The organism is Lactobacillus hominis DSM 23910 = CRBIP 24.179, assembly GCF_000296835.1.
Lineage (GTDB): Bacteria > Bacillota > Bacilli > Lactobacillales > Lactobacillaceae > Lactobacillus > Lactobacillus hominis.
In genome coordinates this window covers 1-46,263 of sequence record NZ_CAKE01000003.1, presented here as the reverse complement: position 1 = coordinate 46,263, position 46,263 = coordinate 1, and the positions used below count along the sequence as shown (strand labels likewise).

At 35.1% G+C, this 46,263-nt stretch carries 42 protein-coding genes; 12 read left to right on the top strand and 30 right to left on the bottom strand.

Translation table 11 applies throughout. From position 1 onward, the window contains the following. Positions 1-137: 137 nt before the first annotated feature. The 3 genes from serS to BN55_RS03045 form a co-directional block, all read right to left on the bottom strand. The gene (serS, locus tag BN55_RS03055) at positions 138-1,448 is read right to left on the bottom strand and encodes a serine--tRNA ligase (RefSeq protein ID WP_008470276.1); all 1,311 of its coding nucleotides are present in this window, start codon (positions 1,446-1,448) and stop codon (positions 138-140) included. A 216-nt stretch (positions 1,449-1,664) separates the two neighbouring features. Next, positions 1,665-2,219: a GNAT family N-acetyltransferase gene (locus BN55_RS03050; RefSeq protein ID WP_008470274.1), complete on the bottom strand. Its 555-nt coding sequence runs from the start codon at positions 2,217-2,219 to the stop codon at positions 1,665-1,667. After that, on the bottom strand, positions 2,219-2,818 hold the full coding sequence (locus BN55_RS03045; protein WP_008470272.1) for a TVP38/TMEM64 family protein: 600 nt from the start codon (positions 2,816-2,818) through the stop codon (positions 2,219-2,221). The genes BN55_RS03050 and BN55_RS03045 overlap by 1 nt, the downstream gene beginning before the upstream one ends. A 177-nt stretch (positions 2,819-2,995) precedes the next feature. On the opposite strand from BN55_RS03045, the gene BN55_RS03040 reads away from it, so the two are divergent. From BN55_RS03040 to BN55_RS03030, 3 genes are all read left to right on the top strand, one after another. Beyond that, positions 2,996-3,787: an alpha/beta hydrolase fold domain-containing protein gene (locus tag BN55_RS03040; protein ID WP_008470271.1), complete on the top strand. Its 792-nt coding sequence runs from the start codon at positions 2,996-2,998 to the stop codon at positions 3,785-3,787. Continuing rightward, positions 3,787-4,632, top strand: a complete 846-nt coding sequence (locus BN55_RS03035; RefSeq protein ID WP_040469186.1) for a helix-turn-helix domain-containing protein — start codon at positions 3,787-3,789, stop codon at positions 4,630-4,632. The genes BN55_RS03040 and BN55_RS03035 overlap by 1 nt, the downstream gene beginning before the upstream one ends. Positions 4,633-4,737: 105 nt before the next feature. Then, on the top strand, positions 4,738-6,120 hold the full coding sequence (locus BN55_RS03030; RefSeq protein ID WP_008470269.1) for an NAD-dependent succinate-semialdehyde dehydrogenase: 1,383 nt from the start codon (positions 4,738-4,740) through the stop codon (positions 6,118-6,120). Positions 6,121-6,173: 53 nt separating this feature from the next. Here the strand turns inward: BN55_RS03030 and BN55_RS03025 are convergent, their stop codons facing one another. Beyond that, positions 6,174-7,175 (bottom strand): zinc ribbon domain-containing protein, encoded by a 1,002-nt coding sequence (locus BN55_RS03025; RefSeq protein ID WP_008470268.1) that lies wholly within the window; start codon positions 7,173-7,175, stop codon positions 6,174-6,176. 96 nt (positions 7,176-7,271) lie between these two features. On the opposite strand from BN55_RS03025, the gene BN55_RS03020 reads away from it, so the two are divergent. Then, positions 7,272-7,958, top strand: a complete 687-nt coding sequence (locus BN55_RS03020; protein WP_008470266.1) for an SGNH/GDSL hydrolase family protein — start codon at positions 7,272-7,274, stop codon at positions 7,956-7,958. Between the two features lie 61 nt (positions 7,959-8,019). On the opposite strand, the gene BN55_RS09530 is transcribed toward BN55_RS03020, so the two are convergent. The 6 genes from BN55_RS09530 to BN55_RS02995 form a co-directional block, all read right to left on the bottom strand. Continuing rightward, entirely contained in the window at positions 8,020-12,900 is a 4,881-nt protein-coding gene (locus BN55_RS09530; RefSeq protein ID WP_008470264.1) for a BspA family leucine-rich repeat surface protein, read from the bottom strand. 150 nt (positions 12,901-13,050) lie between these two features. Then, positions 13,051-13,227, bottom strand: a complete 177-nt coding sequence (locus BN55_RS09705) for a YSIRK-type signal peptide-containing protein (protein ID WP_008470263.1) — start codon at positions 13,225-13,227, stop codon at positions 13,051-13,053. Positions 13,228-13,437: 210 nt separating this feature from the next. Beyond that, positions 13,438-14,127 (bottom strand): TVP38/TMEM64 family protein, encoded by a 690-nt coding sequence (locus tag BN55_RS03010; RefSeq protein WP_008470262.1) that lies wholly within the window; start codon positions 14,125-14,127, stop codon positions 13,438-13,440. A gap of 109 nt (positions 14,128-14,236) precedes the next feature. Continuing rightward, positions 14,237-17,686, bottom strand: coding sequence for an MMPL family transporter (locus tag BN55_RS03005; RefSeq protein ID WP_008470261.1), 3,450 nt, complete (start codon positions 17,684-17,686; stop codon positions 14,237-14,239). A 24-nt stretch (positions 17,687-17,710) separates the two neighbouring features. After that, positions 17,711-18,277, bottom strand: a complete 567-nt coding sequence (locus tag BN55_RS03000; protein WP_008470260.1) for a TetR/AcrR family transcriptional regulator — start codon at positions 18,275-18,277, stop codon at positions 17,711-17,713. A 156-nt stretch (positions 18,278-18,433) separates the two neighbouring features. Next, positions 18,434-19,372, bottom strand: a complete 939-nt coding sequence (locus BN55_RS02995) for a serine hydrolase (protein ID WP_008470259.1) — start codon at positions 19,370-19,372, stop codon at positions 18,434-18,436. 168 nt (positions 19,373-19,540) lie between these two features. On the opposite strand from BN55_RS02995, the gene BN55_RS02990 reads away from it, so the two are divergent. Next, on the top strand, positions 19,541-20,464 hold the full coding sequence (locus BN55_RS02990; RefSeq protein ID WP_008470257.1) for an N-acetylglucosamine kinase: 924 nt from the start codon (positions 19,541-19,543) through the stop codon (positions 20,462-20,464). 54 nt (positions 20,465-20,518) lie between these two features. Here BN55_RS02990 and BN55_RS02985 read toward each other — a convergent pair whose 3' ends face one another. The 3 genes from BN55_RS02985 to BN55_RS02975 are packed head-to-tail and all read right to left on the bottom strand — an operon-like array spanning position 20,519 to position 21,951. Then, positions 20,519-20,959, bottom strand: coding sequence for a GNAT family N-acetyltransferase (locus tag BN55_RS02985; protein ID WP_008470256.1), 441 nt, complete (start codon positions 20,957-20,959; stop codon positions 20,519-20,521). Between the two features lie 15 nt (positions 20,960-20,974). Beyond that, positions 20,975-21,496, bottom strand: coding sequence for a GNAT family N-acetyltransferase (locus BN55_RS02980; protein ID WP_040469185.1), 522 nt, complete (start codon positions 21,494-21,496; stop codon positions 20,975-20,977). Then, entirely contained in the window at positions 21,496-21,951 is a 456-nt protein-coding gene (locus tag BN55_RS02975) for a MarR family winged helix-turn-helix transcriptional regulator (protein WP_008470254.1), read from the bottom strand. Before BN55_RS02975 ends, BN55_RS02980 begins: the two co-directional genes overlap by 1 nt. A 143-nt stretch (positions 21,952-22,094) precedes the next feature. On the opposite strand from BN55_RS02975, the gene BN55_RS02970 reads away from it, so the two are divergent. Then, positions 22,095-22,805 (top strand): hypothetical protein, encoded by a 711-nt coding sequence (locus tag BN55_RS02970; RefSeq protein ID WP_008470253.1) that lies wholly within the window; start codon positions 22,095-22,097, stop codon positions 22,803-22,805. Between the two features lie 14 nt (positions 22,806-22,819). Next, on the top strand, positions 22,820-23,191 hold the full coding sequence (locus BN55_RS02965; protein ID WP_008470252.1) for a DUF1304 domain-containing protein: 372 nt from the start codon (positions 22,820-22,822) through the stop codon (positions 23,189-23,191). Between the two features lie 68 nt (positions 23,192-23,259). Here the strand turns inward: BN55_RS02965 and BN55_RS02960 are convergent, their stop codons facing one another. From BN55_RS02960 to BN55_RS02930, 7 genes are all read right to left on the bottom strand, one after another. Continuing rightward, the gene (locus tag BN55_RS02960) at positions 23,260-24,558 is read right to left on the bottom strand and encodes an extracellular solute-binding protein (RefSeq protein ID WP_008470250.1); all 1,299 of its coding nucleotides are present in this window, start codon (positions 24,556-24,558) and stop codon (positions 23,260-23,262) included. 50 nt (positions 24,559-24,608) lie between these two features. Beyond that, entirely contained in the window at positions 24,609-25,913 is a 1,305-nt protein-coding gene (locus BN55_RS02955) for an MBL fold metallo-hydrolase (protein ID WP_008470249.1), read from the bottom strand. Continuing rightward, entirely contained in the window at positions 25,897-26,733 is an 837-nt protein-coding gene (locus tag BN55_RS02950) for a carbohydrate ABC transporter permease (protein WP_008470247.1), read from the bottom strand. The genes BN55_RS02955 and BN55_RS02950 overlap by 17 nt, the downstream gene beginning before the upstream one ends. 1 nt (position 26,734) lies before the next feature. Continuing rightward, positions 26,735-27,598 (bottom strand): carbohydrate ABC transporter permease, encoded by an 864-nt coding sequence (locus BN55_RS02945; protein ID WP_008470246.1) that lies wholly within the window; start codon positions 27,596-27,598, stop codon positions 26,735-26,737. Beyond that, positions 27,598-28,683, bottom strand: a complete 1,086-nt coding sequence (locus BN55_RS02940) for an ABC transporter ATP-binding protein (protein ID WP_008470245.1) — start codon at positions 28,681-28,683, stop codon at positions 27,598-27,600. Before BN55_RS02940 ends, BN55_RS02945 begins: the two co-directional genes overlap by 1 nt. A gap of 328 nt (positions 28,684-29,011) precedes the next feature. After that, entirely contained in the window at positions 29,012-30,448 is a 1,437-nt protein-coding gene (locus BN55_RS02935; protein ID WP_008470244.1) for a C69 family dipeptidase, read from the bottom strand. A gap of 18 nt (positions 30,449-30,466) precedes the next feature. Next, positions 30,467-31,327, bottom strand: coding sequence for a DNA/RNA non-specific endonuclease (locus BN55_RS02930; RefSeq protein ID WP_008470243.1), 861 nt, complete (start codon positions 31,325-31,327; stop codon positions 30,467-30,469). A gap of 133 nt (positions 31,328-31,460) precedes the next feature. On the opposite strand from BN55_RS02930, the gene BN55_RS02925 reads away from it, so the two are divergent. Beyond that, positions 31,461-32,285, top strand: a complete 825-nt coding sequence (locus tag BN55_RS02925; protein WP_008470242.1) for an aldo/keto reductase — start codon at positions 31,461-31,463, stop codon at positions 32,283-32,285. A 27-nt stretch (positions 32,286-32,312) separates the two neighbouring features. Beyond that, positions 32,313-33,434, top strand: coding sequence for a low temperature requirement protein A (locus BN55_RS02920; protein ID WP_008470240.1), 1,122 nt, complete (start codon positions 32,313-32,315; stop codon positions 33,432-33,434). A 15-nt stretch (positions 33,435-33,449) separates the two neighbouring features. Here the strand turns inward: BN55_RS02920 and BN55_RS02915 are convergent, their stop codons facing one another. The 7 genes from BN55_RS02915 to pnuC all read right to left on the bottom strand — a co-directional run bounded on the left by BN55_RS02915 (position 33,450) and on the right by pnuC (position 38,995). Continuing rightward, positions 33,450-34,412 carry an exonuclease domain-containing protein gene (locus tag BN55_RS02915; protein WP_008470238.1) on the bottom strand — a complete coding sequence of 321 codons (963 nt, stop codon included), beginning with the start codon at positions 34,410-34,412 and terminating at the stop codon, positions 33,450-33,452. A gap of 2 nt (positions 34,413-34,414) precedes the next feature. Then, the gene (locus tag BN55_RS02910) at positions 34,415-35,215 is read right to left on the bottom strand and encodes an SIR2 family NAD-dependent protein deacylase (protein ID WP_008470237.1); all 801 of its coding nucleotides are present in this window, start codon (positions 35,213-35,215) and stop codon (positions 34,415-34,417) included. Next, a complete protein-coding gene (locus BN55_RS02905; RefSeq protein WP_008470236.1) occupies positions 35,212-35,865 on the bottom strand; it encodes a DUF421 domain-containing protein in 654 nt (217 codons plus the stop codon). The genes BN55_RS02910 and BN55_RS02905 overlap by 4 nt, the downstream gene beginning before the upstream one ends. Next, positions 35,865-36,314: a DUF3290 domain-containing protein gene (locus BN55_RS02900; RefSeq protein ID WP_008470235.1), complete on the bottom strand. Its 450-nt coding sequence runs from the start codon at positions 36,312-36,314 to the stop codon at positions 35,865-35,867. The genes BN55_RS02905 and BN55_RS02900 overlap by 1 nt, the downstream gene beginning before the upstream one ends. A gap of 2 nt (positions 36,315-36,316) precedes the next feature. Continuing rightward, positions 36,317-37,591, bottom strand: a complete 1,275-nt coding sequence (pepT, locus tag BN55_RS02895) for a peptidase T (protein ID WP_008470234.1) — start codon at positions 37,589-37,591, stop codon at positions 36,317-36,319. A 57-nt stretch (positions 37,592-37,648) separates the two neighbouring features. Then, on the bottom strand, positions 37,649-38,122 hold the full coding sequence (locus tag BN55_RS02890) for a PAS domain-containing protein (RefSeq protein WP_008470232.1): 474 nt from the start codon (positions 38,120-38,122) through the stop codon (positions 37,649-37,651). A 102-nt stretch (positions 38,123-38,224) separates the two neighbouring features. Beyond that, complete coding sequence (gene pnuC / locus BN55_RS02885; RefSeq protein ID WP_008470230.1) at positions 38,225-38,995, bottom strand: nicotinamide riboside transporter PnuC; 771 nt, start codon at positions 38,993-38,995, stop codon at positions 38,225-38,227. Between the two features lie 274 nt (positions 38,996-39,269). Here pnuC and mscL point away from each other — a divergent pair, with 274 nt between their 5' ends. Together mscL and BN55_RS10190 are read left to right on the top strand one after the other, a co-directional pair. Beyond that, entirely contained in the window at positions 39,270-39,641 is a 372-nt protein-coding gene (gene mscL, locus BN55_RS02880; RefSeq protein ID WP_008470229.1) for a large-conductance mechanosensitive channel protein MscL, read from the top strand. 196 nt (positions 39,642-39,837) lie between these two features. Next, on the top strand, positions 39,838-42,876 hold the full coding sequence (locus BN55_RS10190) for a mucin-binding protein (protein ID WP_008470228.1): 3,039 nt from the start codon (positions 39,838-39,840) through the stop codon (positions 42,874-42,876). A 67-nt stretch (positions 42,877-42,943) separates the two neighbouring features. Here BN55_RS10190 and BN55_RS02870 read toward each other — a convergent pair whose 3' ends face one another. From BN55_RS02870 to coaA, 3 genes are all read right to left on the bottom strand, one after another. After that, complete coding sequence (locus BN55_RS02870; RefSeq protein ID WP_008470227.1) at positions 42,944-43,678, bottom strand: PAS domain-containing protein; 735 nt, start codon at positions 43,676-43,678, stop codon at positions 42,944-42,946. A gap of 144 nt (positions 43,679-43,822) precedes the next feature. Further along, entirely contained in the window at positions 43,823-44,398 is a 576-nt protein-coding gene (efp, locus tag BN55_RS02865; RefSeq protein WP_008470226.1) for an elongation factor P, read from the bottom strand. 12 nt (positions 44,399-44,410) lie between these two features. Then, positions 44,411-45,244, bottom strand: coding sequence for a type I pantothenate kinase (gene coaA, locus BN55_RS02860; RefSeq protein WP_008470225.1), 834 nt, complete (start codon positions 45,242-45,244; stop codon positions 44,411-44,413). Positions 45,245-45,322: 78 nt separating this feature from the next. On the opposite strand from coaA, the gene BN55_RS02855 reads away from it, so the two are divergent. After that, positions 45,323-45,883: an SGNH/GDSL hydrolase family protein gene (locus tag BN55_RS02855; RefSeq protein ID WP_008470224.1), complete on the top strand. Its 561-nt coding sequence runs from the start codon at positions 45,323-45,325 to the stop codon at positions 45,881-45,883. The last annotated feature ends 380 nt before the right edge of the window (positions 45,884-46,263 follow it).

The window sequence follows — 46,263 nt, the reverse complement described above, 5'->3', positions numbered from 1 at the left end:
TTATTACTTATCCACATTCTCAGCAGACCTTTATTATATTACTCTCTTTTTCTGAAAATGCAATACCTTTTTGTGTCTTTTTTTCACTTTTTATCAACAGTGCGCAAAAAAAGCCCTCAATGTAGAGGGCTTTAATATTATTCACCAAGCTTTGGTTGTTTTTCAATAACTTTCATGCCATGCATGTAAGGTTGAAGTACTTCTGGAACATTAACAGTTCCATCTTCATTTTGGTAATTTTCCAAAATTGCAGCTACTGTTCTACCTACAGCTAAACCTGAACCATTCAAAGTGTGTGCTAAGTGCAACTTACCATTCTCATCTCTATAACGAATTTGGCTACGACGAGCTTGGAAGTCAGTACAGTTAGAACAACTTGAAATTTCGCGGTATTTATCTTGAGCTGGCATCCAAACTTCAAGATCGTAAGTCTTAGCACTAGTAAAACTTGCATCCCCAGTTGATAAAGCAACAACGTGGTACGGCAAACCTAACTTTTGAAGCAAGTGTTCAGCATTGTGGGTTAAGTTTTCTAATTCATCCCATGAACTGTCTTCATCAACAATTTTTACCATTTCAACTTTTCTAAATTCGTGCATTCTAATTAAACCACGAGTATCACGACCAGCTGAACCTGCTTCGCTTCTAAATGCCGGTGAAAAAGCAGTTACGTTAACAGGTAATTGTTTTGCATCTAAAATCTTGTCGCGGAAGTAATTTACCAATGGAACTTCAGCAGTTGGGATTAAAGTTAAATCGCGTGGCTTATCAGGATCATCATTGTCTACAATAGTATAAACATCTTCCGTAAACTTAGGGAATTGTCCAGTTCCTTGCATTGAAGCATCATTTACTAAGTAAGGTGGGATAATTTCAGTATATCCAGCTGCCATATTTTCATCTAAGAAAAAGTTGGCAACTGCACGTTCTAACATTGCACCGGCACCTTTGTAGTAAACAAAACGAGCACCAGAAACTTTAGCTGCGGTATCCCAGTCTAAAATATTTAAGTCAGTACCGATATCCCAGTGAGCCTTTGGCTTAAAGTCAAACTTAGTCGGTTCATTCCACTTACGAACTTCTTCATTGTAGCTTTCATCTGGACCAATTGGATCAGAATCTGCTGGGAAGTTTGGTAAACGAAGCAAGATGTAGTTTTGCTTTTCAGTTAATTCATCTACTTCTTTATCTAAATCCTTAATTTCTTTACCTACTTCACGCATAGCGGCAATTGCATCGCTAGCATCTTCTTTATTACGCTTAGCTTGTGCAATTTGATCAGATACTTCGTTACGTTTTTGCTTTAATTGTTCACTCTTAGTTAAAGCTTCACGTCTTTTGGCATCAACAGCTACTAATTCGTCTAATTCTTCTGGTTTAATGCCTCTAGTAGCTAATTTCTTTTTTGACCAGTCAAGGTTTTCACGAATGACCTTAATGTCTAACATAAAATTTCCTCCTAAATAATAAAACAAAAAAAGAGCCCACTCATCCCTTAATGGGACGAATCGACTCTCACGGTTCGCGGTACCACCCAAATTTGGTTAATATACCACACTTTAAAAGCGATAACGGTGCAAACCGTGTAGCATTGCCTACCCACATATGAAATCTGGAAACGACATCCACCTACTTCCACCAACCGTAGGCTCTCTGAAGCTGTCTTAGGATTTCGTGTTTATATGCATTGTATCATACCAATCTTGTGGTGTTAACAAAAAATATTTTTCTTGAAAATTTGTACCAACTGCTAATTGATTATAATCGGTGGTATAAACATAGCGAAAGCCTAGCAAATGAAGCAAATGCTGCGAGCGCTCATTGCTTGGAAAAGTGCCCGCCCAAATTTGATTTTGCTTCAAATCATTGAAAGCATAATTAATTACTAAATGCAGCGCATCATGCATTAAGCCCTGTCGCCAATAATTTTTATCCAATAAAAAACCTAGATCTTTCGTCGCAAGCAGCCCACTTTTTTCATCCATGCCGCGCTCATATAATTCAACTAAGCCAATCATTTGCTGGGTCTTTTTTAAAATAATTGCAAAACTGTATGGTCTTTGACTATAGCGCATAGCGGTTTGTCTTGCCTGCTGGATATCGGAAATTCTCTCAAAGCCAGCTGTTTCATGATATAGAGGATCTTTTCCCCACTGATATAAGCTTTCAGCGTCATGCTCATTAATTGGACGCAAATAGATTCGTTTATCTTCTAGCATTATTTCCCCATTAACTTAACTAGCCACTTAGCTCCATAAATTAAGCCCAAGCTGTAAGCAGCAATTGTCCATGGTTTACCTAATAAAATAATCAATAAGTATGTAGAAAACTTCATTTCAGTTAAGCCGGCAATCATACACAAAACATCGTCTGGAGCAGCGGGTGCAACAATACATAATGCAAAAAACCAATTAAATTTCTTTTGATTTTTGGTCCATTTCATGTATTTTTCGTAAGTCTGTTCTGAAACCAAGTGCAAAATAAATGGTCTACCATAATACCGCGCTAAGAAAAACAAAATAATTGAACCAACACAGATTCCTACATAGTTATAGACAAAGCCCCAGAGTGGTCCAAAAAAGATAACGCCACCTAAAAGCGAAACTCCGCCTGGAATAATCGGAATGACTACTTGGATTATTTGAATCAAGATAAAAACAATCGGGCCAATAATTTGTTTGTTAGCTAAATAAGCTTTCATTTTAGCTTGGTCCGTAAAAATGCCTAATTTGTACCAATAAATAGATAATAAAATAATGATTACTGTACAAACAATCGTTAAAATATTAATTAATCGGCGACTAGTTTTTGTTGACATAATCCCCAGACTCCTCTCCATAGTAAGTCAATCATACCAGAAAAAAAACGCTAATAGTTTCTATTTCAAATATTTTTAAAAGATAGAAAACTATTATATTTGAAGATAAAATACCACCTAATTTTTTAATTTATTCTATAATACATATAGTAAGTTAAATAACAATGGAGGTAGACCATGGTAGTTATAAAAAAAGACATTGTTTATGATGAAACTAATGATTTGAAAACTGATATTTACTTTCCTAATAACACCACTTCTCAAACCAAGATTCTTATTTTTTGGCACGGTGGTGGCTGGTTTCATGGAAGCAAGGATGATGTTAAAGATCTAGGCGTGCGTTTAGCTAATGCTGGCTTTATGACATTAATTCCAGATTACCGCTTAGCGCCTAAATATACTTTCCCTGCAGCTCATAATGATAGTAAGAATTTTGTCGAATGGCTTTTAAACTCACAATATACTGATCATGATGATCTGCAAAACATTGTTCAAATCGGCGCTAGCGTAGGTGGAACTTTAGCTTTATATATCGCAGGATCATACGGTTTTCCAACTGTCACTTGGTCAGCTCCGGTAGACTTTTCTAAATGGATGCAAAATCACCAAGATACTAAACCTTCTACAGATGCCGCTAAAGACTTCGGACTAACTGATCCTACTTTAATTAAAGAATCGTTTTATAAATACTTCACGCAAACTTATGCCGGAAACGACAGCAATCTATCAAAAATGGATGCTACTAGCTATAACTACGACAAATTGAGTCACCTATTTATGATCAACTCAGCTAAAGAGCTCAATCCATTAAAGAGCGTTTTAAATTATGTTGACTTTCTAGCAAGTGAAAATCATGAGGTGCAATTACTAGTTATTAAAGGAACAGGCCATGCGATGGCTTATGCTAAAGACTATGTTGATGAGTCTTTAGATTATTTATACCAAACTATTAAAGGTGCTAAAGAATAATGATAAATATCGAAAAATTTATTAGAATACGAAAAAAACTTGGCCTCTCTCAAAACAGCTTGTGCGACGGAATTTGTACTCAGTCAACATTAAGTAAGTTTGAAAATAATGGGCGAATTCCTTCAATGAAAATTTTAAATAGCTTGTGTGCCAGAATGGATATAAACTTATCCGATATTATGCTCACAAGTCAAAACAATGATGTTGCCACTAAATTATTTGAAGCTGAATTTGCTACAATTCAATATGATTTTCCTAAAGTAGCACGTATTTTAAGTAAAATTTCTCCCAACCAATTGCTTCGTCAAAAAGACGTTTACCATTACTACTATTTACGTGGTCTAATTGCCTTAGAGTTAGACCATGATGAAACGGATGCTTTATATTACTTCAACTCCATCCTAAATTCTGAAAAAATTAAAACTAATAGCATCTATTATTTGTTAGCTTTAAAAGGTTGCAGTCAAGTTTATGAATTGCAAAACGACTCAGAAAAAGCTGATCATTACTATCAAAACTTAATTAAGCGTATTAAAGATGTTGAAGTTAACGATCGAACCGTAACTTTACAATTGCTTTCGATCTTATGTCAATCTGGTGAATTTTACGGACGCGAACAAAAATATGACCTGTCTGATGACTTACTTAAATATGGTTATCAAATTTGCTCAGACAAACACGTAATTTACTTTATTGCACGAATTTTGTTTAGACTCGCCCTCAATAATAAGGCACAAAATAAAGATCCACAGCTTACCGCACAATATTTGCAAGACACAGCTGCCTTTGCTCGCTTAAATAAAAATAGAGTTTTACTTGATAAAATCCAGCAATTTGAAAATTAAATCTGTAATCTCAATAATGCAAAAAATTTGGCATTATTTTTTTAGCTTTTTTAAAGTAAGCGCTTTATAATAGAAACTATACAAATATCGAAAAGGAGTCTTTTTATGTCAAAATATGAATCAATTAATCCTTACACAAATCAATTAATAAAAACATATCCTAATGCAACTGATGACGAAATTGAAGATGCCTTAACAGCTGGACACAAGCTTTACTTTACTTGGCGCAAGCAAGAACCATCTATGCGTGCTAAGCAATTAGCTGATATTGCCAAGAGCTTTAAAAAGCATCGCGAAGACATGGCTAAAATGATGACCATGGAAATGGGTAAATTATACAAAGAATCTCTTGAAGAGGTCGACTTATGTATCAATATTTGCGAATATTATGCTAAAAATGGCGTAAAAATGCTTGAACCAACTCATCTTGATACAGAGCTTGGAGATGCCTATTACTTAAAACAAGCTACAGGAATTATTATGGCTTGTGAGCCTTGGAATTTTCCACTTTATCAAGTAATCCGCGTTTTTGCACCAAACTTTATTGTTGGTAACCCAGTAATTTTAAAACATGCCCACAATGTTCCAGGCAGTGCCCAATTAGCTCAAAAAATTATTGAAGAAGCAGGAGCACCACAAGCTAGTTTAACTAATCTATTTTTGAGCTATGATCAAATTGACAAAGTAATCAGCGACATGCGCGTTCAAGGAGTTGCCTTAACTGGATCTGAGCGTGGAGGAGCTAGCGTTGCTCAAGCAGCTGGTAAGAATATTAAAAAGTCAACTATGGAATTAGGTGGCAATGACCCATTTATTATTTTAGACGATGCTGACACTAATACTCTTCGTAGCGTCTTAAGCGATGCACGTACTTATAACGGCGGTCAAGTATGTACTTCTTCTAAACGTATTATCGTAGTTGAATCTCGTTATGAAGAGGTTTTGCACGAATTGCAAAATGTCTTTTCTAACCTTAAGCCAGGCGATCCAATGGATGAGGCTACCACTTTACCACCAATGAATTCTCAAAAGGCAGCCGATAAATTAAAAGCTCAAGTTGATAAAGGCGTTGAAGCTGGGGCTAAAGTATTCTACCAATTCCCAGAAATTGAACATGATGGTGCCTTCTTTAGACCAATGATTTTAACTGATATTAGTGAAAATAATCCACTTTTTGATGAAGAATTATTCGGCCCTGTTGCTCAAGTCTACAAGGTTAAAGATGAACAAGCTGCCATTGATCTAGCCAACAATTCTAGTTTTGGCTTAGGCTCAAGTATTATCACTAGCGATGTAAAACATGGTCAGCAATTAGCTAGCGAAATTGAAACAGGTATGACTGTAATTAACGGTCGCTGGATTACCGCGCCAGAACTTCCATTTGGTGGCGTCAAGAAGTCTGGCTATGGTCGCGAATTAAGTGAATTAGGTCTTATGGCATTTGTTAATGAGCACTTAGTCATTGATGTCAGTCAAAACAAAAAATAAACAGTAAATATCTGTAATAAAAAGAGGAAATGTTTCAACATTTCCTCTTTTTATTAATTCTTCAAACTCTTAGCGGCAATTATTGTTGTCAAAATACTTGAAATCAGTAATAAATATGCCGAAACTCCAAATGAAATAGCGTTAGCCATCATTTTTTGAAGCTTAGCTCCACTTGTTACTGTATTAGCAGTTATTCCAACAATTGAACCAGCATTCATAAAGATTAATTCAAAAGCAGCAATCAATAGCAAAATCGTTTCAATTAATGAAAAAACAAAGACTACTTTTTTATTGTTAACTTTATTTCTAATAGTTAAAACAATAATAGCTAGCGGAATCAATACTAATGTCAGCCACAAGCCGTAACCAATAACCATATATTTTCCGCCTAAGCCACCAAGACTTAATAGCATTCTAGAAATCGATTGCGATTGAAAGCTTTGCATGGAACTTGAAGAAAATGGACCGTAAAAAACAACTATCAAACTTAAAGCTGCCATTAAAACAACGCCTAACTGGGTGGCACTACGCTTTTCTTTGACAGTTTGCTTAATTTCTTGGCTGAATGGCTCTTTTCCTTTTTTAATTCTGCGAGCAGCTACCTTAGCTTGAGTATCTTCAAATGAATTTAAAACATCTGACCCCACCTTATTAACATGCTCAGTTAATCGCTTATCAGCAGTATATTGTTCAGTATTTGGATGGCGATCGCAAACCACAAATAGCCACACCATTAATGCGAAAAAGGTAAACCAGCCCAGTGATCGCGAAAAACTCATTAAAATTAATAAGCCAACACCAATTAAAAAGACGATTGTTGAATTTACATTTACCCACTGAATCATCGCCGCAACTGTACTGTTTTGCTTTTTAGGTGCAATTGTTTCTTGGCTGCGCTGACTTCTACGACCAGTGGCAGATGCTTCTTGACTAGGTGCAGCCTGCGATTGGCTTGTAGTAAAATAGTCCGACCTAAATTTTTTTAAGTTAAAGTTGCAATGTGGGCAGTATTCATCTTCAGGCGACACATTTGCTCCACAATTTGGACATTTCATATAAAAAATTCCCTCATTTACTTTCAATTCTTTTAAATAAATTATAGCATTGATAATAGTCGGTTTTTATTAAGACAAAAGAAAAAGGGATAACTTATGAAAATTTCAAGATTATTAATAAATTGTACTATTCTTAGCCTAACTGCACTTAGTTTTGGCTGTCAAAATAATAAACAAGCCACAAATAAGTCAGCTTCTACTTCTGTTTCAACTACTAATAAACAAGCAAAGCCTAAACGCGTTGCAGACGATTTACAATCAAAGAAGAATAAATTCATTTTTTCTGGCACTTTAACCAAAAAAGATAAAGAAGAACTAGCTAAAATGAATATAGCTGCTTTTGGTGATTCAGTCATGGAAGGCTGTAAAGATGACTATCAAAAAATGTTCCCCAAAATTCAAATTGATGCTGGCGTTTCGCGCCAAGCAAGTAGCTTACCGTCTGAATTAGCTGGGAAAAACTTACCCGACACCATCCTAATTGGCTTAGGAACAAATGGCCCCTTCAGTCAGCAGCAATATGATCAAATTATGAAAACTTTAGGTCAACGTCAAGTTTACTGGATTAATACCAATGTTTATAAAGACTGGCGTCAAGATGTAAATATCATGCTTTTACATGGCAGTCAAAAGTATAAAAATGCTCACGTAATTAATTGGTACCAATATTGCCGCAATCATGATGACTGGTTCTGGGATGGCATTCATCCTAATATTGAAGGACGCCAAAAAATGGTCGACTTTGTTGGACGTAATTTAATTGCTGACGAAAAATTTAAATAATAAAACAAAAAACTTCTCCATAAAAAGAGAAGTTTTTTCATGCTATAGTTCTTCATTGCAACTATTTCAAATATTTTTTATGGTCAATTATCATCCCTAATCCCAATAAACCTAAAACTGCAATTCCACTAATTAGTGCCAAATTAGTATGCTTTGCGCTAGTTTGGGGCAATTTAGCCTTACTAGGGTTTGGCTTGGTATTGGTCATCTTAATAGTCTTAGGTAAGTGACCTTTTGCATTTAATTCGCCAGTAACCTGAATTGCCTTACTCTTAACCCATTCTTCAACAGGCTTAGTATGAGGCCTCTTTGTATTAGGTGTCTTTTGATCATGATGAGTAGTCGGAACAGAAGGTACAGGATTAGTATCTTCTGGAGTATGTGGCTTATCATCAGATGGAGTTGGTGGAGTTAGTGGAGTCGGTGGAGTAATATCACCACCATTATTACCACTACTATCTTGTTTATAGGTTACAACATAGTTTTCATCGTGATCTTTTGGCGTTACTGTCTTTTGGGCAAACTCCTTAATACTTGGAGTATAGCCTATAACAGTTGGCGAAGTATATTCAGGCCATACTCCACTGCCCTTATCCCAAGCACCTTTTTCAATTGTACTATCTTTATATGTAGTTACAGTCCGTTTAAATGTTACTGGCTGCTTTTCTACCTGTGTTTTACCATCTGGGAACTTAACTGTAATTGTTCTAGTAATTGTCTTACTTTCAGTTGACTTTGTCGATGGCTGCTTAGTATATGTTACAACATAGTTTTCATCGTGATCATCCGGCGTTACTGTCTTTTGAGCAAACTCCTTAATACTTGGAGTATACGTTGGAACTGCTGGCGAAGTATATTCAGGCCATACTCCACTTGCCTTATCCCAAGAACCTTTTTCAATTGTATCATCTTTATATGTAGTTACAGTCCGTTTAAATGTTACTTTCTGTTTTTCTACATGTGTTTTGCCATCTGGGAACTTAACTGTAATTGTTCTAGTAATTGTCTTACTTTCAGTTGACTTCGTCGATGGCTGCTTAGTATATGTTACAACATAGTTTTCATCGTGATCATCCGGCGTTACTGTCTTTTGAGCAAATTTTTCAGTACTTGGAGTATACGTTGGAACTGTTGGCGAAGTATATTCAGGCCAAATTCCACTGGTCTTATCCCAATCGCCGATAACTGGATCTCCGTTTACATACGTAGTTACAGCCCGTTTAAATGTTACTGGCTGCTTTTCTACCTGTGTTTTACCATCTGGGAACTTAACTGTAATTGTTCTAGTAATTGTCTTACTTTCAGTTGTTACTGTAGGCGCAACAATATGTAATTCATAAACTGGAACTACCCAGTCTGCTAAGAAGTTATCATCAGCTGGTTGATATAACCTCAAACTAGTCTTAAGCAAGTTATTGTTATTAGTATCCCCTTTTTGATCCCAAGTGCGTAAATCAAAATCAGAATTATAGTTTTTAAGATCCTGCTTTATCTCATCTGCAGCAATCATAGTATTCAAATACTTAGTTAAATCATCTTTATCACGAAAGACAAAGTTTAATTTATGTTCGCCGATTTTAGGATTTTCTTCAGCATCTCTAGCTAGCTGTGAATCATTTGCCTTAACCAAGGTTAAAACATTTGAATTCTGACGACCGGTGACAGTAATACCTTTATCATCATCGCTTTCTTTATATACCCACTGCTGCTTATTGAGATCCATTAATGCAGGCAATGCATATCCTTGGGCATCATTAGCCAATACCGCAATTGGTTGTGTTCCTGCAAAATCATCAACTATAAAGGCATTCTTATCATCTGGCAACTTAATATTGTTCATTGTGATGACAGCTTGATTAATTAAATATGCAAACATTCCCTCAGGTCCACGGAAAATTTCGCCGCCTTCAGTTCTATTTACAAAGCCATAGTTGTTATAGTGTAGCAAATGGCTAAAGTCCCAATTACTCATGTTTACATGCTGGACACCAGAACCGTAGAACATTTTACCTGCTATCTGAAGTTTAGGCGTTTTCCAGCCGCTGAGATCAACATTATTTAAGCTCTTAGTCTTATAAAACATCCAACGAGTATCATGAACATTTCTAGTATCCCAGTTCGAAATATCACCAACAGTGGTTAATGCCTTATCATTAGCAAACATCATCGCTAAACTATAATTTTGGTCAGTCTTTTTAGTACCAACTTTACCTACATTCCACTTCGAAAGATCCAAACTCTTCAAATTAGGATCATCAGAAAACATGTAGCTCATGTCAGTTACATTAGACGTATCCCACCCATCAACGAAGTTTAAATCTGTTTGTTTGGTAACTGCATCAAACATATAGGTCATGTCAGTTACTTGGAATGTATCCCAGTTTTTCAAACCGGCTAATTGTCCATCTTTCAAAGATTTAAGGTGATCAAACATATTGCACATGTTGGTAACTTTAGATGTGTTCCAATTTGAAAGATCACCAATCGTCTCTAGCTTCTTTTGACCGGTAAACATGAATCCCATATCAGTTACATTGGACGTATCGCAGCTTGATAGATCGAGATTAGTCAACTTACCCAAATATTTCAAGCTTTGTGGTTCATAGTCATCTATAGTTGGATTGTAATATGCCCCAAACATATTGCTCATATTAGTTACATTATGAGTATCAAATCCTTCAATACCAATAATGTGTGTTAAATTTTGATCATTACTAAACATGCCGCTCATGTCAGCGGCATTTGATGTTGGCAAATTAGTGACATCAATTGTCTCAACACTTGGTAAATTGGCAAATAGACCGTTAAAATTAGTTATTTTCTTGGAAACATCTAAATTATCAAGGCTAATTTTCTTAGCACCATTATTTGCAGCAGCTGAAATATAAGCATGCAAAATAGCTGCCGGAATATTTTTGGCATTATCTAATTTGACTTCTTTAAATACTTTATTAGAAACAAAAGCAAAGTAATTATCAAATGTTCCACTACTCATATTATCTGGGAAAGTTACCCCGCTCAGATTTAAGTAACTGAGCTTTTTATCAGCGTAGAATATATCTCCAAGCGAAACTTTACTTAAATCTAAGCCGCTTAAATTAACTCTTTCAAGAGATCCATCTCTTGCTAACATTCCATCCATTTTTTGAATATTACTAATATCCAGCCCTGATAAATTAATTTCTTTTACATCAGGCAAGTCAGAAAGTAAACCTTGCAAATTAGTTACATTCTTGGAAAGATTCAAGTTAGAAAGATCTATTTGCGTGGCTTTACTATTTTTAGCTGCTTGAATATAAGCTCGTAAAACTTTTTCAGGTATGTTTTGGGTTGCATCAAGATCAAAGTTAAATATATTATTGGTCTCTACAAATGCATTTGAATCTTTTACATCTTTATTAAAAGTTACGCTACTTAAGTTAATCGTTTTAAGCTTAGGACATTTTTGAAAAATATTACTAATATCACCAACATTAGAGAGATTAGCGCCATGTAAGTCTACTGATGTTAGATTAGAATCATTGTTAAATAAATTACTTAAGTTAGTTACGTTAGAAAAATCAAAGCCGGAAAGATTAATTGTTTCTACATTAGATAACGATGAAAGTAGCCAGCTCCAATCAGTAAATTGAAATGATGCAGGGAATTGAGCCGCATCAAGTTCTGTAGCCCCACTATTTGTAAAGGCTGTCATGTAATAGTGGAGTATATTTTTAGTAACGTTTTTAGCGTTTGCAAGATTTACAGATGTTAAACTACTTGGTATTGCCTGAAACATGCCATCGTTTACGCCATCTTTAAACGTTACGCCGCTTAGATTCAAGCTTTTTACCTGAGGATCGCCATAAAACATCGCACTCAGATCAGTAACTTTAGACAGATCCCTGCCACTTAAGTCGACATCTGTTAAAGCTTTGTCGTTATAGAACATACCGTTCATATTAGTGACATTACTTAAATCCCAAGTATTTAAGCCAATAACTTTCTTCAATTTAGTACAATCGCTAAAGGTATGGACCATGCTGGTAATATTGCCAGTATTCCAACCAGTAACGTTGATTGTTTCGAAATTACCATTCCACTGAAATAGGGAATTCAGGTTCGTAATACTAGATGAGATACTTCCAATTTGACTTAAATCTAGATTTGTATCGCCATTCTTGCCTGCAGCTTTAATAGAAGCTTGAATAACTGATAAAGGCACTTGCTTAGCACCAGCCAGATTAATAGTAGTTAAACTATTATCACCACCAACAAAATAGCTAGTGTCATTATTGCTTTTTACGCCAAAATTGACATTACTTAGGTTAAGATTAGTTAAATTACCGTTGTCAGCTACTAGGCTTGAAATAGACGCCTTACTCAAATCCCAGCCACTGAGATTAGCAGACTTAAGCATTGGATTATTCTCCACCGCCCAGTCCATACTGGTAACATTACTCGTATTCCAGCCAGATAAGTCAAGATCTTCCAGCGACTTATCCATGTTAAACATCGAGCTCATGTCAGTTACTTCACTAGTATCTAAGTTATGTAAGTCAACATGCTTCAAAGATTGGTTTCCTTTGAATGCGCGATTCAAACTACCGCGCGCATATAGCTTTTCACCATCTGGATCAATAGTTACGCTCGTTGCCTTTGATTGATTAATTGTCTTAAATAAATCACTAGTAACATAAACTTTTTCACCGTCTGTAATTTTTCCTGCCTTGATAAAGTCACTAGTGTTAGGAATATAGATATCGAGATCGCTTCCCTTGTATCTTGTTAAAGTATATTCACCTTTAGCTTGATCAAGGTTTCCATCCCAGTCGTCAGTATTATATTTACTATTATTTTGTACGTCTGAGTCTTTAGCTTCACTTTTAGCATCTTGCTTAATACTAGTTTTTTGTTCTTTAATCTCAGATTTTGGTAGCTGATTAGTTTTTTCAGTATCCAATGAATTTAATTGAATTTTATCTTGAACATCAGATTTTGAAACTACTGCATTATTTGTAGATGCTTTGTCAGCTGGCGTAGTTATTTTATTTTCTTTATTAGATGACGCCTCTGAAGTATCAAATTTTTGAACTTGATCTTTCTCTTGCTCCTACTGTGCAGTCACTTTTGCTGTATTTTGGGCAGAATTAATATCATCTGCTTTTACTATCTGATCATTCCAAGACATAAAAGTTATCCCAATTAAGACAGAAGTAGCTCCAATAGTTAATTTTCGAATCGAAAAGCGTTGTTGAGATAAGCCTGATTGAGATTTGTTTTTTAGCATAACATCCTGACTCCCTTTTTAAATTATTCAATATTCTCAATTTTTGCCACCTCAATTATAAGACAAACGTTATTATATTAAAACATAATTGATAGCTTTTCTCATATAGTCGTACTCTGCCTTAAGTTAAAATAACATTACTACCCCAACAAAAAAGAGACTCTTACAAGTCTCTAATATATATTGTTCTGTTATATAATTTTCTAGTTTTTATGTCGCGTTTTTTTCACTATGACGCTTCATTGCTAATTTAACTAAAAGTAGTGAAAGAACCAATAAAATGGCGATCACAATTAAAGTCGTAATTATTTTTTTGGTATCGCCTGCAAAAATTGCATCTCCTCCAAAAGCGTAGATAAACGACATTGGAAACATTCCAATTACTACCATTACTAGATATCTATTCTTGGGCACTTGCAAACGTACAGCGGTGTAATTGACCAAAACACTAGGAATAAATGGGATCATAAAACCCAATGTCATCCCAATGCCGGGATGTTTTTGGCGCATTAAGAAATTCAAGATCTTATTTTTCTTAAATTTATGAGAAAAATCAATCTTATCAATCAAAGCAGCCACAACGCAATTACCTAAAATATTGCCAAACCAGTTAATTATAAAACCTAACCAAGGTCCATAACACATTCCCGCTAAGACGCAGAATACAGAATTAGAAAATCCAGGAATTGCGTTTAAAACAGCAATTAATCCAAGCAAAAATAAGCTATCACGGACATCATGCTGACGTATTAAACGCATTAAATCTACTTTAGTATGACTATTTGGATGAAATAGCAAATTAATTTCGGGTCGATAGTCACGATATAAAAAATAAATTAGGAAAATTGCAATAGCGATTCCAACTGCAATTATGATATTTTTACGTAATTTTTTAGACATAGTTTTCTTTCACAACTTAATACTTACACCCTCTATTTTACATGATTTTCAATCCAAACAAAAAAAGAGTCTACAGAATCTGTAAACTCTTTAAAATCTCCAAACAAAACTATTGCTTGCCTGATTTTTTATTCTTTTTTCTCTCCAAACCATCATAAGTAATGGTAATTGCGGCTGACATATTAATTGGAATTAAGAATACCAATAATAGTAAACCAATAATTACGGCCATAGCAACTTCGATCAAAGTAGGAACGCCTGATGGAATCAACGCAGCAAACGTACCGCCTAAGATAATCGCAGCTGAAATTACAACCGTACCAATAATTGAACATGCACGCAAGATCTTTTCACTAGCTGTGACTCCTGGTTCGGCTATACTCAATTCACGATATCTCATCATCAAGAAGATACTGTAGTCAACACCTAACGCAATTAACATGATGAAGGTAAAGAATGGCGTATTCCAAGTTAATAAATCTCTACCAAGTAATGGCTTAATTAACCATTGCGTAATTGATAATGATGTAATGTAAGAAATTAACAACGTACCTAAGATAAAGATTGGTTGCAATACTGAACGAGTAATGAAGATTAAAGCTAATCCAATACCAATGAGCATAATTGCAGCAGTTCTAAGGAAGTCTTCGCTAGAAACTTTTTGAGTATCGTAAATCTTTTCAGATTGTCCACCCATGGCAATTTCTGAGCCTTCTAAGCTGGTTCCTTTAACTGATTGCTTAACCATACTACTTAAAGCATTAGCCTTCTTAGCTGCTTTATCAGAAGCTGGGTTAAGTTTCAAAATGATAATAAACTTAGTCGACTTCAAATCAGATGACATATAATTATCCAACGATTCTTGGAATTCATTTGAATGAATCATGTTGTCTGGAATATAGAAAGTATTAGCAGCAGCTGAATCGCTTAAACCGCCTAAGTAATTTTGAGCAGTTCCTAAACCATTGTTAACTTTATCAATTCCAGTGGTTAATTGTGGCGCATTTGTAGCAATTTGACCTAAGCCATTGCTTAATTGAGTTGCACCGTTTGCGCCTTGACTCAAGCCGGCATTTAATTGGCTAGCTCCGTTATACAGTGCACTAGCTCCGGCGCTTAATTGGCCTGCGCCATTTGCACCCTGGCTTAAACCAGCTGAAAGCTGAGCAGCACCGCTGTTTAAACGACTTGCGCCATTTGCACCTTGAGCTACAGCTCCTTGAACTTGAGTTAAACCAGATTGAAGCTTAGTTAAAGCACTATTTGCACCAGGCAAAGCAACATTTGAAGCACCTGCTAATTTATTAACTTGCTGCTTCAGAGTTTCTACTTGACCAAGCATTCCTTGAAGAGTTTGCATGGTTCCAGCAACTGAAGTCATAGAACCTGCTAATGATTTATCAGCTTCGCCAGCTTTTTGAATATTTGCACCAACAGATTGAAGAGCCTGAGTTAATGAAGCTTGTTGACTTGAAACGCTGCTTTCAACACTGCCCATAATGCTTTGCAATGCGTTAGTCATAACTTGCTGTTGCGTAGCATTTAATTGAGCCTTACGCATTGCAACAGCATAGTCTTGCATAATCTGCTGTTTTTGACTATGGCTCATACCAGCGTTTGCACCTTGCAAACTTTGCAAAGTATTGCCAGCTTGAGTTAAGTTATCGCCAATAACTTTTGCTTGGGTTCCAACATTAGTTAAATTAGTAGTTAAACTTGCAGTATCAATTCCTGAAGAAGTGCCTAAAGCTTTATTTAATTGTTGAATTCCATCGTTAATTTGTGGCAAGCCTTGCTGAAGCTGAGCTAATTGGCTACGAGTTGCACCGTTCATTTGACCTGCAAGTTGCGCACTCATTAAGTTCAAACCATTTACTAATTGTTGTGTTCCATTTTGTAATTGGTTAGCACCGTTTACTAAAACAAAAGTACCATTTTGTAAACGAACTGCACCTTGCTGCAAAGCCAAAGTACCACTTTCTAGACGCCCTGCACCATTTTGCAAAAGCGTAGTTCCTGAAGCTAATTGATCAGCTCCAGCTTGCAAACGCACTGCACCATTAGTAATTTGCTTTGAACCGTCGCTTAATTGACTTAGACCTTTTCTAGCGGTGTTAGTTCCTGAATTTACAGTGCCTAATTGATTATTAACGTATAATCTCTTAATCTTTTCGCCATTTGGTTGAGTTGCAGAAGATGCAAATTTAACATCTGGATCTGCTTGTAATTGTTTGACAATTTGATCAATCGTCTTTAAATCTTTTTCATTGTCTAAAGTGTGCTTAGATTTAATGTAAAGCGTTGAATATTCTGGCGTACCCTTTGAAAAGTGGTCTTGCAACACTAAAAGGCCTGCCTTAGAAGGTGTTGAATCAGAAATTTCGTCAGCATCATCATAGTTTAGGTGGTTGGAGTAGAAGAAGAAAAATGGTGCAACTACTACAGCAACTACCAAAAGATAAATTACTGGATGTCTTAAAGTTCCCTTAGAAATGCCAGTCCATAATTTAGAAGAACTTTCGCCTTCAAACTTTTTAACTGGCCAAAACATCTTTTCGCCAAGAACTGCCATGAAAAATGGGTTCAAGGTCAATAAGACAACTAACAAAACCGCTACACCTACGGCAACGCCGGCTGCAGATTGGTAAACAGAGAATTGTGCTAATCCTAAAGCAGAAAATCCGATTAAGATTGATGAACCTGAGTAAAGGATTGTTCTACCAGCTTTTTTACGAGCATCACTAGCTGCAGCATATTTCTCCATCCCTTTACCCAGGTTTTCTTTAAACTTGTCATACAGCAAGATGTTATAGTCAGTACCAATACCAAATAAAACGATGACCATAAACACTTGCGTAAAGTTAGAAAATGGGAAGTTAAAGTACTTTACTAGGTTAGTAACAATTGAAAATGATGTGATAAATGATACACCAACTGTTAATAATGAAATTAAAGGCACAATTGGTGATCTAAATACAAGAACTAAAACAATGAAGATAAAGATAATGGAAATAACTTCCGTCTTCTTAATTCCTTCTTGCACTGCTGCTGAGAAGTCATCTTCTAAGATTCTTACTCCAGTAACATAAGTTCTAAGACCACGTGTTTTAGCCGCTTTAATCAGCTCAGTATTAGTTTTAGAAACGGTTGAGTGATCGTTAGCAATATTAAGCTGCACTACTTCAGTAGTCTTATCTTTTGAAATAAGTTGATCTTTTGTCGCAAAGTTATCATTTGGCGTCATCATTGACTTGATGCCGAGACGTTTTTTATTATCCTTCAAGAACTTAATTGTATCGTTGATAGAATCTTGATCCTTTGAAGTTAATTTGCCGTCTTTTTTATTAAAGACAACTCCGACTACATAAGTATTGTCTTGCTTATGTCCCCATTGATTCTCGATTTTAGTTGCAATTGAACTTTGAACATTATCTGGGAGCTTGATTTCAGAATGCTGACGCGTTAATGCGTTAACATTTGGTAAAGCAAAAATCGCAATTAATACGATGGCTATCCAGGCGATCAAAGAACCAACATGATTTTTCATGAATTGCTTCATATTTTTCCCTTTCTCCTTAACTTTTTATTGCCCTGAAGCTTTCAACTTTGGTGCCACTAGCCGCAAGAGCAGTTCGTGGTAATTATCATCGGCCTCAGCAGAACTTTCATCTTTAAACATATCGATTTGATCAAGATAAACATATCCGAGCACGCCTGCCAGCAGACTATGCAAGGAAACAACATTTTTACGGTCAATGTCTAATTTCTTACCTAAATCTACAATTTGTAAAATTTCTTTTTCAATTACAGGACTAGAAGTTAGATCTTCTAAACTGTACAAAATACTAGTCATTGCTCGATCATGCAATAAGAAATCTCGAATCTCATCGGCAAAAGTAAAAATAGCTTTTTCGCCCGAAACACCAATTACTTTAGTTAATAAATGCTTGCGCAATTCTTTAATGCGATCAGCACAAACAAAACCAAGCAGTTCCTTGCGATTAGCAACATAATGATAAAGAGATTGGGATCTGATACCTAACTTTTTTGCTAAATTTGGCATAGTTAGGGCATTAATTCCATCATCATTAATTATTCGCGTTGCCATCTTTACAATTTTAGACTTATCTAAAGTTCGCTTAGTAGCCAAGATATTCACCTCGTTTTCGTATACTCAGATATAATATCACTACACATTGTAGATTACAATCTACAATGTGTAGATTTTTTTCTACTTTTTGTAGTTTGCTATATTTTAAAGCAAAAAAATAGAGATGATTTTATTAATCATCTCTACTAAAAACTATTAATTTTTCAAAAACCAATCATTGATTGTTTGTCCCATCTTAGCAAAATCAAAACCGGTTCCGTGGCTGACGCAAGTCATTACATAAGTCTTACCTGCACTTTGAACTAAAGCAGCACTTGAATATTTATCACTAATTTTATAAACCGTACCTGTCAGCTGAGATGCAAGTCCTTTATCAGGATAATTAAGCATATTGCCTAAAACTTTATTATCGCTTGCGCTATTAATTACTTTACCTTGATACAGTTTTTTCAAAATCAATGACAAGTCTTGTGCTGTGGTTGTTCCAACAACTTCATTATGAAAGTCATTCAGTAACTTAGTATTTTTAGCCCCACTGGTCTTAATTATTTGATTTACCTGGTTTTTGCCAATCTTATTAAGCAAGATATTGGCTGCATTATTATCATTTTTATTCATCATTAATTGACACAGATAAGTATATGAATAACCCATATTAGGAGCTAATAAGGCATCGCTACCTTTAATGTCGCTGGCTTTAACTGTATAAGTTTGGCTGCCATTTAAATGACGCTGAGCAACTTGTTTTTCATAAGCAATTAATAAAAACAGCTTCATTGTATTATTAACGTTAATTGGCCGCGAACTATTTTGGACATTAGCAAATACATCATCTGATCGTAAGTCTACTGCGCTAACTTGAATGGCATGAACTGGATTATTTAGCTGGTTAGTAATTACCTTGGCTAAAGCAGGCTTGCTTTTTTTAGCAGTCGTTAAACTCAAATTATTTTCATCATTTGAAGATTCTGGCTTGCTTTCTTTATTAGAAAAAGTTTTTTGCGAAGAATAAGGCGCTTGTCCATTACCATAGACTTTTAAAGTTTTATTAGCCATGTGGTTAGTACTAGTAATATAGAAAGCTAAACTACAAAATGAAGCTAAAGCTGCTCCTAAGAAAACATTGTTTTTCATAAAATTCTCCTTGATTTACTTTCTATATTTTAGCATTATCCGTCTTGACAAAGATAGATTAATAATCCTCTAGACCTACTTTTACTATTTGTAATATAATGTATCCGTTATCAAAATTATTTATATGATAGAATATATAGATATTTTAAAAAGTAAGGACTAGATAATATGTTAAAGTACATGATTGGAATTGACGCAGGCGGTACTCACTCTACTGCTATTGCTTACGATTTAGACGGTAAAGAAATCGATCGTGCCGAAGGTGGTCCAGGTCAAATTAATACTGACTATGATCTTGGAATTAAAAATATCGCTAACACTGTTAACGAATTACGTAACAAAATTGACGGCGATTGCATGAAGGTTTTAGCAGGAATTGCTGGACTTTCTGTAGTTGGTAATGCTCCAGAAGTTGCCGCTACAATTTCTTCAATGGTCGGAAATATCCCTACTCGTGCTATCACCGATTCACTTCTTGCCTTATACAATGGTTTAGAAGGTGCAGATGGTGCTTTGGTAATTGCCGGAACTGGTTCAGTAGTTAATGGTCGTCAAGATGGCTCATTGATTTCTGTTGGTGGTTATGGTTCATTTTTAGGCGACGAAGGCAGTGGTTATGCTATTACTAAAGCTGCCCTTCAAGCTGCATTATTAAAATGGGACAAGCGTGAAAAGAGTTCCTTAGTTGATCTATTTGTTAAAATTTGGAACTTAGATACCATGAACGATGCTGCTGCCAAGTTTTATGAATTAACTAACCCTGAAGTTGCTTCTTATGCTGTTGAAGTTGCTAAACTAGCTGATGGCGGCGATGAAGAAGCACGCAAGATTATTCAACAACAAGCTCATTTATTAGCTCGCGACATCATCATTTGTTTAGATCGCTATCAAGATCCTAAGCCAATGCGCATTGCTTTGACTGGATCAGTACTTTCTAATAATGCAATGATTCGTTCATTTATGGAAGATGAAGTCAAAGAAAAATATCCAGATGCAGTATTCAGCGTTTCAAATGGTGAAAATGCACGTGGCGTAATCTTTGACAAGAGTAAGGACTACCGCTACTTCACTAACCATAACGAAGGTGAATAATTTTTAAAGCAAAAAATAAGCTCTATCAGAACTATTACTGATAGAGCTTTTTTGCTATAGTTTTTTAGCCATCATAATGTGGTCAATTCCGCCTTCATCAAATACTTCACCGCAAGGCTCATAACCCAGCTTTTCGTAAAAAGGCTTAACTGCTAATTGCGCATGACAATATAGTTCAGAAGCACCTTGATTTTTTAAATATTGCTGAACGCATTCCAGCATCTTAGATCCTAGATGTAAATTACGCGAACTTTTATTGACTGCAACGCGACCTAAAAGCCACTTGCCATCTTGTTTAAAAATGCGACAAGTTGCTAAAGCACAGGTTTTATCGGAATTTAATTGATAAACTTGAACTGCATCTAAATCTTGATCGTCTAATTCGGGCAGAGTGATTTTTTGTTCAGTAACGAAGGTTTTGCATCTTAATCTTTCAACACAAAATACTTCACGCCCACTCATTTCATCAATTTTTTTAAAACAAAAATCTGACATTAAATTTTCTCCAAATTATAGTTTTTTAACTAAAATATAGTCAGTTTGCGGATCGTCGCCCACGACAAAAGAATGCTGACTAACTCTTTCGAAACCATCTTTTTTGTAAAACTTTTGCGCGTTAAAGTTCTTTTCCCAGACGCCTAGCCACATATTAGTTTTATTTTTTTGACGAGCAATTTTTTCAGCCAACTTAATTAAAACTAGACCTAAGCCTTGATGCTGGAAATCATTTTTCAAATAAATACGCTCAACCTCTAAAGCATTATCAGCTACTTTTTCAGTTTGAGCTGACTTTTCATTTACCTTCAAATATCCGGCTACTTCATTTTCAACTAATAAAAAGAAAAATTCACTGTCAGGATTTTCAATTTCTGACTGTAACTTTTTAGTATCATAGGCATCATCTAAAAATTCTGCCAAATCTTCTTCAGTATTATAAGCTCCAAAAGTTTCTGTAAAAGTTTGACGAGAAATTTTTTGTAATTGCGCTATATCTTCAAGCGTTACCTCTTTAATTTCATATTGTTTTGTCATCAATATTCCCTCTTTCCACCATTTTTAACAAGCTGCCACTCAGTCTTAGCGTTTTTTTCTACAGTAGCCAAAATTTCTTTTAACTGCTGAATTTGACTTTTATTTAAGCCGCTTAATACTTTCTGATTAGAATAAGCATTTTCTGCTTCAATTTTTTTAGCAAGTTGTTCTCCCAATTGCGTTGTATAAAGATGGCGAATTTTTTTATTTTCGTCATCTTTTTGCTTAGTGATTAAATTTTGCTTTTCTAACTTGCTAATACTTCTAAACGCACTAGTGCGATCGACATTCAATATTTGCGCCAGATGGTCAGAAATAATACCAGGATTTTGTTTAATTCGCACTAGGTACAAGTATTGCCCCCGACTTAAATCCATCTCTTTAAACTCAATATTGGCAATTGAATCTAAAGCTCGTGAAATACTGCCGATTTGATGTAAAATGTCTTCTTTCATTTTTATTTCCTATATCTCAAAACATTTATTTATATTTTATCAAATTATGTTGCATTTGCAACAATAATAAACAACAATTTAAAATTTTTCTTTAAACTATGAGATAATAAAATAAATTTTACTAATAGTAACGGAGGATTTATATGCAAAAAATATTTAGACGCTTTTTCACTACTTTAGGCATCATTTTTGTAGTGTTAGCTATCTTAATTTTAGTAGATGCACTCCACATTCTGACAGGACCTTGGGCAAACCATTTAGGATTAACTTTTCTATTTTTAGTCGGTCTTATCTTCTGTATTCGCTGGAGGTTAGTTTTTAGTTCAGTTCTATTTTTATCATTCATTCTTATGCTTCATAAAGCTGGTATTGGCATGGCAACTGTTTCAAACTGGACAATTTTAGGAATCGCAATCTTAGCCGGCCTAGGATTAGCTTTGATTTATCATCCTCATATTAATTATGTTAAAAAGCTCATCAAAGGCGACGAACCGACGCCATTTGCGACTTTTGAAGATCAAGATGATGATGTGATTACCATTCACTCACGCTTTAGTGATACTACTAGAAATATTTCGGGTGAATTTACTAGGATTAATCTTGATACGCACTTTAGTGATGTAGACTTGCACTTAGATGATGCTATCTTAGCTACGCCAACTGCTACAATTCAATTCGACTGTAAATCTAGTTCCCTCCAGCTTTATATTCCGTTAGAATGGAATATTGAAGATCAGCTGCAAAAAGTCGGCAGTACCATTGATTATAATGGTTCTGAAAATGGAACCGGAACTAAGACAGTGTATTTCACAGGAAAAATTGCCGCAAGCAGCTTAGAAATTACTAGAGTATAAAAAAAGGGAGAAAAATGGTTATTATTAGAAATATTGGTATTGTTTTAACATTTATTGTTGGAATTGAACATATCGCGATTTGTTTGCTAGAAGTTTTCGGCAAGCCTGAAACTAAAGCTAAAGCTTTTGATATGAGCATTGAATTCGTTCAAAGCGATGAAGCAAAAACTGCATTAGCTAACCAAGGAATATATAACGGAATGCTTGGCTTGCTTTTAATTCTCTGCTTTTTCGTTTTCAAAGGTTTGGTTTTAGTTCAAGTATGGCAACTAATTTTAGGATTAATTGTTGTAGTAGCTATTTTCGGTGGTTTTACTGCCACTAAGAAGATCTTTTTAGTGCAAATGCTACCAGCTTTACTTGCTTTGATTTGTTTATCTTTATAAGTAATTATTTTAACTTTATACAGAAAAAAGACGGCGACGCCGTCTTTTTTGATGCTAAATTTTTAATTTTATTGGTTCCAAGCACTTTGGAATTTGGTCTTACCAGCATCAATTGCTGAATTCCAATTTTGTCCCTTCTTAGCTTTAGCAAAAATGCTTTGCATAATTGGATTCAATTGAGTGTAGGCTGCGTTGCTGTTCTTAACAACTGGAACGCTGTATAAGTGCTTCATAGCCTTATTCAATTGAGCAGGAACCTTGGTCTTAGTTGAGTTCTTGTATTGACTTGAGTTAATTACAGCATTAGTTACAGGGATGTAACCAGTCTTGTTAGCCCAAGTTAATTGTTGATCTTTGCCTAATAAGTATTTAATAAACATGAAAGCCGCTGCTTTTTGATCTGCAGTGCCTTTGTTAAACATGTAGATGTCAGTACCTTGTTGCATGTTGTACTTAGATGGACGTGGAGCTACTCCGTATTGGAACTTGTTGCCAACACCCATCTTAACAAAGCCTTCACCAGCACTAGTACCTACAAACATAGCAATCTTTTGGTTAGAAAAGTCCCCGGATAAGTATCCTGCTGAACCAGCAGTTTCAAAGTAGCCCTTCTTAATACCATCAGCGTAGTAATTAATTACAGATTTGGAATCAGAACCAGTAAAGTTAATGTTCTTAGAGAAGTTCACTCCGCGATCCTTCATACCTAAAACGTAGTAGTTTGAAAGTGAATCAAATCCGGCACCAACTACTTTACCATTACTCTTTTTGTAAATAGTTTGAGCTGCAGATTTCAATTCTTTCATGTTAGTAGGTACTTTTACACCATATTTATCTAATAAGTCTTTGTTATAAGTTAACATTTCAACAGACTTATTAAATGGAATACCATACTGGGTACCTTTGATTTGTGCACCCTTTAATAATTCTTCACGAATATCGCTCTTCTTAGCGCTGCCCCAACCAATCTTGGAATTATTAATATAAGGCGTCATATCAACTAAACGCTTGGCGTTAGCTGCATCTAATAGCCAACCTGGGTAAGCTTGAGTAATTGTAGGTAAGTTATTAGGTGATTGCAAAGTAGAATTAATCTTGGCTTGCAAATCAGGATACTTGCCTTGGTTTTCAAGCTTAATCTTAATGTTAGGATTTTTCTTTTCAAAATCGCTAGTTAAGCTCTTCAAAGTCTTTTCTTGCGCACCTGTCATAGCATGCCAGAAAACAACTGTCGTCTTCTTAGAAATCTTGGTTGGAATCTTAGCATTACTATCGCTATTAGATCCACCGTTATTAGAACATGCTGCTGTTCCTAACATTGCTAAAGCAGCTACTGCAATGGCAGTCAACTTCTTACTGAACTTCATATGGTCCTCCCATAAAAAAACAAAAACACAACTAATAAAAATATTTAATTTTAACTAAGTGTGACTGTTTCGCCACGTTTAGGTAAAATCCGTTCACCAAATGGGTTTTCTTCTAATTCGGGATGCAATGTGTGCACCGGAGCCAAAATCTTTGGCTCAAACCCTGCGATAATTTCCTTTAATTCGGCAATATCGGCATGTCCACTGCAGCGAAGCGTAACTAATTCAATGCCACGCTTTTCAATATTTTCAATAAACGGCTTATAAGCCGGATCGAAATCGCCGAGTGGTTCGGCATTACTATGGATATATAGACCGCCTTCTTGGAGCTGGTCGTAATGTCCAACTACTTGCCAGAAATATTGATGATCGTCTGCTAATAAATCAGCATAACTAATTTCTAAGTTGGGATCGAGCGCATCAATTTTTTCATCTTCTGGTAAATAGTAATAAGGTACGTCTTGTTTAAGTGCTTTTTTAAGCAATTCAGCCCTTTTAGCATGCAAGACGACTTTTCTAGGAGAATCAGAAATAATTCGTAAAATTCGTTCAACATTTGTTGGATAAGTATTAAACGTCAATTGACGTTTAGGATTATCTTTCTGATATTGAACAATTGTCTTGGTTAATTCTTTTTCGTTCTTTTGACCAGTGAATTCTTCGCTATTTTCTTCATTGACTCTTTCTGGCCAAGATACTCCTGTTCCCTCGATAATTAACATATCACATCGATGGCCTGCTTTCATAAAGTTATGCACCCAATCTGGATGATAGCCATGTAAGCGAATATCGCCGGTATGCACAATCGTTTTATCAGGAGTTTTTACAATTAAACCAGTGGCACCATATGCATCGTGATCGCTTGGCACAATGGTTAAAGTAATATCGCCAACTTGAATTGGCTTATTTAACTCAGCGCTAATAATTGGACGCGTGTAATTTTTCGGCTTATTAGCTGCTGGAAGTAAAAAGTTACCATCTTGATTTAAAACAGGCAATAAGTGAGCTGTAATTGGTCCAGCGTAAAGTGGAATTTCTGGAGCAAGCAAATTTAAAGCTTTACTATGGTCTAAATGAAGGTGAGAAATGTAAGCAGCACTGTGCTCCCAGCGCTTGGTATCAATTGGCTTGCCAGTTATTTGCGGATCATAAAAATTAGGAACATCCCCAATAAGTTGGTACTTAAGCAAGGTTTCAAAATCTTCATCTTCCATGCTCAAACCAAGTTCTGGTCGATACACCTCGCCTAAATCAAAGAGTACATGCGATTTGCCATATGCCACTTCAATCATCGGACCGCCAATGGTTGTTAAACCATTATAAAAAGTTACTGTAGTTTTAGGCTTTGAGTTCATTACGTACAACCCCACGAATAATCTGTTTTCTAAAGATAAAGTAAATGATCAAAACAGGAACAACGGTCAAAGTTGCAGCTGCTAATTGCAATTGAGTTTGCGCACCGGCATCAGTCGCAAAGGCTGCTAATCCGTTGTTTAACAATCTCATATTATCTTCGTTAGTAACAAGTAATGGCCACAAAAATGCATTCCAACCTGAAATAAAACTCAAAAGTGCTACGGTAATTAATCCACCTTTTGACATAGGCACTAAAATGCGCCAGATATATTCCCAATCACTTGCACCATCAATCATTGCTGCCTTATAAATAGTTGGCGAAATCGCCGTAAAGTAGCTTTGCAGATAGTACATGTAGAAAATAGAAACTAAGAATGGCAATACTAAACCAAGGTAGGTGTTAAGCAAGTTCATACTCATAATGGTCGTATAGTTGGTAAAGATAATCGCTTCACCAGGTACCATTAACAAAGAAAGAAAGATTAATTGCACAAAGCCTTTCCCCTTAAATTTCAAGTTAACCATCGCAAAGGCACCTAAAATTGAGGTAAACAGACTAACTATTGTGGTAGTTGCAGCCGTAATAAAAGTATTTAAGAAATATCTTGCAAATGGCGCTTGCGCGAATACTTTAGCATAGTTATCAAAGTGCCAGTTAGCCGGGAAGATTGTTGGTGGGATGGTAGTAGTTTCTTCATAAGTCATCAAACCACCTAAAATCATGTAGACAAAAGGAAAAACAGTGATAATCGCAAAAATTGCAATGAAGAGGTAAATAAAGATCATACCCCATCTAAATTTAGATTTTTTATGTTCCATCTTAACTATTCACTTTCTTCATTAATTTTCTTTGTAAGTACGTTACCAGCAAAATAAACAAGAACAAGACAACAGTTGCAGCCATAGCTACTCCAGGAGTACCGACAACTTGGAATTTGTTATAAATGTAGAATACGGCTGTCATTGCCGAGTTAGCTTGCCCAGCTACTCCGTTAAACAATGCGTAGACTTGAGTATAGATCTTGAAAGCTCCAATTAAGTTAACAGTTAATAAAAATGCCAGTGTTGGAACTAATTGCGGCATCGTAATTCGCCAGAATTTTTCTTTACCGCTAGCACCATACATATCTGCTAAGACATAGTAATTAGGATCAATATTTCTCAAAGCACCCATTAAGATAACAATGTTGAATGCTAAAGATGCCCAAACACCAAAGATAATTAGTGAAATCAAACTCATGCTTGGATCATCTAGCCAATCAGGTGCTGGTAAATGCATAGCACGCAAGCAAAAGTCTAACATCCCATATTTACCGTTTAAGATATAACGAAAGACGATTCCGATAGCAATCGTACTAGTTACATATGGCATAAAGAACATTGTTTCAAAAAATGCTTGATGCTTTATTTTAGAAAATACCCACCATGCAAGCGCAATTGAAATGATTAAGCCAATTGGAACTGCTAAAAATGCATAAATAGCAGTATTTAAGATCGCATGCCAGAAATCGGGGTCTTTAAAAATATAGATGTAGTTTGCAAAGCCATTAAATTGCATATTAATTAATGGACCGCCTTGAAAACTCATCATAAAGGCACGAATAATTGGCCAAATACTAAATACAGTCACACAAATTAAGGCGGGAGCTAAAAATAGCCAGGCCTTTTTTTGATTTTGTTTCATTAGTAAACGCGCTCCCCATTTTCGTCAAAGATAAAGGCACGTTTCAAGTTCATCTTGAATTTTACCTTACCGCCAGCATTAACATTTTGTTCCAAATTAACTAATGAACGCTCAGCCATTTCATTGAAGGTAAACTTCAGGACTCTTTCGCGTCCAATTAATTCCACGTCGTTAATTATTGCTTCGATTTGACCGTCTTGAGCGGGAGTAATGTTTTCAGGACGAATACTTAAAGTGTATTCGCCATCAGTTAATTCTTTCTTAAAGCGCGCAGAATCAAAGTCAGCCTTATCTAAACTAAGACCTGGCGCAGTAATTTTGTCGTCTTTGACTTGCACTTTGAAATTATCGATTACAGGATTACCGATAAAGTTGGCAACAAATTGATTTTTAGGTTCAAGGTACAAGTTTTGACCTTCATCATCTTGCTGAATAATGCCTTGGTGGAAAAGAATAATCTTATCACCAATTGATAAGGCTTCTTCTTGATCGTGAGTAACAAATAAAGTAGTAATTCCTACTTCCTTAACTAATGCTCTAATTTCTTCTCTAATCTTTAAGCGAAGACGAGCGTCCAAGTTACTTAATGGTTCATCCATTAATAAGATTTGGGGTTCTTGCACTAATGCTCTAGCAATAGAAACACGCTGCTGCTGTCCACCAGATAAGTTACCTGGCTTTTCATTTGCTAGTTCTTCAATATGAGTTAACTTCATAAAGCGACGAGCAATTTTTTCAGCTTCGGCTTTTGGCTTTTTATCTTTACCAACCGTCATTGGAAACATTACATTTTGCAAAACTGTCATATGTGGATAAAGGGCATAGTTCTGGAAAACATAACCAATATTTCTATCTTTCGGTTCAACATTAAGCATTGATTTTCCATCAACGATAATATCGCCACCTGTAGGATTAAGTAGCCCCGCAATCATGTTCAAAGTCGTAGTTTTACCGCAACCACTTGGTCCTAACAGACAAACTAAGTCTCCTTTTTTAACGGAAAAACTCACAGACTTGATAGCTTGATAACCATTATCATAGGTTTTTTCTAAATTCTTAATTTCAATAAAATTTTCAGTACTCATTAATCTCTCACTACTACATATAGATCTATTTTTAAATTCTCAACACAAATTGTATGATAAATCTAGGTAAAGCACAATTGTTTTTTATTAAAAAAATTCGGAGTTCATGAATTTTAATACATATATATATTAAAAATAAGTGCTTTATTTCATCTGATAGCAACCTTTTATTATCATTTTACTAAAATGGTTCGTTTTCTACTGAAATATAGTTCTCTATTAACAGGAATGTCAACTTTTCAGCAATTTTGCAAAGTAGATAAAGCCGAACAATAAAAAAATCCTACTAATTACGTAAAAAATTTATAATTAGTAAGATTTCTATTTTTTAAAGATTATCTCCGCGTTCATATTGGAACTTAGAATTGTTCAATGCTTGTCTAGTTAAATCACTCATTAATTTCTTAGTTTCGTTAGTAATATGATTTGCGGTTTCATCATTAGCTTTAGTTAAAAAGTCAACTAATTCATTACCATTTAATTCTTTAGCCTTTTCATCAGTCTCGCTAACGCGACCAACACCATATGCTTGGCATTCATCTCTAAAATTATTGATTTGATAAGCGTATTCGTGATAGCGTGGCTCAACTAATACTTGCAAACTCTTATATAGCCAGTAAGCACTGGCATCTGGCGTAACCATATGACTTGCGACTTTATAATTGGCTGGCGTGTCATTAATATTAATAAAAAATGGAACATATGGACTATATGCATAAAATCCAAAGTTAATCCACTGAATAGCTGCAAACTCCTTTGGTACATCGTTTCTAATTTGCAAAATACAGCTCGACTGGTTACGATCTAAAGCAATTGACCTAAACATTTTTTGCTTTTTTTCATCGCCTGAAGCAAATGAACCCATTGGATCATATTCGGTTCCATTGTAGTGGCTTGATAAGAAATATTCGACATCTTCAACGCTGATTTTCTTTTCTGGCTTTCTAATAAATGGCATTTCTTGACTCAATGGATCTTGTTCAATACTTGGATTGAACAACTTTTGACCATACCAAGTTCTTGGAGTGTTATAGTAACTATCTTCTTCAGCTTTAGTGCCAAAAATATCTCTAAAACTCCACTTGCCATCTGTACTTGGGTTCAAATGATTCTTTTCTACGAAATCGCGAATTGTGGAAGCATACATGAAGTTTTCGTGATCATCAAAATCAATATCTTGAATCACCATAATATTTGGACAAATAGCATACGAATCTTCTGGAATTCTTTGTGCTACCCATTGATGACCGGCACCTGTTTCAAAGTACCATACTTCGTCATGATCGCTAAATGCGATTCCGTTGCTTTCGCCAGTGCCATATTTTTCAATTAACTTACCTAAACGTTCTACCCCTTCACGCGCAGTTTTAACAAATGGCAATACTAAATAAAGCATTGAATCTTCATCTACACCATCTGCTACTAATGGATCATGGCCTAAACAACGAGCATTTGTAACTTCAGTTTCAGTAGAAGACATCGCAACATTATATTCGTTAATTCCTTGTTCATCCCAGCGACCTTCTGATTCATCAGCAGTTGGCGTAGCCGTCCACTTGCAACCGTGTCCTTTCAAATGAAGCTTTAAGCCATTGTATTTTGAAATATAGTCTTCATCATAATCTTTTGCTTGATGAACGACAAAAAGCTTTTCATTAATGCCGCCATAACCATCTTCATCACGCGCAATTATAGTTGAACCATCAATCGTAGCTTTTTTACCGACGATCATAGCCGTACAGTTATCTTTTGGTTTGATATTCATTTATATTCTCCCATGCATTTATTCATTAACTTGCATATTTCTATCAATCTTTGCACGCCCAGTAGTGTAATCAAATGTAAAATCAGGCTGAACGTTAAATATATATACATTAAAGTCCAAATTACCGTTTACTGCAACAGCTTGCAAGTTAATTCCTCGCGCCATTAATTCATTGTCCCGAAAAATTGGCGTTGCTTGATAAATCACCTTGTTACCAGATTTTAAAGCATTGCGAACCTTACTTTCAAAAATCGTCTGTATCTTTTGGTTGGTAAAGGCTGTTTGCGTAAATAAATTCTTAGGGTTATTTTGATCGCCTGATTGATTAGCAGGATTATATTGACCATTTTGATCAATGCCAGCTGAAACTGAATAAGCAATTAAATGCCCACGATTATAAATCTGCACGCCATTGCGGCTATTATAATGCCAAGCAGTGGGATTGACGAACTGTCTAACTCTTAAGCTATCGTTAGCAACATTTTTTGGTTCTAAAAAGGCTGTATTAGATTTAGAAGTTCGATTCAAACTATCTAAATTAGAATAGATAACCTTATTAGTCTTCCAAGCATTTTTAATTAAAGTTGAACGATTATTATTCACATAAACAAAGGCTTTAGCTCCACTTTGAAAATTTAAATTAGCAAGCTTTTGGTAATCTTGGCTAGATAAGCCACCATATGGCGTTTGAGCTTGATTCGCTTTAGAAATTACGCCTGATTGCACTTCATTATTGTTCGGCGATTGTGCTTTTTGAATGTCGTTACCATAGCGATTCCAAATTCCATAAACTAAGGCAATTAAAACAATAATTGATGAAAATAAAGTTGGTTTACTAGAACGTTTTTTAGAATATTTCTTCTTAGATTTTTTAGCCATTCTTATCTCCTTTTTGCATGCATCAAGTATAGCTTATTCAAACATACGTTTGCAATAAAACTTTTCACTTCTTTTATATAATTAAAAGCTTAAAATAAGGATAACTAGTATTTACTTATAAGAAGGTCTAAAAATGGAATATTTTAATTTAAATGATGGCTACCGCATCCCCAAAATTGGTTTTGGAACTTACAAATTAAACGGTTCAGACGGAGTATTTACAATTCAAAATGCCCTAAAAAACGGCTACCGCCTATTAGACAGTGCTGTAAATTATGAAAATGAAGGCTGCGTCGGACGCGCTATTAAAAACAGCTCTATTGCGCGAGAGGATATTTTTGTTTCTTCGAAACTTCCAGGACGTGATCATGAATATCAAAAAGCCGTCAACCAAATAAAAGAATCACTTTATTGCTTGGGTTTAGACTATCTTGATCTTTATCTAATTCACTGGCCTAACCCTCAAGAAGATAAATATGTTCAAGCTTGGCAAGCCTTAGTTGATGCTCAAAAATGGGGCTTAATTAAATCGATCGGCGTGTCGAACTTTGAAGTGCAACATATTGAAAAGATTTATCAAGCCACAAATGTTATGCCAGCTGTCAATCAAATTGAGCTTCATCCGTACTGTTCAAACAAACAAATACGTGAATTTGACGAAAAAAACAATATTATTACAGAGGCCTGGAGTCCACTTCAGCGAGGTGGAGAAATTTTCAAAGAACCTATTATCATTAATCTAGCTAAAAAATATAAAAAATCGCCTGCTCAAATCATTTTGCGCTGGGAAACTCAACTTCATGTAATTCCAATCCCTAAAGCATCTTCTAGCGCTCATCAATTAGCCAATTTAGACATTTTTGACTTTAACCTCAATCAAAAAGAAGTCGACCAAATTACGAATTTTGACAAGCCTAATGCTAGAAAATTCGATCCTAATAAGCACGAAGAATTTTAAAATCAAAATATCTGAAAGTTAACCACTATGCTCAAACAAGTTAAACACGTTTCCAAAATTGCTCTATTTTATGATTTAGTTTTCGTTTACATGATCTCCAAAACCACCGAGATCTTGCACCATCTAGAACATGGATTAGTTTCTCCTACTTCATTTTTCTTTTTTACCTTAATTGTCTTAATTTTTATCAATTCTTGGATGATCCAAACAATTTTTACCAATCGGTATGGTAAGGGAAGCTGGGGTGAGATTGCTTTTTACTTTGCAGACATGATGATTATTTTGTACATGTCGAATTCATTTGATACCAACAATATTACAGAAATGCGGATACTATTTATCTCAGCAGGTTTGCTATCACTGACGCTATGTTTGCACTACTTCATCAATTATTTCCAGGTAAATAAAAAAATTGACAAAAAGATCTCGCAAACTTATTTTATTATTTTGCTTATTCGTGCAATCAGTTTAATTATTGGCGGAATTTTAGATAATGCACCCGGCTTAATAATTGCCTTAATTGGAATTATGATCAGCTGGCTAGCACCTGTTTTAACTAAAAAAGAGGGCCTGCAGCATCCCATTATTTTTGCTCATTTACTAGAACGCCTAAATTTACTAGTAATCATTATCTTTGGTGAAACAATTATTGGCGTAGCCGAGTATTTCAAAGTTAATACTTTTAACTTTTATTCAATTCTGATTTTCTTAGCAGTCGCATTTTTGTTTTTCACCTATGCCTTGCAATTCGATCAATTACTTGAAGAAAACCAACCTCACGCTAGTGGCGATTTATTAATTTATTTGCACTATTTAATTATCTTTAGCATTAGCTTAATTACTGTCGGTTTTAAATTCATTAATGAAAAAGAAGCAAGCTCATACTTCGCCGTACTCTGTTTATATGTTGGCATCAGCTTATTTTATTTAGGCTTGAGCTTAGCCAGCAAATACAATAAAGTTCGCTTTTCATTATCGGCTGGCGTCATTGTAGCTATTAGCGTCCTTACTTTAGGAGGATGTTTAATCTGTTTATATTTACCAGATTTTAAAGTGATTTCAATTACCACTTGTTTGATTACATTTTTAAATGCACTAATTTTAGTTCATCATTTCCTACCAGGTATCAAAAAAGGAATCCTTTCATAATTGAAGGATTTCTTTTTACGATCTTGCCCAATCATCTAAGACATTTAAAAAGAATTTTTCTGACCAAGTGCGAATCTTTTGCCCTTGATCCTTGCGCATCTTAGCCTCATTAAGCTCTGGCAAATCTGTTCTGAAAAAGTCATGATCCCCAGTTAAAACGTAATCAGTATCAGAGTTGACTTTTTCTTGAACAAAACCACCCAAATTCTCAATTGCTGTTGCTAACTCACCTGCATCTAAGTCTAAATCGCCTGCAATGACCACATTTTTATGGTTAAATGGACTTCTAAAGACCTGAGTTTGGCGTACAATATCTGGCCAGCTTTGCGCTAAATCAATATTTTTGACACTTTCATGCGCTCTTAAAATGTGTTCTTGTTTAAACCGATCATGCAACGCATCAAAAACAGACTTCGTGTCTAAACAATCGTCTAGTCCGCGATGTTCTTGATTTTCATCAATACCTAACCGTCTCATACAATCAAGTAAACGATTATGACGTTCATTTACATAGTAGCTTCTGGCTAAACGTAAAACATCTACGTAATCATTGCTCAAAATTGGCAAGTTATATTTTAAAGTCAGATCGTAAACAAAGTTCAAATCAAAATTAACATTGTAGCCTACAATGACGTCGCTACCAATAAATTGTCGGTACTCAGTAATCGCTTCATCGACTGGCTTACCATCTTTTTCAATACTAGCTTCGTCAATACCGTTTAATCTAGTTAAAAACGCTGGTACTTTATTAGAATCAGGAAATTTTACCAGTTCCGAAAAAGTTGCAACTGTTTCACCATGGCGCACCTTCAATGCACCCATTTCGGTAATGCGGTTGCGGTAAGGACTAAGACCAGTAGTTTCCACATCAATTAAAGTGTAGTTTTCTGGAAATCCTGGTTTTTCCATCCCTTTAGCCCGGATCTTTTGTTGGGCGCCAGGAATATTCAACATTCCTTGAATAATTGAAATACTCATTTTTATCCCTTCAAATCTTTTATTACATTAGAAATTGAGGTATTCAAGCCGATTGCTGTTTTTTGTAAATTATCAGGCAAATCATCTTGACTTAAATCTGCCGCAATATAGCGCCAAGTTGGATGCTCACTAGTTAAGCTAATCATGGGATCAAGCAATTGCGGACTAGTTGGATCAACGCCTAATTCTAGCACTACTACTTTCTTATCTTGATTTTTAGTTAAAAACCAGCGAAAACGCGTATTAGCATCTTGATCCGGATAAAAGTGCGCATTAAGAGGCATATGCAATTCCATTGGCGAGTTGCAATCTTCGCATTTTGGCACGCTGCCTTGACCTTTTTGATAAGCTTTGACTACTTCGACATCGCTACGCACGCCATGGTTTAAACCACTTGAACATTGCATTTGAGTCCAATCGCCAAAAACATCAAAGATTCTCTTGGTTTCAAAGCCAGCTTTTTCAAAAAAGTGACCGTAGCTACTAGTTGCAATAAAGTAGTCTTTACCATCTAATAAAGCACGTAATTCTTTCATTGTTTTTGAAGGTTCATAATCTAAGCTATATTCCTGAATCAATTCGCTCCAAAATTTCCATTGTTCATCCCAAGAATCAAATTTTTTATCTAAGGCATCCGCAATCGTATGCACATGATACTTTTTGGCTGTCTTGCTATGTTCTACGTCAAAAGTAGTATCATCTAGCATATCAAGCCCTTCCATAATAGAAAAGCCATTTCCTGCTGTCACAATAATATTATCTGCATCTTTTAACCATGTCTTAGCTTGCTCAATTTGCGTCATTTTTTACCTCTATTTTGAGAATAACCAGTCAATAAAACTTGACCACTGATATATTCTCCTAAAAAAATATCATCAATTCCATTATAACCAGCTTCTTGCACTTGTTGCTCAAGCCAAGCTTGTGATTTATGAATTAATTCTAAAACATCAGTATTTACTTGCCCATCGCTAATAATTGGAAAGCGGATATTCGATTCATCATTTTCAATCACAGTCAATTGACCATTTTGTTCAAAAATACAGTTTTTAACTTTCTCAACGCTGTAAATTCCTTTGCTTCTCAGCTTAAACATTAACTCATTAGCCGAAATTCCCGCGCTCATACAGTTGCCAACTAAAACTTCACCATTTTTAATTACCTGAACAGGCTTGCCATCAATTAAATTTCTAACCCAATTATTATGTTCACGCGCAAATTTTAAAATAAAAACTACTAAAGTCCAAATAATTAAAACCAGTAAAAACTGCAAAACTGTAATGCTCGGATTATAAATTAAGCCTCCAATAATTCCACCAAGAACGTAGTTTTGCAGTTGGTCTAGTGCAGTAGTTGGTGCTAAATTGCTTTTACCAAAAAGATTAATCTGAATGATTAAAGTAAGCATGCCGAGAGCAAATTTAACAAAAAGTTCTGTATAGTCTAACTGCATTATTTTTTAACCTCAACTTTATGATCGATCACATGTGCTCTAGTTAATGTATAAGAATTATTATCATCATTTAAATTCAATTGATAATCAATATTTTTAGAATCAATGCGCACTATCATGCCATTAACCAAAGTAGTGGAATTAGCCATGACATCTGATTGCTTAACGTTTTCATCGCGAGCAATCGATTTTAAAAATGGAATAATTTGCGTTGTCTGTGATTTTTGAGCGTTTACCTTTTGATACTTTTCATATTGCGTTCCCGCAAATAATAATAAAAATAGCAAGGCAATAATCCCTAAGTCGCGATAACGCGTCGCAAATCTATCTCTTAGATATAAACCAGCAAAGATAATCATTGCAACTGCAGCAATGAACATCAAGATATAAAGTGTTGTTTTATCACTGTTTTGGTTATTTTGAATATAGTCAATCGTATAAAATGTCATAATTAATATTTTCTCTTTAAAGGTGTTTGATCGCGATTCGAATCCATTTCAACATGAGTTTGGGCAATTGTAACTAAAGTTTTAGCTAAAAGTGCCATACTTTCAACAGTTACATATTCGTAAGGTCCATGAAAATTAGCACCGCCATTAAATAAGTTTGGCGTTGGGATACCTTTTTCTGAAATAAAATCACCGTCTGTGCCGCCTCTAAATGGAATCACTTTAGTAGTTAGTCCCATTTTTTCATAAGCATGACGCACTAAATTGACAACGTAAGGATGCTTTTTTATTAAATCGCCAGGACTATGGTATTGATCATGCATTTGCAAGCTAACACGACCTGGGCCATATTTTTGATTCAACTTTTGCACAATGCTTTCCACCAACTGCTTTTTTTGCTTAAAGCTTTCAGTGTCAAAATCGCGAATTATTAAATTGATTTCACTATGATCAACATTACCATTATTTGATAAGACCATAAAATAGCCATCAAAATCTTTACTATTTTCTGGAACTTCACCGGTAGGCAAATTTTGGATAAATTCACTCGCCATCAGCGCTGCATTTACCATTAAGCCGTATGCTTCTCCGGGATGGACCACAGTTCCGTCAAAATCAATCTTAGCGCTAGCAGCATTAAAAGTTTCAAAAGCTATATCGCCGGGATCACCATTATCTAAAGTATAGGCAAACTCTACTGGAAAACGACTAACGTCAAAGCGAGCAGCACCTTTCCCAATTTCTTCATCAGGACCAAAAGCTACCCATAAATCGCCATGAGGTACTTGCGGATTTTCTATCAAATATTTCAACGTCGCAAGTAGTCCCGCAATTCCTGCCTTATCGTCAGCCCCTAATAATGTATCGCCAGAAGCGGTAATTAAGGTTTCACCCAAGTGCTTTTTTAAGCTAGGAAACTGCTTAGCCGATAAAGTAAGTCCATGGCCTAATTCAATATCTTTTCCATCGTAATTTTTATGTACTTGTGGTTTAACTTTTTCACTATTAAAGTCAGCAGTATCTACATGCGCAACAAAACCAATTGCAGCAACATCTTTATCCACATTTGCGGGCAATTTTCCCACAGTATAAGCATCTTGTTTGCTATAGCTAATTTCAGTTAAACCAAGTCGCGCTAATTCCACAGCTATTCTTTTAAGTAAAAGTACCTGATTAGGACTAGTTGGAACCTTATCTACATCATCAAACGAGCGCGTATTAATCTTACAATATTCAATAAACTTATCTTGAATATACTTGTTGTCCACACTGCTCATAAAATCACCTCATTTTTATTAGTTAATATTTTAAGAAAACAAGACACTATGTCAACCTTACTTATATTCGGATGCTCCTGTTTCAGCATCTAATTCATCAATTTGACGGAAGTTTTTACCCTTATTATTTGCCGGATCATCAACTAATTTTTGCCCTGTTTGATCCAAATAATAATCCACAAGTGGAAAAATATCTTCAATTTGTCGCAGCATTCCGACTAAGTTATGGTTCTTATCCACTACTTTTTCGTATCTATCCACATAGAAGCGATGTAAACTATTATTTTCAGCGGGGAAAATCACAGTCTTTTCTCCATGTTGTATATTTTGCCAAGCTTTTTGAGCATTTTCGATGTGTAGTTCGTCAAACGTTTTTCCTAATTCTTGGGGATGGTAATTCATATCAACAGGCTGTTTATAATATTGCAGCTTTTTGTCTTGATCAAAGAAAAAGACTTCACCCTTTAAACTGGCAAGTAACTCATTAATTTGCTTATCACTGAGCATTCCAGCGTTTAGTTGTATTTGCATGATAGTTTTCTTTCTATATTACATTGTTCCTATAATTCCCAATTATACACAAAAATGCACCAACTCATTTTCAGAGTTAGTGCATTTTTTAATAGATAGATTTTACTTCTTAATTTCTTTAAGACCTTCACGTCTACGTCCCATGTTAAACCATGGTGAAACTGTAAATGCCAAAACATCATTTACAACATAAATCAATGAGTTAACAGCCATTGCCAAAGTTGCATCCCCTTGTGCAAAAGTTACGCCCCAAAGAATCAATTGGAAAATTCCACTTGCAGTCCACCAGAAGTATTGGTTGTTGTAACGTAAGAAACACATAATTCCAGCAGTCAATGAAATAGCAAAACTAATGGCATCAATCCAAGGACGAGGATCATTAGTGAACTTACCAATTAAATATCCTGAAATAGCATAAACTACTAAAGTACCAACAATGGCTACTACCCATTGCTTAGCACCAAACTTACGTAAGTGGTTTTTAGTATCATCATTCCAAGATCTCACAGCTAAAATAACTGGTAAATCCAAAGTCAAAATATAAGCGATTTGTTCAAAAATAGAAAGATAGTTTTTAGCTTCTAAACCTGCATAAATAAAACATGCGGCTGAAATCAATCCTAACCAACCGTTAATGGCTTTAGTTGCATTAATTGCTAAAACACATAAGGTACCTAATAAAGTACCGATAAATGTAATAATTGATAAGGTGGTAATTTTATTTTGAATTAAAATTGCCAATTGGAATCCAAAAGCGAAAAACCATAACATGTAGTTTTGAACTGGCCAGCCATGTAATTGCTTAAGTAGCCATACGAAATAATTGCCTTTTTTGGTAGACTTGGAACCATTTAAAGATGCAGATTCTTGCATACAAACTCTCCTCATATATCTAATAGGTTCACAATAGTTGTTATTTTAAAAATACAACATCTTGTGCCTTATCCGTGTTTTTATTAATAAACACATCGATATCTAGTATATATGAGATAAAATTCAAAACAAGTATTGACATTTCTCACTAAATAAAGAGGTCTCAATTTTCGCTAGTACAAATAAAAATTAATTTGCTTATTTCTCGCGTCTAAATGCCATTTTCAGTATAATTTTTATAAATTTAAAAATTTATTTTTGAGGAAGTGACATTATGATCAAAGAATTTAAGGAATTTATTTCGCGTGGAAATATGATGGACCTCGCTGTTGGGGTAATTATCGGTGCTGCTTTTACTGCTATCGTTAACTCGCTGGTCAAAAACCTAATTAACCCTCTAATTGGATTATTTATCGGAAAAATTGATCTTTCGGATTTAAAGTTTTCAATCGCTGAAGCAACTTTCAAATACGGAGAATTTTTAAACGCTGTTATTAATTTTCTGATTATTGCTTTAGTCGTTTTTCTACTAGTTAAACTAATTAATAAATTAATGCCTAAGAAAAAAGAAGAAACTAAAAAAGAAATTGAAAATTCTGAACTCTATCTCAAAGAAATTAGAGATCTCTTAAAAGAAAAAAATTAATTTCAAAATGGCCTAGCTATGCATAGTTAAGCCATTTTTGTTCACAAAAAAATCATTATTCAGGCAAATTTCATTCATAGTCTAAACATAGATCTTTCATAAATAATACGTAATATATACATTGTTTATCGTGAAAACGAATTCAATATTATTACGTATTAATTAAGTAATTGTATACGCATGGAGGATACAAACTATGTTTAAGACAAAAAAGACACAATTTGCAATCCGCAAGTTATCAAAAGGAGCAGCTGCAGTTTTACTGAGCTTTGGTATTTTATCAAGTACTTGCGCTCCACTTGTTTCAGCAGCAACTACTGAAACAGAAACTGAAGAAAAAAATCCTGCTTCTTTACTCAGTGAAGTCGGATCACAAAAAGACTCTACATCCAACATTTCAGATAAAGCATACTCTGACATCAAAATCTCTTATTTAACGAGTTATGGCTCAGTTATTAAAGATTTGGATAGAATTAATCTTATAAAAGATCAATTTGTTTCAAAAGATGAACTCAAAAGCATTATTGACAATAATTTGCCTAATGGTTATGAAATAGTGAATATTAGCAATTTAGATGATGTCACTGCAGACGTTGAAAACAAATCTCACAATATTTCGGTAACTATCAAAAAGAAAACAACAGTAATTACTCCTAGCGATGTAGCAGATCCTGTTCGAGAAGGATTAGTGAAACATATCACTCGTCGCATAAAAATAGATTTTCCTAACGGTGAAAGTAAAGAAAAAATTCAAACTGTTTCTTACCAAAGAAATAGAATCGAAGAAGACGGCAAGATTTTTTATACTGGTTGGGAATTAATGAGTTCAAATAAAAGCTGGGACAAATTTAATATTGAACAAATCGACAACTTTACTTCCTTAGTTGATGGTCAGCCAAACAATGTCGTTGAAGAAAAAGACGTTAACTGCGATTACGAAGATGAATTTGTTTACGTTTCATACGTAAATCAAAAATTCGCTGATATCAAGATCTCTTACAAAACTGAAGATGGAAAAACTATCAAAGACTTAGATAAAATTGATTTAGCAAAAGACCAAACTTTCACTAAAGATGCTCTTGAAAATATCATTAACAAGAACCTACCTACTGGATACGAAATTATAAACATTAAAGATTTAGACGATGTTACTGCAGATACTGAGAACAAATCAGTAAACATTATTGCAATCGTTAAAAAGCCTAAAAAAGTAATTACCCCTAATGATGTAGCAGATCCTGAAAAAGAAGGTCTTGTAAAACGCATTACACGTACTATCAACATCACGCTCCCTAATGGAGAAACTAAGCAAAAGATTCAAACTGTTTCTTACCAAAGAAATCGTATTGAAGAGGACGGTAAAGTTTCTTACACTGGCTGGGAATTAGCAGGTCCTGACAAGGGATGGGCTAAATACAACATTGACCAAATCTCAGGTTACCAATCTTACGTTGATGGCAAGTTAGACAACGTCGTTGAAGAAAAAGATGTTAACTGCGACGCTAAAGACGAAGTTGTTAACGTAACTTATATCACTGAAAAGTACGCTGACATTAAGATTTCTTATGAAACCAGCGATGGAAAAGTTGTTAAAACTTTAGATAAAATCGACTTACGAAAAGGCGAAATATATTCTGCGAGTCGTTTAAGCGAAATTATTAGCAAAAATCTTCCTAAAGATTACCAAATAATTGAAGTTGACGGCTTAAAAGACATCATTGCTGAAAAAGAAAAACAATCTTTTAATATCACTGTCACTATCAAAAAGCCTGCTCAAGTAATCACTCCTGAAGATGTTGAAGATCCTGAAAAAGGCGACTTTATTAAAAAGATTACTCGAACAATCGATATCACTTTGCCAAATGGCAAAAAGCAAACTGAAACTCAAAGCGTAACTTATACGAGAAACAAGATTATCGATGAAGGCAAAGAAAGCTGGACTCACTGGGTTTTAGCTGATGGTTCTGCCAAGGGCTGGTCAAAATTCAATGTTGAACAATTTAACGGTTATGCATCTTACGTTGATGGCAAGCTAGACAACGTCGTTGAAGAAAAAGATGTTAACTGTGATGATAAAGATGAAACAGTTTACGTAAAATATAGCCAAGTAAACAGCATAGACATCAAAGTTAACATTAAAGATAAGGATGGTAAACTTGCTGACAAGCAACTTGATAAGATTGACCTTAAAGGCAGTCAAAAACTCACTTTAGCTGAGCTAAACGAAAAAATTAAGGATCAAATTCCTAAAGGCTACCACATTACTCAAGTAACTGGAATGCCTGAAAAAGATATTCTAGCAAGCGACTATCCTAACAACGCTTCACTCGATATCACTATAACTATTGAAGCTGACGAAAAATACGCTTACGACTATGAAGATGGCGATTTAATCAAGCGCTGGATTCGTCACATCTACGTGGTAAAACCTAATGAAGAAAGAAAACTAAGTGAGATTCAAAAGGTTACTTACGTTAGAAAAAAAATTCATAAAAACAATGTAAATCCAGCTTCTGCACTATCAGCTCGTGCAAATACTAATGAATGGGAATACAGCGACTGGGAATTGCATAAGACTGAAGGAAATTCAGGTAAATGGTCTTCTTACAAAGTTGAGAAGATAGATAAACATAAAGCAGTTGTTAAATATCCTAAATTCTTGGATGATCCAGAAGATCGTGAAATTGAAGCTGATGAAATTGAAGAACGTGCAGTTCCAGTTCCAGATTTAGAAAATGACGAAGACGAGATCAGAGAAGTCGAAGTTAACTACGTACCAGTAAAAGACGAAGCCCCTGTTGATCCTGACACTCCAGATACTCCAGATACTCCGGTTACCCCCGACAATCCTGACGATAACAAACCATCTGATCCAGATGATCCTAGTTCAGATACTCAAGATCCAGTTAAATCGGAAAATCCTGGTCAAGATGACAATAATTCATCTTCAAGCGACTCTTCAGTAAATAAACCAACTGATTCTGACAACAATTCTTCAAATACTTCAGGTTCTGAAAAAAGTACTTCTTCATTCCTTAATCCAAATCCTTCTCTAAATGTAAGGCCCCTTGGAGAAAGTCCACAATCAACTAACGTTACAACTAATAACGAGAAATTACCACAATCAGGAGCAGGTGCAACTTTATCAACTGAAGTAGCTGGCTTAATCAGTATTGCAGCTTCCACTGTAATTGGAGCAATTGGTTACGTTATTGGTCGCAAGAAAAAGAAATAAGCATTACATAAAAAAGAAAGCAAGAAGATTAATCTTGCTTTCTTTTCGTTTGTATTTAAATATCAAATTAATGATGTGAAGCACCAGATGATGAATCAGGCTTTTCTGGTTTAACTTCTTTTGGCATTTCAGCCTTTCTTGAAGCTCCAGTTGCAGCATCTGCGTCACGCTTAAATGTTGCACCACTGACAGCGTCTGGATCGTCAACTAACTTTTGACCAGTAGTTTCGCAGAAGTATTTTACTAATGGATATAAATCTTGTACCCATTCATAAATACCTACGTAATTGCCCTCTTCATCTTCAATTCTTCTGTAATTGTGCAAGATCATCTTGTGACGATTACCATTTGGTACAGGCATCTTAACTTCATCGTGGCCGCCAACTTTATGACGCAAGGCATAAACTACTTTTTTAGCTTCAGGAATTACGTCTCCAACATCTGGGTGAACAGCTCCCATAGTGTCACCTACTTGATTCCGAGTACGGCCTGCCAGCATCTTCTTATCTGGATCAGTTGGTCTGTTATACCACAAGAATTGGTTATTATCATCAACATAAGTTAATTCGCCAATCGTCTTACGAAGCATCCAGTTAAGTTGATTTACAGTAAGTAATCCTGCATCTAGCTTAACGTAGTCGTCACCTTCAGCTGCGCCAACTTTCTTAGCAGCCTTATCTAACCAGTCAGGATCGTTTTTATCAATTCCTTCGACAGTATAACGTGACTTGCCAGAAGCTTCGAAGTCTTCTTTCATATAATCTTCTTTATTAATATCTTTTAACCATTTTGGTTCTGCCATAATAAACACTTCCTAAAATTAAAACTTACACTCTAATTTTAAAATGAAAGTGCTTTCTATGCAATATAATATATAACTATTTTATTTAAAATTTTATATATAAAAGATTATTCAAAAATTTAATATTTGCATATTTAGGAAGGCTTAGCGGCTAACACTGTCTGCACGACCTTTGTAGTCACCGTTTTCAGTACCAATGATTAATTCTTCGCCTTCATTAATAAAATCAGGCACTGTTACTACTAGGCCAGTTTCCATAGTTGCAGGCTTGCCACCAGCTGCAGCAGTTGCGCCTTTAATACCAGGTTGAGTTTCCTTAACTTTCATTTTGACTGTTGATGGCAAATTAATACCAATTAATTTACCTTCATCGGTAAACTTCAATTCAACATCAATATTAGGCATCAAGAATTTTGATTCTTGCTCCAAGTGCTCCTTAGGAATCATATACTGTTCGTAAGTTTGTTGGTCCATAAAAATATAATTTGTTTCATCGTCATAAAGATATTGGGCCTTTTTCAAAGATACTTCGACTAATTCAACTTTTTCACTAGGACGCATGGTCTTGTGAACTACGGCGCCACTAATAATATCTCTTAAGTCCATTTGCATCACAGTGTTGCCTTTGCCAGGCTTGTGGTGGTTGCTCTTTAATACTTCAATTAATTTGCCATCTTGGTTAAAAATCATACCTTTTTTCAATTCAATAGCTTGTGTCATTATTCTTATCTCCTAAAATTTCTTAATATAAAAATCGCTAAATGAGTGATCTTTTTGCTTTTCAATAATTAAATCAGCGCGCTCTTTACTTGGTGCAATATAATCAACTAAGTTCTTATAATTAACATCGCGCCAAACCTGCTTAGCCATAGCATCCGCCTTTTTAATTGGACCATTAGCCCATTCATAATAAAAATTACCGGGATTGCTCTTATTTTGCTTGAGCAAATTATGGAACCGCTCCATAAACCAATATTCTAAATTATCATCAGAACTATCCAAATAAATGCCTAAATCTAAAAAATCGCTCGGAATTTGACCTTGAGCATTTGGCGGGATTTGTAAAATATTAATCCCTTCGATAATTAAAATATCGATATCGTTAATTTTTCCTATTTTATCTGGAACTAAATCAGAAATTTCTTGCGAATATAAGCGATACGGTACATTTTGCTTACCGCTTTTTACTGCACATAAAAAATTGGTTAAAGCTCGCCAATTAAAAGAAAATGGAAAGCCCTTTTGCTCCATAATTCCCTTAGCTTGCAATTCAGCATTCGACATTAAAAAGCCGTCTGTTGAAACTACGATGCTTTTTAATTGGGGAAATTTTCTAGCTAATAAATCATTTAACTTTTGTGCAAAAGTTGACTTACCAGCAGCAACTGATCCAGCAACTCCGATAATGAATGGTGCTTTTTTTAGCTCTAAAAAAGTCTTCTTTTCCTTTTGCAAGTTATCATAATTTTTTAGCTGCCAGACTAAGTAGTCGGCTAAAAAGTCAGTGCTTGGAGGGTTAAATTCCTGCCATTTCTGCGGGGTTATATGAATAAATTCGTTTTTCAAATTCTCGCCCTCTTTACTAGTAATTCATCACTGTTCAGCCTATCATATATATTGAGAGAAAGAAAAGAAGTTTTTAATATGAAAAAAATAATCCTTTTTGGCGATTCCATCTTAGCTGGCTTTAAAGACGGAATGCCAACAGACATCATTACTGATAGTCTTGCTCAAAGGTTTCCTAATATTGAAATTCTAAATCATTCCGTACCCGGAGCTACCACCCAAGAAGGACTAGATTTTCTTGATTTAAGGGTTACGCCTCCATATGATTTAGTAGTTTTGGGCTTAGGAACCAACGACGCCAGCGTAAATTTAGGTATTAGTGCTGGTCGTTATGCCAAGAATTTAGAAGAATTAGTAGAATTGATCGGCAAGCAAAAAGTTATTTTAATGGGTCCATCTTATACCAATTGGAAAGTAGCGACTGATCAAGCTTGGCCTAGAACCTTGCAATTTGAATTGGTTGCTAAAGAGTGCTCTCGTAAGAACGAACTGCCCTTTCTAGATTTAGCGTATGTGTTAAACAAGCATCCTTATCCTAACGAATTATTGCAAAAAGATGGTATTCATTTGAATGAAGCCGGAAATAAAATATTAATCGACAAATTAGCTGAGTTGATTAAGCTAAAATTGGAAAAGTAGTTGTTCGATGAAATTTATACTTATATAATACTTTTAGAACAAGAAAAATAAAATGACGTGCAATTCAGTTGGTTACTGAATATGTTTGTCGGCTCTGCTTTTGCAGAGCTTTTTTCTTACACTTAAACAATCCAAGGACCAAACCTAAAACTACAATTATACAAACCAAACTAATTCTTCAAACATAAAAATAAAATACTAATCGACAATTTAGCTGAGTTGATTAAGTTAAAATTGCAATAAAAATAGCGTATCGATTACATTATTTCGATACGCTATTTTAACTTGTTTGGCTCTATACTTTTTCCTGTTGATGGATATCTATGATATTCTATCGACAGGATTTTTTTATTGCATAAAGAAAGAGGCCATAAGCCTCA

Excerpts from the sequence above, each read along its gene's own strand:
- serS (WP_008470276.1), bottom strand. The coding sequence starts at position 1,448 with ATGTTAGACATTAAGGTCATTCGTGAAAACCTTGACTGGTCAAAAAAG.
- BN55_RS03050 (WP_008470274.1), bottom strand. The coding sequence starts at position 2,219 with ATGCTAGAAGATAAACGAATCTATTTGCGTCCAATTAATGAGCATGAC.
- BN55_RS03045 (WP_008470272.1), bottom strand. The coding sequence starts at position 2,818 with ATGTCAACAAAAACTAGTCGCCGATTAATTAATATTTTAACGATTGTT.
- BN55_RS03040 (WP_008470271.1), top strand. The coding sequence starts at position 2,996 with ATGGTAGTTATAAAAAAAGACATTGTTTATGATGAAACTAATGATTTG.
- BN55_RS03035 (WP_040469186.1), top strand. The coding sequence starts at position 3,787 with ATGATAAATATCGAAAAATTTATTAGAATACGAAAAAAACTTGGCCTC.
- BN55_RS03030 (WP_008470269.1), top strand. The coding sequence starts at position 4,738 with ATGTCAAAATATGAATCAATTAATCCTTACACAAATCAATTAATAAAA.
- BN55_RS03025 (WP_008470268.1), bottom strand. The coding sequence starts at position 7,175 with ATGAAATGTCCAAATTGTGGAGCAAATGTGTCGCCTGAAGATGAATAC.
- BN55_RS03020 (WP_008470266.1), top strand. The coding sequence starts at position 7,272 with ATGAAAATTTCAAGATTATTAATAAATTGTACTATTCTTAGCCTAACT.
- BN55_RS09705 (WP_008470263.1), bottom strand. The coding sequence starts at position 13,227 with ATGCTAAAAAACAAATCTCAATCAGGCTTATCTCAACAACGCTTTTCG.
- BN55_RS03010 (WP_008470262.1), bottom strand. The coding sequence starts at position 14,127 with ATGTCTAAAAAATTACGTAAAAATATCATAATTGCAGTTGGAATCGCT.
- BN55_RS03005 (WP_008470261.1), bottom strand. The coding sequence starts at position 17,686 with ATGAAGCAATTCATGAAAAATCATGTTGGTTCTTTGATCGCCTGGATA.
- BN55_RS02995 (WP_008470259.1), bottom strand. The coding sequence starts at position 19,372 with ATGAAAAACAATGTTTTCTTAGGAGCAGCTTTAGCTTCATTTTGTAGT.
- BN55_RS02990 (WP_008470257.1), top strand. The coding sequence starts at position 19,541 with ATGTTAAAGTACATGATTGGAATTGACGCAGGCGGTACTCACTCTACT.
- BN55_RS02985 (WP_008470256.1), bottom strand. The coding sequence starts at position 20,959 with ATGTCAGATTTTTGTTTTAAAAAAATTGATGAAATGAGTGGGCGTGAA.
- BN55_RS02980 (WP_040469185.1), bottom strand. The coding sequence starts at position 21,496 with ATGACAAAACAATATGAAATTAAAGAGGTAACGCTTGAAGATATAGCG.
- BN55_RS02975 (WP_008470254.1), bottom strand. The coding sequence starts at position 21,951 with ATGAAAGAAGACATTTTACATCAAATCGGCAGTATTTCACGAGCTTTA.
- BN55_RS02970 (WP_008470253.1), top strand. The coding sequence starts at position 22,095 with ATGCAAAAAATATTTAGACGCTTTTTCACTACTTTAGGCATCATTTTT.
- BN55_RS02965 (WP_008470252.1), top strand. The coding sequence starts at position 22,820 with ATGGTTATTATTAGAAATATTGGTATTGTTTTAACATTTATTGTTGGA.
- BN55_RS02960 (WP_008470250.1), bottom strand. The coding sequence starts at position 24,558 with ATGAAGTTCAGTAAGAAGTTGACTGCCATTGCAGTAGCTGCTTTAGCA.
- BN55_RS02955 (WP_008470249.1), bottom strand. The coding sequence starts at position 25,913 with ATGAACTCAAAGCCTAAAACTACAGTAACTTTTTATAATGGTTTAACA.
- BN55_RS02950 (WP_008470247.1), bottom strand. The coding sequence starts at position 26,733 with ATGGAACATAAAAAATCTAAATTTAGATGGGGTATGATCTTTATTTAC.
- BN55_RS02945 (WP_008470246.1), bottom strand. The coding sequence starts at position 27,598 with ATGAAACAAAATCAAAAAAAGGCCTGGCTATTTTTAGCTCCCGCCTTA.
- BN55_RS02940 (WP_008470245.1), bottom strand. The coding sequence starts at position 28,683 with ATGAGTACTGAAAATTTTATTGAAATTAAGAATTTAGAAAAAACCTAT.
- BN55_RS02935 (WP_008470244.1), bottom strand. The coding sequence starts at position 30,448 with ATGAATATCAAACCAAAAGATAACTGTACGGCTATGATCGTCGGTAAA.
- BN55_RS02930 (WP_008470243.1), bottom strand. The coding sequence starts at position 31,327 with ATGGCTAAAAAATCTAAGAAGAAATATTCTAAAAAACGTTCTAGTAAA.
- BN55_RS02925 (WP_008470242.1), top strand. The coding sequence starts at position 31,461 with ATGGAATATTTTAATTTAAATGATGGCTACCGCATCCCCAAAATTGGT.
- BN55_RS02920 (WP_008470240.1), top strand. The coding sequence starts at position 32,313 with ATGCTCAAACAAGTTAAACACGTTTCCAAAATTGCTCTATTTTATGAT.
- BN55_RS02915 (WP_008470238.1), bottom strand. The coding sequence starts at position 34,412 with ATGAGTATTTCAATTATTCAAGGAATGTTGAATATTCCTGGCGCCCAA.
- BN55_RS02910 (WP_008470237.1), bottom strand. The coding sequence starts at position 35,215 with ATGACGCAAATTGAGCAAGCTAAGACATGGTTAAAAGATGCAGATAAT.
- BN55_RS02905 (WP_008470236.1), bottom strand. The coding sequence starts at position 35,865 with ATGCAGTTAGACTATACAGAACTTTTTGTTAAATTTGCTCTCGGCATG.
- BN55_RS02900 (WP_008470235.1), bottom strand. The coding sequence starts at position 36,314 with ATGACATTTTATACGATTGACTATATTCAAAATAACCAAAACAGTGAT.
- pepT (WP_008470234.1), bottom strand. The coding sequence starts at position 37,591 with ATGAGCAGTGTGGACAACAAGTATATTCAAGATAAGTTTATTGAATAT.
- BN55_RS02890 (WP_008470232.1), bottom strand. The coding sequence starts at position 38,122 with ATGCAAATACAACTAAACGCTGGAATGCTCAGTGATAAGCAAATTAAT.
- pnuC (WP_008470230.1), bottom strand. The coding sequence starts at position 38,995 with ATGCAAGAATCTGCATCTTTAAATGGTTCCAAGTCTACCAAAAAAGGC.
- mscL (WP_008470229.1), top strand. The coding sequence starts at position 39,270 with ATGATCAAAGAATTTAAGGAATTTATTTCGCGTGGAAATATGATGGAC.
- BN55_RS10190 (WP_008470228.1), top strand. The coding sequence starts at position 39,838 with ATGTTTAAGACAAAAAAGACACAATTTGCAATCCGCAAGTTATCAAAA.
- BN55_RS02870 (WP_008470227.1), bottom strand. The coding sequence starts at position 43,678 with ATGGCAGAACCAAAATGGTTAAAAGATATTAATAAAGAAGATTATATG.
- efp (WP_008470226.1), bottom strand. The coding sequence starts at position 44,398 with ATGACACAAGCTATTGAATTGAAAAAAGGTATGATTTTTAACCAAGAT.
- BN55_RS02855 (WP_008470224.1), top strand. The coding sequence starts at position 45,323 with ATGAAAAAAATAATCCTTTTTGGCGATTCCATCTTAGCTGGCTTTAAA.